Below are 56,329 nucleotides of genomic sequence, written 5' to 3'. Positions count from 1 at the left end.
CCTGTTTCGGCGTGTGCCAGAAGCTGCTCGTGGTCGATCGCCAGCGGTAGTGCGGTGGTGAACGCTGCGGTGGGTCCTCGGCGCGGTTGAGACCGGGGGAGCGGTGGCGGCCGCCGGGTGCGCTTCCTCGGCGGCTGCCCCGGCCGCTCTGGCTTCGACCGGCTGGGTGTCCTCGTGGTCAGTGGTGCGGTCTGCCCGGTGGTGGACCCGGGTCGGCTCCGGTGATCGCCTGCCCGATCCTCGCATCACCGACACGTTCAGTTATTGGCCTGACGTGTGTCGCAGCCGGCCGAGATTTCGGATTCGCCGTGTGAAACGGGTGTTGGTCAGGCTCTTGTTGGCCGCCATCTCGTCGGGGATGGATGACCGGGCTGGGCGTCACCCGCCTGACTTTGGCTACTGTCTGTGTCTAGGGGGTGTCGGCGGAACTCTTGACGATGTAAACCACTTCACAGTAGCGTCCCACATTAAGCAACCATGACCACAATATGAGCCGCTTAGTCTGGGGTAGCCATGAGAATGCGAGTTCGGGCCACGGCCGCAGCCCTGCTGATGACCGTCGCGGTGGCGGGGTGTTCCGAGAACCAGTCCTCCGGAGGGTCCGACGACGGCGACGCCGCGACCTCCGCCGCCGTCAACTTCGGTGTCGGCGTCGACCCGGCGTACTCGCCGATCTACCTCGCCGACCAGGACAACCTCTTCGACCAGGCCGGCCTCAACGTGACCGTCACCCAGTACCAGGAGGGCACCGGCGGGCTCGACGCGATCCTGGCCAAGCAGGGCCAGGTCACTGCCAGCACCGAGTCGAGCCTGCTCAACCGGGCGACCCGGGGCGACATCAAGGGGCTCGCGGTCTTCTCGCAGTCACCCAGCTTCATCAAACTCGTCGCCCGATCCGGCATCACCGACGTCGCCGGCATCAAGAAGTACGGCGTCGTGCCGGGGACCGTCAACGAGTACGCCACCAACAAGGTTCTCGACACCGAGGGCATCAGCCGTGACGCGGTGGAGTTCGTCAACGCCTCGCCCGCCGAGATGCCGGCACTACTACAGCGCGGCGACGTCGACGGCTACATCATGTGGGAGCCGTGGCCGTCGCGGGGCGTCGCCAACGGCGGCACGGTGCTGCTGACCAGCGGCGACATCGGATACGTCTACAACCTGATCGTCGGCGTCGACGGTGCCTGGTACGAGGCCAACCAGGAAACGGCCAAGAAGGTCGTCGAGACCATCGCCCAGGCGTGCGAGCAGATCACCGCCGACCCGGCCAAGGCCGGCACGGTCACCGAGACCGCGATCAAGGTGCCGGCGGCCGAGGCGCAGGCCCTCCTCGACGGCGTGCAGTGCCAGGTCCGGGACTTCACCGACGCGGACATCGAGCGGTACCACGAGATCGCCCAGTTCCAGCAGGACAGCAAGATCGTGGACCAGAAGGCCGACCCGGCGGCGGTCATGGTCAGGGGAGTGGTGTGACCCGCTCCGGCTCCCCGGTGTCCGTACGCGACGTCGACATCCGGTTCGACGACTTCGTGGCGGTCCGTCAGGCGAACCTGGACATCGACGGCGGGGAGTTCGTCTGCCTGCTGGGTCCCAGCGGCTGCGGCAAGTCGACGCTGCTCAACGCGATCGCCGGGTTCGTCAAGCCGGTCGACGGGGAGGTGACCTGCGCGGGCGTGCGGGTCACCGGCCCCGACGTGTCGCGCGGCGTGGTGTTCCAGAGCGCCGAGGCTCTCTTCCCGTGGCTGACGGTACGACAGAACGTCGACTTCGGTCCGCGGATGCGGGGTGTCGGCAGGGCGCAGCGGGCCACCGCGGTCGACCGCTACCTCACCATGGTCGGGCTCAGCCACAGCGCCGACCGGTTCCCCGGCCAACTCTCCGGTGGTATGCGTCAGCGCGCTCAGCTGGCCCGGGTGCTGGCCAACGAACCGTCGGTCGTGCTGATGGACGAGCCGTTCGGCGCTCTGGACGCGCAGACCCGGCTGGTGATGCAGGTCGAACTCGACCGGATCTGGCGGGAGACCGGCGCCACCATCGTGTTCGTCACGCACGACATCAGCGAGGCGATTCTGCTCGGCGACCGGATCGTCACGATGACCGCCGGTCCTTCGGCTGCGATCAAGAACGTCTACCCGTGCGATCTGCCCCGGCCCCGCGACCTGACCGACCCGGCGAGCGCCGCGCTCTTCCGCCGCCTGCGCGAGGACATCGGCGCGGAGGTGGCGCGGACCCTGCGGGCTCAGGGTCTCGACGACGGGCACGACGGGCGGGATGCCACGGAAGGCGCCAGCGACGACGGCCGGCCCGCCGGTGGTGAGAGGAGTGCGCGACGATGAGCGTGGACGTCCGCTCCAGGGCGGAGAGGGCCGGCCGGGACGAGCCCGGTCCGACCCGGCGACGCCGGAGCCGCCCCCGGCTGGCCCGGGTCGGGTTGTCGGTCCTGTCGGTGGTGCTCGGCATCGTCATCTGGGACCTGGTCAGCCGCAACTACACCGCCTTCTTCCTGCCTTCGCCGTTGCTCACCTGGCGGGGCGCGGTCGACCTGGTCCAGGACGGCACGCTGTGGAGCTCGGTCAGCGCCTCGTCGACCCGGATCCTGACCGGCTGGGCGTTGGGCGTCGTGATCGGCGGGCCGGTCGGACTGCTGATGGGCTGTGTGCCGTGGCTGCGGCTGATGCTGGACCCGTACATCCAGTTCTTCCGCTTCGTGCCGCCGATCGCCTTCGTCACGCTGGCGATCATCTGGCTCGGGCCGGGCGAGGCGTCGAAGGTCGCGTTGATCTTCTACACGACCGTCTTCATCGTCGCGCTCAACACGCTGGCCGGAGTCCTGTCGGTCGACGAGCTGCGGCTGCGGGCAGCCCGGGCGCTCGGGGCCAAGCCGGCCCGCACCCTGGTTTCGGTGGTGCTGCCGTCGACGGTGCCGCACGTCGTGACCGGCGCTCGGCTGGCCATGGGCAACTCCTTCCTGACCATCGTCTCCGCCGAGATCGTGGCGGCGCAGAGCGGCCTCGGATCACTCATCTGGACCGCCCGCAACTACGCCAAGACGGAGTGGGTCTTCGTCGGCATCATCGCCCTGGGCCTGCTCGGCTACCTCTTCGACTGGATCCTGCGGGTCGTCAGCAGCAAGACCCTGCGCCGCTACGGCGTCACCTTCTAGCCAGGCCGCCCGACGGCGGGCCGGCGACGCTCCGCCCGATCCGGCGCGCCCACCACTACCCGAAAGGCTCGCCATGCTGTGCATCGGCGTCGACATCGGTGGCACCTTCACCGACGTCATCGTGTACGAGCCGGCCACCGCCCGGCTCGCCGAGGCCAAGACCCTGTCCACGCCCGACGACCCGGCCGCGGCCATCTTCGAGGGCCTGGCCAAGCTCGGCGTACGCCTCGACGAGGTCGACCGTTTCGTCCACGGCACCACCCGGGTCACCAACGCGCTGCTGGAAGGCTCCGGCGAGCCGGTCAGCGTGGTCACCACGGAGGGCTTCCGCGACGTCCTGGAGATGGGGCTGGGGCACCGGCCGCAGCTATACAGCGTGAAGGAGGCGGGGCGCCCGCCGCTGGCCCCGCGTCGGCTGCGGCACGTGCTGCCCGAGCGGATCGGCGCCGACGGCAGTGTCGCACGGCCGCTGGACACCGCCGACCTCGACGTCGTGCTGGACCGGGTGGCTGCCGCCGGGCCGAAGGCCGTCGCCGTCTGTCTGCTGCACTCCTACCGCAACCCGGCGCACGAGCGGGCGGCGGCCTCCCGGCTCGCCGAGCGCTACCCCGGTCTGGTCTGCACAATTTCCTCGGAAGTGGTGCCGGAGCAGGGCGAGTACGAGCGGTTCACGACCACCGTGCTCAACGCGAGCGTCCGGTCGACGGTCGCCGACTACCTGCGCGGGCTCGGTACCACGCTCGCGGCGGGCGGCTACACCCACCCGTTGTCGATCATGACCAGTAGCGGCGGGGTCGTCTCCACCGAGGAGGCCGGCCGGCTGCCGATCAACCTGGCGCTGTCCGGTCCGGCCGGCGGAGTCGCCGCGAGTGTCCACGTCGCCGAGTTGGCCGGCTACCCGAACGTGATCACCTGCGACATCGGGGGCACCAGCACCGACGTCTGCCTGATCAAGAACGGCACCCCGTTGATGACCAACGACGGGAAGATCGCCGGGTACCCGAACCGCACCTTCCAGGTCGAGATCAACACAATCGGTGCCGGCGGTGGCTCGATCGCCTGGCGGGACGTGGGCGGCGAGCTGCGGATCGGGCCACGCAGCGCCGGCTCGACGCCCGGCCCCGCCGCGTACGGCCGGGGCGGCACCGAGCCGACGACCACCGACGCGCACCTGGTCGTCGGCCACCTCGACCCGCAGGAGAGCCTCGGTGGCGAGGTACGCCTCGACCTCACCGCCGCCCGGACGGCCATGCACCGGCTCGCCACCGAGTTCGGCCTCGACGACCTGGAGCTGGCACACGGCATTCTCAAGATCGCCACCACCAAGATGACCAGCGCGATCAAGGAGATCTCGGTCGCCTGCGGTCACGACCCCCGGGACTTCGTGCTGATGCCGTTCGGTGGGGCCGGCCCGATGCACGCCACCGTGCTCGCCGACGAGCTGGGCATCCGCCGGGTGCTGGTGCCGCCGGTGCCGGGCAACTTCTCCGCGCTCGGCTTCGTCACCGCCCAGGCCCGGCACGACTACGTGCGTACGGTGCTGGTGCCGGCCGACGAGACGGGCTTGGGCGCCGTCCGCGCCGTCGTGGCCGAACTGCGCGAGGTGGCGCGCGGACAGCTCAAGGCGGAGGACGGTGTCGAACCTGACAAGGTCACGTTCGGCCTGTCGGTCGGCATGCGGTTCCGGGGCCAGTCCTTCGACCTCGCCGTACCCGTCGAGGATGTGCCGACGACGGTCGAGGAGCTGGTCGCGGCGTTCCACACCACCTACGCCGACCGGTACGCGTACGCCCGGTCCGGGCACCCTGCCGAGATCGTCAACTGCCGGCTGACGGCGTTCGGCCCCCGACCCGCCGTACGGTTCGTGCCCCCGACCGGCACTCCGCCGCAGCCGGAGCGGACCCGGATCTACGGCTCGGAGGGCTGGGACGACGCTACCGTCTGCCGCCGTACCGAGCTGGTTCCCGGTGCCGCCGTGCCTGGACCGGCCGTGGTCCGGGAGAACGGCAGTACGACCGTGGTCGGTGCCGGCTGGACCGCGGCCGTCGACGACCACGGAAACCTGCTGCTCGTCAAGGAGTGATTTGGTGAGCCCCTGCGCCCTCGACACCATCGTCCTGGACCGCGCCGCCCGGGAACCTGACCGCCCGCTGTACGCCTTCGACGAACTGGACCGACCGGTGTCGGCGGGAGAGTTCGCCGACCTCGCTGGCCGGGGGGCCGCCGTGCTGGCCGCGCTCGGGGTCGGTCGCGGCGACCGGATCGCGGTGTGGGCCGAGAACAGTCTCGGCTGGCTGGTCCTGCTGGGCGCTGCGGCCTGGCGGGGTGCCGCCCTGGTGACCCTGCATCCCGGCCTGACCACCCCGGAGCTGACCGAGGCACTGGCCCGTAGCCGCCCGCGCCGGCTCTTCGTCGCGAACCAGGTGCGCGACCGCGACGGTCCGGCCACCGCCGCGCGGGTCGTCGCCGGCCTGCCGCCGGCCGCCCGCCCCGACGGCTGGCACGCGTTCGGCGACGACCTGGCCGGGCTGCGCGGCTGGACGGACTCCGTGCCGGCCCCGGCCGGACACCCGGACGCCACCTTGAACATCCAGTTCACCTCGGGATCGACCGGCCCGGCCAAAATGGTCTCGCTCAGTGCCCGCAACCTGATCGCCAACGCGCGGTGGACGGCCGACGCCGCTGGCCTCGGTGCCGACGAACGGATCGCCTCGCCGCTGCCCCTGGCACACGCGGCCGGCCTCGGCAGCGGCGCCCTACTGGCCCTGGTCACCGGGGCGTTGTGGGTGTCGGTCCGCCGGTTCCGGTCCGAGCCGGTGCTGGCCCAGATCGCCCGGCACCGGTGCACCGTGCTACAGGCCGTACCGACGATGGCGACGCTGCTCGCCGACACGGTCGAGGCGGAACCGGACCGCTTCGACCTGTCGTCGCTGCGGGTCGGATTCCTCGGCGGTGCGCCCTGCGCACCGGCGCTGCTCGCCCGAACCCGGCGGGTGCTCGGGCTGGACCACATCGCTGTGGTCTACGGCCAGACCGAGGCCGGGCCGACGATCAGCGTCGACCCCGGAGACGGCAGCTGCGGCAGGCCCGGCGACACGGTCGGCCGGATCGTCCCGGACCTGGGTGCCGCCGTCGTGGCCCCCGGCACCCGGACCGAACTGCCCGCCGGCCAGCCCGGTGAGCTGCTGGTGCGTGGCGAGTCGGTGACCGTCGGCTACATCGACGACCCGGACGCCACCCGGGCCACGGTCACCACCGACGGCTGGCTGCGTACCGGAGACCTGGGCGCGCTCGACGCCGACCGGATCTTCACCCTCACCGGCCGGGTCAAGGAACTGATCATCCGGGGCGGCGAGAACGTCAGCCCGGCCGAGGTGGAGGCGGCGTTGCTCGACGACCCGGCCGTCGCCCAGGTGTGCGTACTCGGTGTGCCCTCGCCGCGCTGGGGCGAGGAGGTCGGCGCCCTCGTCGTCGCCGCCGCTGGCGCCGACGTCGGCCCCGACCGGCTCACCGGGGTGGCCGCCGCCCGGCTGGCCCGACACAAGGTGCCGACACTGATCCGGACGGTGCCGGGCCTGCCGTTGCTGCCGTCCGGCAAGGTCGACCGGCGTGCCGCGCTCGGCCTGCTCACCGGTGAGGAGGAGCGCTGATGCAACTCGGCTCGTGCTTTCTGGACTCGTTGACCGTCACCAGCTTCTTCGGCAACGCCGAGATGCGCGGGATCTTCAACGACCGCCAGCTCATGCAGTCCTGGCTCGACGTCGAGGCGGCCCTGGCCCGCGGCCAGGCAGGCCTCGGCGTCATCCCGTCGGCGGCGGCCCAGGCGATCACCGACGTCGCCTGTCTCGACCGGCTCGACACGGCGGTGCTCGCCGCCGGCGCCGCCGACACCGTGCACCCGCTGGTCCCGCTGGTCCGGGCGCTGACCGACGCCTGCCCCGGCGACGCCGGCCGTTACGTCCATCTCGGTGCGACCACCCAGGACGTGATGGACACCGGTTTCGTGCTGCGGGCCCGGGCCGGCCTGGACGTCGTCGCGGGCCAGGTCGACGAGCTGGTACGCATTCTGCGCCGGCTGGCCCTGCGACACCGGGCCACCCCGATGCCGGCCCGGACCCACGGCCAGCAGGCGCTGCCGACCACGTTCGGTCTGCGCTGCGCGGTGTGGCAGAGCGAGCTGCAACGGCACCGGGCCCGACTCGCCCAGATGCGCGAACGGCTGCTGGTGACCAGCATGGGTGGGGCCGCCGGCACGATGGCCGGCTACGGCCCGCAGGCGTTCGCCCTGGAACGCGCGGTGGCCGACGAACTCGGCCTCGGAGTCGCGGACACCCCGTGGCATGCCACGTCGGACCGGTTCGCCGAGTGCCTGATGGTCCTCGGGCTGGTCGCCGCCAGCGCCGAGAAGCTGGCCCGGGAGGTCTACTTCCTTGGGCGTACCGAGGTCGGCGAGGCCCACGAGCCGCAACGTGCCACCCAGGTCGGCAGCAGCACCATGCCGCACAAACGCAATCCGATCCGGTGCGAGGCGGTGATCGCCGCCGCCGGCACTCTGCGCGCCCAGGTGCCGCTGGCACTGCAGACCATGGTCGCCCAGGACGACCGCGACATGGGTGTCGGCATGACGCTGTGGAAGCTGCTGCCGGAATGTTTCATCCTCATCGGTGGTGCCCTGGAACGGTTGGTCGAGGTCTTCGGCGACCTTGGCGTCAACCCGGACCGGATGCGCGCCAACCTGGACATCACCGGTGGGCTCGTGCTGTCCGAGGCGGTCATGCTCCGCCTCGCCGACCGGCTCGGCCGCGAGCAGGCCCACCACCTGGTGATGCGGATCGTGCGCGACAGCCTGGAGCAGAACCGCTCGTTCGTCGAGGTGCTGCGCGCCGACCCGCAGGTGGCCGCCGCCCTGCCCGGCAGTGAACTGGCCGGGTTGCTCGACCCGCTGTCGTACGTCGGCCATGCCGCCGCGCTCGTCGACCGAGCCCTCCTGACCTCGGAGTCAACATGACCATTGACCAGTCCGTGCTGCTGCACCGCTCCGGCCGGTTGGCCCGGGTGACCCTGCACCGGCCACTGCGGCGCAACAGCTTCAACCTCGACATGCTCGCCCGCTTCGAGGACGTGTTGCACGAACTCGGCCGGGACCGCACGGTCGAGGTGGTGGTGCTCACCGGCGAGGGCACGGCGTTCTGTGCCGGCACCGACCTGCACGAGCTGACCGACCTCGATGCCGAGGCCACCATGTACGTCCAGCGGCGTACCGGCGAACTCGTCGAGCGCTGGTACCGGCTGGAGCAGACGACGGTCGCTGCCTTCAACGGGCCGGCGATCGGCTCGGGTGCCGTACTCGGGCTCGCCAGCGACCTGCGGGTGGCCGCCGACAGCGCGTTCTTCACCTTCCCCGAGGTGACCTTCGGTATCCCGCTGACCTGGAGCGGCATGGCGATCCTCGCCGATCTGGTCGGTGCCGACCTGGCCAAGCGTTGGTTGCTGCTCGGCGAGCGGGTCGAACCCGCCGACATGCTGGCCCTGCGTCTGGTCACCGGCGTGGTCGACGCCGAGGAACTGCCGGTCGCCGTCGCCGGCATCACCGACCGGTTGCTCGCCACGTCGGCGGTCGGCCGTTCGATGACCAAGCGCGCTGCCCGGCTGGCCGGTCCGCGGTTCGAGGCGGTGGCCAACGACTCCTACCTCGGGGCGCTGAGTGTGGCGCTACGCCCGCCCGGCGGATACCTCGACGGGGGCGCGCGATGAAGGTCTTCGAGGCGATCGCCGACGCCGTTGTCGCGCACGGCGTCGACACCGTCTTCGGTCTGCTCGGCGACGCCAACATGTTCCTGGTCGCCGACCTGGTGAACCGGCACGGTGTGCGGTTCGTCGCGGCCCGTAACGAGAACGCCGCGGTGATGATGGCCGACGGGTACGCCCGGACCACCGGCCGGTGTGCGGTCGCCACCGTCACCCACGGGCCGGGGCTGGCGGTGGCCGGGGCGGCGTTGACCATCGCCCGGCAGGCCCGTACCCCGCTGGTCCTGATCGCCGGCGACACCCCGCCCGGCGACCCGCTGCACGTGCAGCACTTCGATCAGCAGCCGTTCGTGCTGGCGACCGCGGGCACGTTCGTGCCGACGACCGCCGCCGGGACCGCCGTACGGGATGTCGGGCTGGCGTTCCGGGCGGCCCGCGAGATGCCCGGCCCGGTCGTGCTGAACGTGCCGATCGACCTTGCCGAAGAGCCGGTGCCGGCCGGCACGGTCGTCCCGGTGCCGGCGGTGCCCCGCCTGCCGCGACCGCTCGTGCCGGATCCCGTCGACGTCGAAGCGCTCGCGCTACGGCTACGTGCGGCGCACCGCCCGGTGCTGCTCGCCGGCCGGGGCGCCGAGCCGGCCGCCGCCGAGATCCGGGAACTCGCCGACCGCAGCGGGGCCCTGCTCGCCACCACGTTGATGGCCGCCGGCCTGTTCGCCGGGCATCCGTTCAACCTCGGGGTGGCTGGTGGGCTGGCTAGGCCGCTGACCCGGCGGACGTTGGCCGGGGCGGACCTGGTGGTCACCTTCGGGGCTGGGCTCAACCGGTGGACCGTCGATCATGGTGCCCTCTTCCCGGATGCGGCGGTGGTCAGCGTGGACGTCGACCCGGCGGCGATCGGGGCCCGCTGGCCGGTGGCCGCCGGGGTGGTCGGCGACGCGGGCGAGACGGCCCGGGCGGTATCGGCGGTGCTGGCACCGGTGAGCCGGCCACACTGGCGTCGTCCGGGCCTGTCGGCAGAGCTGGCGGCCGCCGACCCGTTCGCCGGCCTGCCCATCGAATCCTCGGCTGCCCGGATCGACCCGCGGGAGTTCATCCGAATCTGCGCCGGCCGCCTGCCGCGCGAGCGGACCACCGTGGTCGGCGTCGGTCACTTCGGTGGCTGGCCCAATCTGCTGCTCGACTCGGTCGCCACCGACCGGTCGTTCCTCGCGCCGTGGGAGTTCGGCAGCATCGGCGTCGGGCTGCCGTTCGCGGTGGGTGCCGCCGTGGGGCGTCCCGACCGGCCGGTGGTCGCCTTCGAGGGCGACGGCAGCCTGCTCACCGGGCTCGGTGAGCTGGACACTCTGGCCCGGGTCGACGCGCCGGTGCTGCTGGTGCTGCTCGACGACGCCGCGTACGGCGCGGAGGTGCGCAAACTCGCCCCCCGCGGAGTCGATCCGGAGTTGGCCCGCTTTCCCGAACGGGACCTCGCCGCGGCAGCCCGCGCGCTCGGGGTGCCGGCGTGGACCGTCACCGACGAAGTGGGCGCGCAGGCGGCCTTCGACGAGCTGCTGCCGCTGGTCGGGCCGGCCGTGCTGCACGTGCGGGTACGACCCGACGTGGTGCAGGAGAAGTTTTGACCGGGTCAGTCGCCCCAGACGTCGCCGAAGCCGTGCCCGAGTTGCCGGGACAGATCGTCGGCGGTCCGGCAGGCCGCCGTGGCAAGCTGCGCCACCCGGTCCTCGTCGAGCCGGAAGATGGGGCCGGAGACGCTGATGGCGCCGGTGACCCGACCGTGGCGGTCGCGGACCGGTGCGGCCACGACCCGCAGTCCCTGCTCGCTCTCCTGGTCGTTGAGCGCCCAGCCCTGCTGCCGGACGGTCGCCATCCGGGACACGAACGTGTCCAGGTCGGTGATCGTGTTGCCGGTCAGGGCGGTGAACGGTGCGGTGGCCAGCGTGGTCCGCAGTGCCGCGTCGTCCTGGTCGATCAGCAGGGCCTTGCCGGCGGCGCTGCACCACAGCGGGATGCGCCGGCCGAGCCGGGAGACGAGTTGCAGGTTGCGGGTGCCCTGGACGACGTGGATCGAGATCGCGTCGAGGTCCTCCAGGATCGACAGGTTGACGCTCTCGCCCTCCTCCTCGGCCAGCCGGTGTACCAGGGGGCGGGCGAGGGCGTGCAGGTCGAGGCCGGCGAGGTAGCGCGCGCCGAGTTCGAAGACCGTGACCCCGAGGCGGTAGTTCCCGTTCTCCTCGTTGCGCTGCAGGAAGCCGGCATCGGCCAGGGCCCGGAACAGCCGGCTGGCGGTCGACTTGTGTAGGCCGAGTTCGCGGCTGACGTCGCTGACCTTGCGCTCGGTGTCGTTGCCGCGGAAGGCGAGCAGCACGCTGAGCGCGCGGTCCAGTGCCTGCGTGCCGGACTCGCGGGGGGGCGGCCCGTCGTCCGGGCTGGTGTCAGTGGCGTACGACATCTTGCTTCCCACCTTCTCGGTTGCTAGGTTTCACAATATAACCCTAGGACCACAATATGGTCCAGCGCACTACGGTCCACCCGCAAGAGTGGGCGCACCCACGAGCGGCCCACCCCAGATGGTCCGTTCTCCCGCCACCGGGATCGAGCCGGAACCAGTGAGGCATCCGCATGACTGTGAACCCGATCGACCTGGAAGTCGTCACCGAAGGTCTCATCTCGATCGTCCGGGAGATGCGGCAGACGATCTTCCGTACGGCGCACTCGCCCGTGATCGCCGACGCGCAGGACTTCTCGTGCGCGCTGTTCGACCCGCAGGGACAGATGGTCGCCCAGGGCCGGGACATGCCCGGCCACGTCATCGCCATGCCGGCCTCGGTCGCCGAGATCTTCGCCGACTTCGCCGAGGAGATGAGCCCCGGTGACCTCTACATCGTCAACGACCCCTACCGCGGCGGCAGCCACCTCAACGACGTGACCCTGATCAGCCCGGTCTTCGTCGACGGAGAGCTCTTCCTCTTCCCCTGCGTACGGATGCACTGGGCGGACATCGGCGGTATGACCCCGGGCAGCGTCTCCGGCCAGGCCACCGAGATCCTCCAGGAGGGGCTGCGGATCCCGCCGATCAAGCTGATCGAGCAGGGCCGGCCCAACCGGGCCGCCTTCGACATCGTCTTCGCCAACGTGCGGATGGCCGAGGAGCGCCGCGGCGACCTCGAATCGAGCATCGCCGCCTGCCACACGGCCGAGCGGCGGCTGCGTGAACTCGTCGCCCGGCACGGCACCGACCTGGTCGGCGAGTCCGTCGCCGCCAACATGGACCGCACCGAACAGCGACTGCGCAACATGATCCGGGCCCTGCCCGACGGCACCTACCGGTACGAGGACTATCTCGACCTCTACACCGACGACCACTACGACGCCGCCATCGTCCGCTGTCTGCTCACCGTCGACGGCGACGAGATCGAGGCCGACTTCCGCAGCTCGTCGCCCCAGGTCGCCGCCGTGGTCAACTCCTCGCGGGCGATGACCGTCGCCGGCGTCTTCATCGCGGTCAAGTCGGCACTGGACCCCGGTGGCCTGGTCAACCACGGTGCGTTCCGGCCACTTCGGGTGCTCACCGAACCCGGCACCGTCGTGCACGTCAGCTATCCGGCCCCGGCCAACGCGCACAGTGAGGTCCGTAAGCGGGTCATCTCGGCCGTGATGGCCGCGCTCAGCCAGGTGGCACCCGACCTCATCGCCGCCGACCAGTTCGGCACCACCTTCCAGAACCTCATCGGCGGCGTCGACGAGCACACCGGACGGCCATACCTCTACTACGACTACCCGGCGGGTGGCAACGGCGGATTCCTCGAATCCGACGGACCCAGCGCGATGAACCCCGTCGACCTCGGGGACATCTCCACCATCCAGTCCGTCGAACGGCTGGAGACCGAGATCCCGATCCTCGTCGAGGCGTGCGAGCTGCGGACCGGTTCCTGCGGCGACGGGGTACGCCGGGGCGGGCTCGGCAGCCGCCGGGAAACCCGCCTGCTGGCCAGTGGCGGCGCATACTCGGTACAGACCGACCGGACCACCGTCCCGCCGTACGGGCTGCGGCACGGCGGCCCCGGCGCACCCACCGTGACCCACATCCGTCGGGCGGACGGTGCCCGGGTCGACTTCGCCACCCCCGGCAAGGTCGCCGGCTTCCCGATGCGTGCCGGTGACGTACTCGTCATGGAATCGGCCGGCGGCGGCGGTTGGGGCGACCCGTTGCAGCGGCCGCCCGACGAGGTCGCCGGGGACGTCGCCCAGGAGTACCTGACCACCGCCGAGGCCCGGCGGCGCTACGGCGTGGAACTCGACCCGACCGGCCACGTCGACGCCGCCACGACCGCCGCCAACCGGCGGCGGCTGCGCGAGGGGCGTCGCTGGTTGCGGACCACCGTCACCACCAACCCGCCCTACACCGGCCAGCGTGGGCAGCGCCGTCTGGTGTACGTCGCGCCCGGCAGCGGCCTCGCCGAGGACACCCTCGTCGAGGTGCACGGTGGACACCCGGCCCCGTTGCGGGCCTGGATCCGGCACGACGCGGCACTCGCCGCGGACGAACTCGCCCTCGACGACGAGGGGCTGCAGATTCTCGGCACCGCCCCGCACGAGCGTTCCTACGTGCGGGTGCTCTCCAGGGAGGGGTGTTCATGAGCAAGGTCTTCCGGGTGCCGCTGCCGTCGGCTCGCGGTGGTGCCACCACCGCCCCACGAGCCCCGCAGCCGGCCGCCACACCACCTCGGCGGGGCATTGTCGCCGGGTGCCTCAGCCCGCACCCGCCACACCTGATCTACGCCGAGAATCCGCCCCAGAACGAACCACGCTCCACCGGCGGCTGGGAGACGCTGCGCTGGGCCTACGAGCGTCTGCGCGCCCGCATCCGCGAGGTGCACAAGCCCGACGTGCTCATCGTCCACGCCCCGCACTGGATCACGATGGTCGGCCACCACGTCAACTGCGTACCGAACCCGCGTGGCACCTCCGTGGAGCCGATCTTCCCGCACCTGTTCCGCTACCACTACGACTTCCACACCGACGTCGAACTCGGCGAGGTGATCGCCGACGAGGCCAACGGACTCGGCCTGGTCACCCGCAAGCTGCGCGACCCCCGGGTACGGGTCGACTACGCCACCATCGGCGCCCTGCACCTGGTGAACCCGGCCTGGGACATTCCGGTGGTCTCGCTGTCGGCCAACAACAACCCGTACTTCTACTCCGACGCGTCGCTGGAGGAGATGGAGGTCCTCGGCGAGGCCACCCGGCGGGCCGTGGAAGCCACCGGCCGGCGCGCCGTGTTGCTCGCCTCCAACTCGTTGTCGCACCTGCACTGGCACGAGGAACCAGAGTTGCCGGAGGACATGGAACGGGAGCACCCGTACAACAACCACCAGTACCGGTGGGACATGAAACTGCTCGAAGCGATCCGCCGTGGACCCACCGCACCGCTACGCGAGTTGATCCCCGAACACATCGAGGCGACCGCCTCGGAGACCAAGGCCGGCAGCCTCACCTGGATGCTCGCCGCGTTGGGTTGGCCCAAGGTCGGCGGTGACGTGTTCGGCTACGGCACGATCATCGGCACCGGTAACGCGGTGGTGGAGTGGCTGCCCGAGGGGAGCCAGCATGGCTGACCGGACCGGAATCCTCGCCGGGGCACTGCTGCCCGGCATGCCACACCTGCTCGCCGACCAACCGGCGCCGAGTTGGTCGGCGCTGGCCGACGCGGGCCGTGACGTCGGCGCCCGGCTGCGCCGCCTCGAACCCGACGTGGTGCTGCTGCTGTCGACGCAATGGTTCACCGTCCTCGGCCACCAGTTCCAGTGCGACCCCAACCCGCGCGGCCACCACGTCGACGAGAACTGGTACGCCTACGACTACGGTCTGCTCGACTACGACCTGCGGTTCGACGTCGACTTCACCGAACGCTGGGCCGACCGGGTGCAGAGTGGCGGGATGCAGGCCCGGCGGACCCGCTACGACGGTTTCCCGATCGACACCGGCACCATCACCACCTCCGCACTGCTCGACCCGGACCGGAAACTGCGCTGGGCGCAGGTCTCCTGCAACCTCTACGCCGACGCCGACACCCTCGCCACGGTCGGTCGGGCCGGCGCCGCCGCAGCCCGCGACGCCGGCCTGCGCGCCGCCGTCGTCGTGGTGACCGGAATGTCCTCCGGGCTCATCCAGCAGTGGATCGAACCCGACCAGGACCGCATCGGTGAACCCGGCCACGAGCAGTGGAACGTGCGGATCCTCGACCTGCTCACCGCCGGCAAGATCGACGAGGCCCTCACCGCCCGCGAGGAGTTCGCCCGGCAGGCGCAGGCCGACAGTCAGTTCCGTGCCCTCGCCTTCGCCGCTGGCACCGGCGCCACCACCGGCCCGGCGCACCTGCACGCCTACGGCCCCGTCTGGGGCACCGGCGGCGCCGTCCTGTCCTGGAACCTGCCAGACCACCACTAGAGGAGACAGCATGCGGAACACGGCCGTGGGCTTCGTCGAAGCCGAAGGCTTCACTCCCATCTTCGACGCCGTCGACGCGATGGTGAAGGCCACCGAGGTCGAGGTGACGAAGGTCGTCCGGCTCGGCGGCGGCATCATCGCCGTCGCCGTACGCGGAGACCTCGCCACCGTCGAGGAAGCCGTCGACATCGGCGAGGAGACCGCCCGAGCCAAGAGCCGCTCGGTGCGCTCGATCGTCTTCGCGAGCCCCTGCGACGCCGTCAGCGCGCTGGCGGCCGATCCCCAACTCGTCGGCAACTGACAGCCGGTAAGGAGAACCAGACATGTCCGACATTGCGATCGGAATCGTCGAGACCCGCGGCGTCGTCGCCCTCTCGGCGGGCATCGAAGCCATGATCAAAACCGCCGACGTGCGCTGCGTCGGCGTCGAACGGGTCACCAGCGGCTACCTCGCCGTCGCCGTACGCGGCACCCTGGCCGCCGTACGGCAGGCCGTCGCCGCCGGCGAGGCCGCCATCCGCGCCCACGGCGACCTGCGCAGTTCACAGGTCTACCCGAAGCCGCACCCGATGACCGCGGCGCTGCTCGACAACCCGGAAACCGCCCGGATCCGCGAGGTCATGGCCAGCCTGCGCGGAGAAGCCGGATGATGCTCGGCGAGGTCGTCGGCAAGGTGTGGGCAGACCGCATTCTGCCTTCGCTCCAGGGTCGACGGCTCGTCCTGGTCCGGGTCCGGCCAGACGGCCCCGACCTGGTCGCCGTCGACCCGCTCAACGTCGGCGTCGGCACCACCGTGCTGGTCGTCACCGATGAGGCAGCCGCCTCGGTGACCGGCGAGTCCACCGTCGATGCCGCAGTGGTCGCCCTGGTCGCCGACCCCGGAACCGCCGAAGTCGTCCACCCCGCGCCCACCACGCCCTGACCGGGAGGTATGCCTGATGACCGACGGGCTCTGGTCCGCCAGTCTGCTCGCCGGCCGACCGGCCGGCGAGCCGACCGTGCTGCCGAACTTCGTCAACGGCGAATTCGACACGTCCGGCACCCGCTTCGCCAAGGTCTCCCCGGTCACTGGCGAAACCATCCGGTACGTCGCCGAGGCGGACCGATCCACCGTGGACGCAGCGGTGACCGCCGCGCGGTCGGCACTGCGTGGGCCCTGGGGCCGGATGGCAGAGCGGGAGCGTGCCGCCGTGCTGTACCGGGTCGCCGACGAACTGGAACGCCGGTTCGACGACCTGGTAGCCGCAGAGGTCGGCGACACCGGCAAGTCCATCTCGCAGGCACGCACGCTCGACATCCCGCGTGGCGCGGCGAACCTGCGGGCGTTCGCCGAGATCGTGTCGACCGCGCCGACGGAGTCCTTCACCACCCGGACCCCCGCCGGCGGACGTGCGCTGAACTACGCGGTGCGCAAGCCGGTCGGCGTCGTCGCGGTGATCGTGCCGTGGAACCTGCCGCTGCTGCTGCTCACCTGGAAGGTCGCCCCGGCGCTCGCCTGCGGGAACGCGGTGGTGGTGAAGCCGTCGGAGGAGACACCGTCGTCGGCGACGTTGCTGGCGGAGGTGATGGCGGCGGCTGGCGTGCCCGACGGTGTCTTCAACGTGGTGCACGGCTTCGGGCCAGGGTCGGCGGGGGAGTTCCTGACCCGGCATCCGGGAGTGGACGCGATCACGTTCACCGGCGAGTCGGCGACCGGTGGGGCGATCATGCGGGCGGCGGCCGACGGGGTGAAAGCGGTCTCCTTCGAGCTGGGCGGCAAGAACGCCGGCATGGTCTTCGCCGACGCGGACCTCGACGCCGCGATCGAGGGTTCGGTGCGTTCCTCGTTCACCAACGGCGGTCAGGTGTGCCTGTGCACCGAACGGCTGCTCGTGCAGCGGCCGGTGTACGACGAGTTCGTGACCCGGCTGGCGAGGCGGGCGGACGAGTTGGCCTTCGGCTGGCCCGCCGACGAGGCGACGGTGAACATGCCGCTGATCTCCCACCAGCACCGGGACAAGGTGCTGGGTTACTACGACCTGGCCCGCGTCGAGGGCGGCACGGTTCTCGCCGGTGGCGGCGTACCGGCGTTCGGGGACGCCCGCGACGGCGGCGCGTACGCCCAACCGACCGTTTTGACCGGCTTGGGAGCCGATGCCCGCGTCAATCGGGAGGAGGTCTTCGGGCCGGTCTGTCATGTGGCGCCCTTCGACGACGAGGACGAGGCGTTCGCTCTGGCCAACGACAGCGACTACGGGTTGGCCGGCACCGTGTGGACGCGGGACGTGGGTCGGGCACACCGGGCCGGTGTGCGTCTGGACGCGGGGATCGTGTGGGTGAACACCTGGTTCCTGCGGGATCTGCGGACGCCGTTCGGTGGGGTGAAGGCGTCCGGTGTCGGCCGTGAGGGCGGGGTCCACTCCCTGAACTTCTACTCGGAGCTGACAAATGTCTGTGTGGAGGTGTCATGAGTGAGATCGCCCGGGCCGCCCACCGGCTGCGGACCGCGTACGAGACCGGCACGCCCATCGCGCCGCTGCGCGGCGGCCTCCTGCCGGTCGGGGACATCGACGCGGCCTACCGGGTACAGCAGGCGCAGGTGGCCGGGTGGGAGACGGCGGGCCGCCGCCGGGTCGGGGCGAAGATCGGTCTGACGTCGACTGCGGTGCAGCATGCGTTCGGCGTCTTCCAGCCGGACTTCGGGGTGTTGTTCGCCGACATGGCGATCCCGGACGGTGCCGAGATCGACTGCGGTCGGCTGTTGCAGCCCCGGGTGGAGGCCGAGGTCGCGTTCGTGCTGGGTGCGGATCTGCCGTTCGAGCAGGTGATGCCCGTCGATGTGGTCCGCGCGACCGATCACATCCTGCCGGCGATCGAGATCGTGGACTCCAGGATCGCGGGCTGGGACATCTCGATCGTGGACACGATCGCCGACAACGCCTCCTCGGGACTGTTCGTGCTCGGCAACCAGCCCCGCAGGCTGTCGGATGTCGACCTCCGGCTGGCCGGGATGGTGCTCGAACACGCGGGTGAGCCGGTGTCGGTCGGAGCTGGCGCCGGCTGTCTCGGCAATCCCGTGCACGCGGTGGCCTGGCTGGCGCAGATGTTGGCCGTCGCGGGTAGTCCGCTGGCCGCCGGTGACGTGGTGTTGTCCGGGGCGCTCGGGCCGATGGTTCCGGTGACCGCCGGTGCGGCGTACGAGGCGCGGATCTCCGGCCTGGGTTCGGTCCGGGCCTGTTTCAGGGTGGGGGAGACGGCATGACCACAGGTGTGGCGGTGATCGGATCGGGGAACATCGGTACCGACCTGATGATCAAAGTGTTGCGGTTGTCGGACTCGCTGCGGATGGCGGCGATGGTCGGTGTCGACCCGGACTCCGACGGCCTCGCCAGGGCACGCCGACTCGGCGTGGCCACGACCGCCGACGGGATCGACGGGCTGCTGACGATGCCGGAGTTCGCCGACGTGGGGGTCGTCTTCGACGCGACGTCGGCAGGTGCGCACCGCCGGCACGCCGTACTGCTACGTGAGCATGGCCGGCTGGTGGTGGACCTGACCCCGGCCGCTGTCGGCCCGTATGTGGTGCCGCCGGTGAATCTGGACGAGCACCTGGACGAGCCGAACGTGAACATGGTGACCTGTGGCGGCCAGGCGACCGTGCCCGTCGTCGCGGCGGTCGGCCAGGTGACGCCCGTGCGCTATGCGGAGATCGTGGCGTCGATCGCGTCGAAGTCGGCCGGTCCGGGGACGCGGGCGAACATCGACGAGTTCACCGAGACGACGGCGCGGGCGATCGAGGTCGTCGGCGGTGCCGACCGCGGTAAGGCGATCATCGTGTTGAATCCGGCGGAGCCGCCCATGATCATGCGGGACACCGTCTACTGCCTGTGCCCGGACCGGGACGTCGACCGGGGCGCGGTCGCGGCGTCGGTCGAGGCGACGGTCGCCACCGTCGCCGCTTACGTGCCCGGCTACCGACTGAAGCAGCAAGTGCAGTTCGACGACGTCGACGCCCACGTGCCCGCGTTGGGTGCCCGGTTCACCGGGGTGCAGGTGTCGGCGTTCCTGGAGGTGTCCGGGGCCGGGCACTACCTGCCGGCGTACGCCGGGAACCTCGACATCATGACCTCGGCCGCGCTGCGCACGGCGGAGCGGATGGTCGCGCTACGCCTCGGGCGGGGGGTGCCGGCATGACCCGGCTGTACATCCAGGACGTGACGTTGCGCGACGGCATGCACGCCGTACGGCACCAGTTCACCGTCGATGAGGTCCGGTCGATCGCCGCTGCCCTCGACAGGGCCGGGGTCGCGGCGATCGAGGTCGCACACGGCGACGGGCTCGCCGGCTCAAGCGTGAACTACGGGCACGGTGCCGCGTCCGACGCGGACTGGATCGCGGCGGCGGCGGAGGTGGCGACCAACGCGAAACTGACCACACTCCTGCTACCCGGCATCGGCACGATCACCGACCTGAAGGCCGCCCGCGATCTGGGCGTGAGCAGCGTGCGGATCGCGACGCACTGCACCGAGGCGGACATCTCCGCCCAGCACATCGGGTGGGCGCGGAACAACGGCATGGACGTGTCCGGGTTCCTGATGATGTCGCACATGAACGACCCGAAGGCACTGGCGGAGCAGGCGAAGCTGATGGAGTCGTACGGCGCGCACTGCGTCTATGTCACCGACTCCGGTGGCCGGCTGCTGCCCCGGGACGTCGCCGAGCGCGTGGACGCGTACCGACAGGTGCTCGACCCGGTTACGCAGATCGGCATCCACGCGCACCACAATCTGTCCCTCGGCGTGGCGAACAGTGTCGTCGCGGTCGAGCACAGCGCCGTCCGGGTCGACGCGTCCCTGGCCGGGCAGGGCGCCGGTGCCGGGAACGCACCCCTGGAAGTGTTCGTCGCCGTCGCCGAACTGCACGGCTGGGACCACGGCTGTGACGTGTTCGCGCTGATGGACGCCGCCGACGACCTGGTGCGTCCGTTGCAGGATCGGCCGGTGCGCGTCGACCGGGAAACCCTGAGCCTCGGCTACGCCGGGGTCTACTCCAGCTTCCTCCGGCATGCCGAGCGGGCGTCGGACCGCTACGGGGTCGACGTCCGCGCGATCCTCCTCGAACTGGGCCGCCGCCGCATGGTCGGCGGGCAGGAGGACATGATCGTCGACGTGGCCCTCGACCTGATCGCCGCCACCGAGGAGACCTCGGGGACCGGAGGAAGCCGATGAACACCGTCGACCAGCTCGCCGTACGTCTCGACGTCGCGGCGACCAGCTGTACCGCGATCGCGCAGCTGGGTGCCGACACCGGGCTGGACGTGCCCACCGCCTACCGGGTGCAGCAGGCCGTGGTCGCCCACCGGGTGTCCCGCGGTGAGCGTCTCGTCGGGTTGAAACTCGGGCTGACCAGCCGGGCCAAAATGGCGCAGATGGGCGTCGACGACGTCATCTGGGGCCAGCTCACCGATGCGATGCGTATCCCCGACGGTGGCACGGTCAGCCTCGCCGACCACATCCACCCGAAAGCCGAACCGGAGGTCGCCTTCCTCGTCGAGGGCGGTGACATCACGGCGGTCGCACCGGCGATCGAGGTCATCGACTCCCGGTACGTCGACTTCCGCTTCACGCTGCCCGAGGTTGTCGCCGACAACACCTCGGCGAGCGGCTTCGTGCTCGGTGCCTGGCAGCCGATGCCGTACGGGATCGACAACCTCGGCGTGTTGCTGGAGGTCGACGGGCAGGCGGTCCAGATCGGATCGACCGCCGCCATCCTCGGCGATCCCCGGCGGGCACTGCTCGACGCGGTCCGGCTCGCCGGCGCCAACAGCGTTCACCTGGTCGACGGATCGGTACTGCTCGCCGGTGCGGCGACGGCCGCCGTCGCGCTGCGGGTCGGGTCGCACGTCCGGGTCACCGTCGAGAAGCTTGGTAGGGCGTCGCTGCGAGTCGGTTCGTGAGCGGGCGCAGCGAGGCAAGCGTGGGGCGCGGGAGCGGCCACGACGGGGTGGTGCCCGGCATGGCCGTGCCGCGCGGCCGGTTCCCGCACGTCAAGGTCGCCGGTGACCTGATCTTCGTCTCGGGTACGTCCAGTCGCCGGCCGGACAACACCGTTGTCGGCGCCTCAGCGGACCTCTTGGGCGTCACCGCTCTCGACATCCGCGTGCAGACCCGCGCCGTCATCGACAACATCCGCGACATCCTGCACTCCGTCGGCGCGGACCTCGCCGACCTTGTCCAGATCACCACCTACCTGGTCAACATGAACGACTTCGGCGGCTACAACGAGGTCTACGCCGAGTACTTCGACGAGACCGGTCCCACCCGCACCACTGTCGCCGTACACCAGTTGCCGCACCCGCATTTGCTCATCGAGATCCAGGCCGTGGGTCGGTGCCGGTGATGGCGCCGTGGCGGCGAGGGCGCGACCGCGTCGACGCGACGGGACATCGGCAACCCTGCTGTCGGAGGCGATCCGTACGCCAAGTAGAAGATCCCGACGTCGGAGTGCCGGACGGTAGTCTGACGCCGTGATCATTATTGGGAACGTCCTGGTAGGGCTGGTCGCGTTGATCCACGTTTACATCTTGGTCCTGGAGATGTTCCTGTGGACCGGCCGGACCGGCCGGCGTGCGTTCAACACGACGTCGGAGTTCGCGGAGCAGACCAGGGTCCTCGCGATGAACCAGGGCCTCTACAACGGCTTCCTGGCTGCCGGTCTGGTGTGGGGTCTGGTCACCGGCGGGGGCACCGGGTTCGCCGCGAAGGTGTTCTTTCTCGTCTGTGTCGCGGTCGCTGGCATCTTCGGTGCCGCGACGGCGAGCCGACGCATCCTCTTCGTGCAGACGGTGCCGGCGGTGACGGCCCTGGTGTTCGTCATCGCCGCGCACTGAGTTTGAACGTATGCGTGGAGACCGGCAGGGGCAGTAGCGTCCTGGCCATGGTCTCGGATGCTTTCGTACCACCCGGCTTCGATCCGCCGACGTCGCTGGCCACCGGCCGGTTCCGCCTCGAACCGCTGGGCCCGCAGCACAACCTGGCGGATCACACTGCCTGGACGTCGAGCATCGAGCACATCCGCGCCACACCGGGTTACCCGAACGGTGAGTGGCCACCACCTGGCGGCATGTCGTTCGAGGCGAACCTCTCCGACCTGCGCCGCCATGCTGCCGACTTCGCCAGCGGCAGAGGGTTCACCTTCACTGTCCTCGACAGGATCGACGACGTCGTCGGTTGCGTCTACCTGTACCCTTCAGCCTCCGAGGAGTACGACGTGACGGTCCGGTCCTGGGTGCGGGCCGACAGAGCCGACCTCGACGCGCCGCTCGCCACCGCCGTCGCGAACTGGATCGCCTCCGACTGGCCGTGGCAGCGCCCGGACCGTCGTGGCCGTTGAAGGACTGGTCCTGATCGGCACCTTCGCCGGCTGATGGCGCATCCGACAACCCGCCGCACACCGGGGTGATCTACGGTGGCAGTCGAGGAGCGCAGATGATGGTACGGCCGGGTGTGCAACGGGCTCTGATCGCTGCCGTTCAGGTGCTCGGCCTGGCGGTGTGGTTCTCGGCGTCCGCGGTGGTGCCGGCGCTGCGCGAGGCGTGGCAGATCGGCGCGGTCGCCTCCGTGTGGCTGACCGCGTCTGTTCAGCTGGGGTTCGTGGCCGGTGCGATCGCGTCCACCGTGCTGAACCTGGCCGACCGGATGAAGGCGCACCTGTTGATGGCCGGCTGCGCGACGTTGGCCGCCGCCTGCACCGGCGTCTTCGCCCTCGCCGCGGGCGGCCTGGCCGGTGCCGTCCCGCTGCGGTTTCTTACCGGTGTGTTCCTGGCCGGGGTGTATCCGGTCGGGATGAAGCTGACCGGGTCCTGGTCGCCGCCGGTCCGTCGGGGACTGGCGTTCGGGGTCATGATCGGCGCGTTGACCCTCGGTTCGGCGCTACCGCACCTGATCGGCGGGCTGGGCGACCTTCCGTGGCGCGGCGTGATGGGCGCCGCCGCCGGATGTGCGCTCCTCGGCGCGGTGGTGGCGGTGAGCTTTGTGCGGGAGGGGCCGCAGTTCGCCTTGGGCAGGGCACCGCGTCCGCATCCGCGGTATGCCCTGGAGATGTTCCGCCAGCGAGGTCCCCGGTTGGTCAACCTGGGCTACTTCGGGCACATGTGGGAGCTGTACGCGCTGTGGACCTGGTTGCCGAGCTTCCTGATCGCGGGCACGGCGGCCCGGACGGGTCGCGATGACGCGAACGTCAGCCTGCTCGCGTTCCTGGCCATCGGCGTGGCTGGGGTCGCCGGATGCCTGGCCGGCGGATGGGCCGCGGACCGGTTCGGGCGACCGCGGGCGGCGGTCACCGCCCTGGTGGTAAGCGGCGCCTGCTGCCTGGTCTCGCCGTTGTTCTTCACCGCTCCGTCCGGTGCCGTCGTGGTGTTGGGTGTGGTGTGGGGCGCAGCGGTGATCGCTGACTCCGGCGTCTTCTCGACCGCGTTGAGTGAGGTCGCCGACCGGCGGTACGTCGGGACCGCGCTCACCGCGCAGACGGCCATCGGTTTCGCCTTGACTGTGGTGACCATCCAACTCGTGCCCGTGCTGGCCGATGCGGTGGGCTGGCGTTGGGCGTTCTGGCTACTCGTACCGGGCCCGCTGGTTGGCGCGCTGGCGATGCGCGCGTTCGGTCGGCAGCCGGCCCGCGCCTGATCGCGGTTCTGCCTGCTGGTGTGGTGGGTTGGCGCGGCCGGGAGGATCCGCGGCCGGTCGCGGCGGCGGTGGCTGTCCGGCGCTTCTGAGGGGGCCGAGCTAGCCAACGCAAATGACAACCGTTACCTTCTGATGGTCCGGGATTCCTCGAACGTCGGGAGTGCGCGGTGGGGCATGTGCTGTTGGTCGAGAGCTGGGTTGGTGCGATGAGCACGCTGCTGCCCCGGGCGATCCGTGAAGCCGGGCACCGCTTCACGTTCCTGACCAGGAACCTGCACCACTACCTGCGCCCCGGCAGCGGCGATGGGGTGCACCCGTTGCTCACCGCGGACAACGTGATCACCGCTGAGACCAACAACCTGGACACGCTGCTGCCCCAGGTCCGGCGGCTGCACGAGGTGCTGCGGTTCGACGGGGTGATCACCTCGTGCGATTACTACCTCGGTACGGCGGCCCGGCTGGCCGCCTACCTCGGCCTGCCGGGCGCACGGCCGGAAGCCGTCGAGTTCGCGTACCGCAAGGACTTGGCGCGGCAGCGGATGCAGGTGGCCGGCCTGTCCGGTCCGGCGTTCGCGGTCACCGAAGACCGACCGGGCACCGAGGCCGCCGCGCGTGCCCTCGGCTTCCCGTTGGTCATCAAGCCGGTCGATCTGTGCGCCGGGATGTTCGTCCGGTTGGTGGCCGACATGACCCAACTGCGCGAGGCGTACGATGCCCTCGACGAGTTCCCGGTCAATGCCCGTGGCCAGCAGCGTTCGCCGCTGGTACTGCTGGAAGAGGTCTTGGCCGGGCCGGAGGTCAGCGTCGAGACCGTCACGGTCGACGGGGCGACGGCGGTGCTCGGCGTGACGGACAAGAGCCTGGCCGGCGAGCCGTGGTTCGTGGAGACGGGGCACATGTTTCCCGCCGCCCTCGATGCGGCGACGGTGACCGCTGTGTGCGACATGGCGGTCGCCGCCCTGAGGGCGGTCGGGTTCGACCGGGGGGTGGCGCACACCGAGCTGCGGCTGACGGCGGCCGGGCCGCGGGTGGTGGAGATCAATCCTCGCCCGGCGGGCAATCAGATCACCGAGTTGGTGCGGCGGGTGACCGGGGTGGATCTGCCCATGGCGTACGCCCAGCTCGCCCTGGGCGAGCAGCCGGACATCGCGGTGGCCGACACGGGCGTGCGCAGCGCGGCCATCTCGTTCCTGCTTCCACCCCGCGCCGGGACCGTTGCCAGGATCGACGGTTCGGCCGCGCTGGCCGCGGCTCCCGACGTCGTCGACTGGGCCGTGAAGCCGGCCGATCACCGCACCGGCCACGCGGTCAGCAACAACAACTATCTCGGTCATGTCATGACGGTGGACACCACAGGCCTCGGTGCCCGGGCCCGGGCCGAGGGACTGGTTGCCGGGCTGGGCGTCCGGTACGCCGACGACCTGGCCGGGGCGTTGGCGTGACGACGACGCCGGTCAGGACCGGTGAGCCGTTCACGTCGGTAACGGAACTGATCGAGGCCGTCGGCGCTGCCCGCCTCGGCCCCGACCCGGCCGCTGAGCAGGTCAGCGTCGCGTTCACCACCCGGCAGGGCGCCCGGCACGCGGGGCGTGGCCGTGGCTACCGCAACCACGTGCTCAGCCTCCGGGTGGGCGCCACCGTCGGTTCATGCGCCACGGAGCCGGACGAGCTGACTGACGACGTCGCGTACGACTGTGTGGGCCGCGACGTCGCGGACCTTCTCACCCACCCGGTCCAGGCGGTCCGTGTCGCGGCCCTCGACGCCTACCTCGCCGCCGCCCGCCCGCACGCGCACACCGCCCACGACACGGTCACCATCCCCGCCGGCACCTCGCTGGCCAAATCGACCGCCAGGGCCGCCGCGGTGGTGGAGCTGCTGCCGGTGGCCCCGGGGCAGAGCGTCCTGGTCGTCGGCGTTGTGAACTCCCTGCTCGAGCAGCTGCGCCGCCGCGGCGTCAGCTACCTGCCCTGCGATCTGGCGGGCGGCAGCACGGAGTGGGACGAGCCGTGCCTACCGGACGCCGCCGCCCTGCTGGAACGCTGCGAGGCTCTGCTGGTGTCCGGCATGACGCTGGGCAACGGCACATTCGAGGCGCTGCTGGAGCACGCCCGCGCCACCGGCAAGCCGATGGTGGCCTTCGCGCAGACCGGCAGCGCCGTCCTGCCCTGCTTCCTCGGCGCCGGGCTGAGCGCCGTCTCCGCCGAGCCGTACCCATTTTTCTGGCTTGACGGTGGACCGACGGCGGTCTACCGCTACCGCGACAACCCCGGCTCGCCGTGCTGACCGTCCCCGCGCCGGCCACCCGCGCCCCGCGCCTGCTGGGTCTGCTGGGGCGCTCACCGGTGGCGTTCGTCGACACTCCGCTGCCACACCCGCACGGCGGTTTCCACGCCAAGCTGGAGTACCTGAGCCCGGGCGGCATGAAAGCACGCGCCGCCGTGGCCATGCTGCAGGCGGCCCGGCTGCGCGGCGACCTCCGGCCGGGAGCCACCGTGGTGGAGTCCACCAGCGGCACACTCGGGATCGGGCTGGCCTTCGCCGGACAGGCCCTGGGCCACCCGGTCATCCTCGTGGTGGACCGCGAGATCGAACGACCGACGCGGGCGCTGCTGACCGCCTACGGGGCGACGGTCGAGGCGGTGGAGCAGCCGCATCCGGTCGGCGGGTGGCAGCAGGCCCGCCTGGACCGGCTGCACGAGGTTCTGGCGCGGATCCCGGGCGCATACTGGCCGGACCAGTACCACAACCCGGACAACGCCACCGGCTACCGCACCCTCGCCGAGGAGCTGACCGGGCAGGTCGAGGCCGTGGATGTGCTCGTGTGCAGTGTCGGCACCGGCGGGCACAGCGCCGGCCTGGCCCGGGCGCTCCGGCGGCACTGGCCCGGGATGCGGCTCGTCGGTGTCGACACCGTCGGCTCGACGATCTTCGGCCAGCCTGCACGGCCCCGGCTCATGCGCGGGCTGGGCAGCAGCATCTTCCCCCGCAACGTCGACTACGCCGCCTTCGACGAGGTGCACTGGGTCGGCCCGGTGGAGGCGGTGGACACCTGCCGCCGGCTGGCGCGCTCGGCGTTCGTCACCGGCGGCTGGAGCACCGGCGCCGTCGCCCGGGTCGCCGCGTGGATCAGCCGCATGCAGCCCGGCGTACGGGTGGTCACGATCTTCCCCGACGGTCCGCACCGCTATCTCGAATCGATCTTCGACGACGCCTTCTGTGCCGCCCACGGGCTGTTCGCCCCGGCTCCGGGCCACCCGATCGAGATCCCGTACCCGGACGCCGTCGAGGTGACCCGGTGGAGTCGCTGCCGGACCGTCCGCGACCCGCTGCGCAGCCTGGTGGTGCCGGCATGAGGATCAGTTGGCGCACCTACCCGCTGCGGCTGCGCGAGCCGCTGCGCATCTCCCGCTCGACGATGCCGGGTCGCGACGCGGTCCAGGTCGACCTGTCCCACGATGGCGTCACCGGCCACGGCGAGGTCGTGACGAGCGTCTACTACGGCCTCGACCTGGCCGCGATTCTCGATGTGTTGGCCGGACTCGGGCAGCGGGTGCGCGGCTACGGCGAACCCGAGGCGCTGCTCGCGGACCTGCCCGCGCTCGCCGCCGACCTGCCCGCCGGTGTGCTGGCGGCCCTGGACGCCGCCGTCCACGATCTGCTGGGTCGTCGCGCCGGGATGCCGGTGCATCGGTGGCTCGGGCGGCCCACCTGGTCGCCGGTGCCCACGGCCCACACCATCGGCCTCGTCACGCCCGACCGCGCTGCTGTCACCGCGCAGGTGCTGGCCCGCCGCGGCTTCCAGCTCGTCAAGGTCAAGTGCGGGGACGACGCGGACCAGGCCCGAATCGCCGCGGTCCGCGCCGCCATGCCACAGGCGCGGCTCGTAGTCGACCCCAACGGCGCCTGGACACCCGAGCAGACCGTTCGGCTGCTAGACGCGCTGGTTCCGCACGACATCGACGCCGTCGAACAGCCCATCGCGCCAGGCACACCGCAGCTGCTCGCCTGGATCAGCGCGCGCACGGACGTACGGGTCATCGCCGACGAGGACGCCGCCACGGTGGCGCACGTCGACGCCCTCGCGGGCACGGTCGCCGGCATCAACATCAAGATCGCGAAGTGCGGCGGTATGCACGCCGCACAGCGGATCGCCGCCACGGCCAGCGCCCACGGCATGGAGATCATGCTGGGTTGCCTTGTGGCCAGTTCGCTGGGCATCGCGCCGGCCGTGCACCTCGCCGGTGACGCCCGATGGGTCGACCTGGACGGGCACCTGCTGCTCACCGGCGATCCATGGACCGGCATCGGCGGCCACGACGGCATCCTGCGGCTGACCGGCGCACCCGGTCTTGGTGTGCGGGCGGTCCGATGAGCACCTGGGTCACCCTGCGCAGCTTCCCGCTGCCGATCCGGCTGCTGGTGGTCAACCAGTTCGGCGTCAACGTCGGCTTCTACCTGCTGTTGCCCTATCTCGCCGGCTACCTGGCCGACGACGTCGGCCTGTCCGCCGCCGTGATCGGCATTGTGCTCGGCGTGCGGAATCTCAGCCAGCAGGGCCTGTTCCTCCTGGGCGGCTCCGCCGCCGACCGGCTCGGCGCCCGCAGCGTCATCATCGCCGGCTGCGCCCTGCGTGCCGTCGGCTTCGGGCTCTTCGCCATCGGCACGTCACTGCCGTTGCTGCTGGCCGCGTCGATCCTGTCCGGGCTGGCCGGGGCGCTGTTCAATCCGGCCGTGCGCAGCTACGTGGCGCAGGCCGCCGCCGACCGGCGGGCCGAGGCGTTCGCGCTGTTCAACGTGTTCGCCAGCGCCGGCGCTCTGCTCGGGCCGCTGCTCGGCGCCGTTCTGCTCCTGGTCGACTTCCGGGCCGCCGCGCTGTCCGCCGCTGCGGTGTTCGCCGCGCTCACCGTGGCGCAGGCGATCTGGCTGCCCGCCCAGCCGGTCGCCGCCAGTGAGGGAACCGTCTGGCAGGACTGGCGGACCGCCATCGCCGACCGCCGGTTCCTGGCCTTCAGTGCGGCGCTGGCCGGCATGTTCGCGTTGCAGACACAGCTGTACCTGGTCCTGCCGGTGCAGGCCGAACACGTCACCGGGCAGCCGGCCGCGGTCGCCGCGTTGTTCGTCGTGTCCACCGTCGTGACGCTCGCCCTGCAACTGCCCCTGACCGGCTGGGTGCAGGGCCGCTGGAGTCGGGGCGCGAGCATCACCGCAGGTATGGCCGTGATGGGTGCCGGCTTCCTGCTGCCGCTGCTACGGGTGGAATCGGCCTCGCCGGTACTGCGACTGGTACCCGTGCTGGCCGCTGCCGTCCTGCTCACCCTCGGGGTGATGATCGCCCAACCGTTCGTGCTGGAGCTGATCCCCTCCTTCGCCGGCCACGGGCTGACCGGCACCTACTTCGGCCTGTTCTACCTGGTTTCCGGGGTCCTTGCCGCCGGCTGCACCGCCGCCGTCGGCGCCACGGTGGACACCTCCGCCGGGGCCGGCGTACCCGCCGCGGCGTGGCTGCTGACCGCCGGCGTGGGCGGGGCGTCGGCGGCCGCGGTGTGGTTCCTGCGCCGTGGCGGCCTACTGACGCCCGCCCCTGCCTCGACCCCGGCGGGCGTGTCATGAGCGGAGAGAACCTCCTCACCGACAACCCGGAGCTGTACGAACAGCAGTTCCCCGACCCGGGCGGTGTCGCTGCCCGGTTCGTCGACGACCTCGTGCACCGGTTCGCCGACCGCTCCGACGCCGCGCCCCGGCTGCTCGACGTGGGGTGCGGCACCGGCCGTGACGCCGGGCACCTCGCCAGCCTCGGATACACCGCCACCGGACTGGACACATCGGTGCCGATGCTCACCTATGCGCAGCGCCGCCACCCCGGAGTCCGGTTCGTTCGCGCCGACATGCGCACCTTCGACCTGGCCGAGCCTTTCGACGTGATCACCTGCCTGGACAGCGCGTTGCTGTACTGCCACAGCAACGCCGACCTGATCGCGTTCCTGCAGCGCTGCCACCGGCACCTGCGCCCCGGTGGGCTGCTGCTGGCGGAGATGCGCAACGGCGCGTTCTTTCTCGGCAACACCGAACTACTCGACGGCGTCACCACCCGCACCGTGATCTGGGGCGGGGTCACGTACACCGCTGCCACGAGGCTGTGGATCGACCACTGCGAGCAGTTGCTGCGCCGCGAACGCGTCTGGACCTGGCCGGCCCGCCCGGAGCCGCTGGTGCAGACCTCGGCATGGCGGCTGCTGTTCCCCGCCGAGCTGCGGCACCTGCTCGACGCCGCCGGGTTCGACGTGGTGGCCCTGTTCGACGCCCCCGGCCCGCGAACCGAACCGCCCTGGCATCCAGCAGCCGTGCTGTCGGGCGCACTGTCCGGCGACCGCCTGCACCTGGTCGCCCGCCGCCGCACCCACGCGGCGTGACTGCCACCTCTCCATCCCGAAAGGACATCCACTATGGTTCACCCACCCTTCACCGCGCCGAGAATGTCTCGCCGCGGCCTGCTCGGCGGCGCCGCCGCCGTCTCCGCCGCCCTGCTGACCGGCTGCGGTTCGGGCAACGAACCGGCCGCCACCGCGGCTGGCGAACCTCGTCGCGGCGGGCGGCTGCGGGCCGCCTTCGCCGGCGGCGGCGCCAACGAGACGTTGGACCCGCACCTGGCGAACCTGTTCAACGAGGCGTCGCGTGCCAAGGCGATGTTCGACAAGCTCGCCGACTACGGCCCGGACGTCTCCATCCAACCCCGCCTCGCCGAAGGCTGGGAGCCCAGCAGCGACCTGACCCGCTGGCGGATCACTCTGCGCCCGGCCACCTTCCACGACGGTAGGCCGGTCCGCGCCGCCGACGTGCTCTACAGCTATGCGAGGATGACCGACCCGAAGAAGGCGTTCCGCGCCAAGGCCAGCCTCGAACTGCTGGACCTGCCCAACAGTCGCGCCGTCGACGACCGCACTCTTGAGCTGGCCCTCAAGAGGCCCTTCGCGGAGTTTCCCAACGCCCTGGCCGCGTTCGGCGCGTACATCGTCCCCGAGGGCGCCGACAGCTTCGAGCGTCCCGTCGGGTCCGGGCCGTTCACCTTCGACTCGTGGCAGCCCGGCCGGACGCTGCTGCTCAAGCGGTACGACGGCTACTGGGACGGTGCCGCGCACCTCGACGAGCTGGAGTACCTGATCAGCAACGAGGAGTCGGCTCGGGTGAATGCCCTGCTCGCCGGTCAGGTGGACTACGCGCACGACATCACCCCCATCACCGCGCGTACCCACGCCGACAGCGGTCGGATGACCGTCACCCGGATGCCGAACAGCACCATGCAGTCGTTCGTCATGAAGGTCGACCGGCCGCCGTTCGACAACCGAGACCTGCGCGAGGCGATGTTCCTGCTCACCGACCGCCAACAACTGGTCGACACCGTCCTCGCCGGGTCCGGGCAGATCGGCAACGACCTGTTCGGCAAGGGCTACCAGTACTACGCCGACGACATCCCCCAGCGCGGTCTCGACCTCGACCGCGCCCGGTTCCTCGTCGACAAGGCCGGCGCCAAGGGCCTGCGCATCCCGCTCGACACCGCGCCGGTGGCCAGCGGTTTCGTCGAGGCCGCCAGTGTCTTCACCGAACAGGCCAAGCAGGCCGGGCTCGTCATCGAGACCGCGATGGGCAACAAGGACACCTACTGGAAGGACATCCTGAATTCCGGTGTGCTGGCGTCGTACCGCTCCGGTGCCATGCCCATCGAAACGCACATCTCTCAGCGGCTGCTGACCAACTCCACCACCAACGCCACCCGGTGGACCCGACCCGAGTTCGACGCCCTCTACGCCAAGGCCATCTCCAGCGCCGACGAGGCGACCCGCCGGCAGGCGTACGGCGACATGCAGCGCACCCTGCACGCCGAGGGCGGATTCCTGATCTGGGGCTTCGCCGACTTCCTCGTCGCCGCCGCGCCCCGGGTGGGTGGAGTGTCCGCCAACGCACCCGCCAACACCCTCGACTGGGCCCGCTTCGACAAGGTCTGGCTGGGGTGAGCCTGCCCAGCTATGCCGTCGGGCGGCTGCTGCTCGGCCTTGGGCAGGTCGCCGGGATCACCACCATCGTGTTCGTGCTCACCGAGGCGTTGCCCGGTGACGCGGCGGTGGTGATCGCAGGCGACCAGCCCGACCCGGCCCGCATCGCCGTGATCCGGGCGCAGTTGGACCTCGACCGACCGGCCTGGCAGCGCTATCTCGACTGGTTGACCGACCTGCTTCGCGGCGACCTCGGGGTCTCGCTGATCTCGCAGCGGCCGGTCGCCGACCGGCTCGTCGACAGCGCGGGTGCCACCCTGCTGCTGGCCGTGGTGACCCTCCTCGTGCTGGTCCCGCTCGCCATCGCGCTCGGCATGTTGGCCGCCCGCCGGGAAGGGGGACGAGTGGATCGGGTGGTGTCCGCCGTGTCGGTCGCGTTGTACGCGGTCCCGGAATTCGCCCTGGCGATCCTGCTCGTCGCCGTCTTCGGTGTCCAACTCGGTTGGTTACCACCCACCGCGTTCGGCGCCGACCTGCTCGCCCAGCCGTCGGTGCTCGTGCTGCCCCTGCTGGTGTTGCTCGCCCGGCCGATCTGCACCATCAGCCGGCTCACCCGCGCCGGCCTGCTCGACGCCCTGCGTGGCGAACACGTGCGCCACGCCCGCCGGCTCGGCATCACCGGCGGCCGGCTCTGGCTGCGCCACGTCCTGCCCGGTGCTCTGGCGCCGGTCGTGCAGCAACTCGCCCGTACCACCGACTGGCTGCTCGGCGGGGTCATCGTCGTCGAGGCGGTGTTCGTCATCCCCGGACTCGGCACCGCCCTGGTCGACGCGGTGTCCACCCGCGACATCCCCACCGTGCAGTCGCTGTGTGTTCTCATCGCCGTCACCACGGTGGTGGTGAACCTGGCCGCCGATCTGGTGGCGTTCCGTCTCGCACCCCGTGTCGGTGCGGTGCGATGAGGCGGCTGCGCACACTGACCGGGGCGGCGTTGCTCACGGTGCCCCTCGCGCTGGCCGTGCTCGGCCCGGTGCTGGCCGACGAGCCGGATGGCCGCACGTTCCCGTTCGCCGCCGACGGTGTGCTGGGCACCGACTTCGTCGGCCGCGACGTCGGGCAGCAGGTCCTCCTCGGTGGCCGTTCCGTTGTCGTGGTCGCCGTCTGCGCGACGGTGCTGGCGTACCTCATCGGCGTGCCGGTCGGCCTGCTGGCCGCGTCCGCCCGCCGCCGGTGGGTCGACGAGCTGCTCATGCGCCCCCTCGACCTGACCCTGGCCGTGCCGTCGCTGCTGCTGCTGATCCTGCTGGCAGCCACCGCGCCGCCCGGGCCTCTGACGCTCGTGGGGATCGTCGCGCTGATCGGGCTGCCGGAGATCGCCCGGATCACCCGGGCCGCAGCGCTGCCGCTGGCCCACGGGCCGGCGATGGAGGCGATGCGCCTGTACCGCGAGACCTGGTGGCGGCGCGGCCCCGGGTACGTCGGCGCCGGCATCCGCCGGATCCTGCTCGCCGACGCCGGAGTACGGTTCATCGGCGCCATATACCTGGTCGCCACCGCCAGCTTTCTGGGCATCGGCGTCGCACCCGATGCGGCGGACTGGGCGGTCATGGTGGACCGCAACCGCACCGGGCTGTTCCTACAGCCCTGGGCCGTCGCCGTGCCGGCAGCGCTCATCATCTCCCTGGCCGTCGGTCTCAACCTGGTCACCGACCGTCTGCTGATCAGCCGTGGCGCCAGCACCCCGTCGTCGCCCGCGCCCGCCCCGACCGGACACCGTCCGCCGGCGAGCGGGCCGCTGCTCCAGGTGCAGGGCCTTCGGGCCACGACTGTCGGCCGGACGTTGGTTGACGGCGTCTCCTTCGACCTGCCCGCCGGCGAGATCCTCGCCGTCATCGGCGTGTCCGGCAGCGGCAAGACCACCACCGGCCGGGCGGTGCTCGGCGAGGTCACACCCGGCGTGACTCTCAGCGGCGCCATCACCCTGGCCGGCCAGCCGGTCACGGCCGCCACCCCGCCGAAGCCCGGAACTGTCGGATACGTGCCCCAGCAGCCCGCCGCTGCCCTCAATCCCGTGCGCCGCATCGGTGCCGTGCTCCACGAGATCGCCCGCCACCACGCACCCGGTGACAGCCGCAGTGCCCGCCGCCGCATGGTGACGGCCGTGCTCGAACGTGTCAGTCTGCCCGGCGACCGCCGGTTCCTGCGCCGCTTTGCTCACCAGCTCTCCGGCGGCCAGCAACAACGCCTCGTCATCGCGCACGCCCTGCTGGCCAATGCCGTTCTGCTCGTCGCCGACGAACCCACCACCGGGCAGGACGCGCTCACCCGTAGTGACGTCGCCCGGGAACTGTGCAAGCTCGCCGGCGACGGCATCGCCGTCATCCTGCTCAGCCACGACCTGCACCTCGTGCGAGCCGTCGCCGACCAGGTCCTCGTGCTGCACCACGGCACCGCCATCGAACAGGGCCCGGCCGTCGAGGTCCTCGCCACACCACGCCACCGGCACACGCGGGAGTTGATCGCCGCGCCACCGGCCCGGACGCAGGCCGCGGTGCGCGAGGACACGCCGCTGCTGCAGGTCACCGGCCTGAGTGCCGCCCACCGCGACGGCAGTCGGCAACGCGACGTGATCCGGGACGTCGACCTGGCCGTCCCGGCCGGACGGTGCCTGGCCGTGGTCGGACGGTCCGGCAGCGGCAAGACCACCCTCGCCCGCTGCGTCGCCGGCCTGCACGCCGCCCACACCGGCCGCGTGACGCTCGCCGCGCACCACCTCGCCGCGCACCTCGAACGGCGACAGCCGCACGAACTCGCCGCCATCCAGTACGTGTTCCAGGATGCCCGGGCCAGCTTCAACCCGTACCGGCCGGTGCTCGACCAGGCGGCGAGTCCCGCGCAACGCCTGCGGAACGCGACCCCGGAGCAGGCGCGCCGTGCCGCCCTGGACCTGCTCGAACGGGTTGGCCTCGCCGAACACACCGTGGTCCAACGTCCCGAGCGGCTCTCCGGCGGCGAACTGCACCGCGCGGCGCTCGCCCGCGCTCTCGCCAGCGAGCCCCGCGTCCTCATCTGCGACGAGACGACCGCCGGGCTCGACAGCGTCACCCAGCACCGCATCCTCACGCTCCTCGACGAGCTGCGGCGCAGTCTCCAGCTGACTCTCGTCGTGATCAGCCACGACCGCGACGTGGTGGCTCACCTAGCCGACGACATCGTCGTTGTCGACAACGGAGCCGTCGTCGATCGCGGCCCTGCCGACGCCCTGCTCACCCACGCACACCATCCGCTGACCCGCGCGCTTCTCAACCCGGATGCGACGACCGCCGTCGCACCGTCGCAACCATGACCGGAGGAACGATGCAGTACCGACACAACGTCGGCCCGTACGACGTCCAGATTGCCGACCATCGGCACGTCGACGGAGCGCGCAGCGTCATGCTCGACACCTTCTACCGTGACTTCGGCCACGGCTACCGGCCCGACTGGCACCAGGATGTCATCGACCTCGCCGGCACCTACCTCACGCCGGATCACCATGCCCTGTTCGTCGCGACCAAGGGCGACGAAGTCGTCGGCACCACCGCGGTGCGCGCCGCCGGACCCAAGAGCCCACCCCATCCGCGCTACCTCGCCCAGCGCTACCCCGATGACGTCACCGCGCAGCTGTTCCGGGTCTATGTGCGGGCTGAGCACCGACGCTGCGGCCTCGCCCGGGCACTCGTCGGCCTCGCCGTCGAGTTCGTCGCCCAGCAACCCCGCTATCAGGCGCTCTACCTGCACACCGACACCCGCATCGACGGTGCCGAACCGTTCTGGCGGAGTATGGCCACGCCGATCCACGACTCGCGCGACGGCCATGACGACACCAGGCAGACCGTCCACTTCGAGATTCCGCTACCGGTCCGCCCCCAGTAGCCCACATCCCGCCGGCCAAAAGGTGTCCGGGGGCGCGCTACGAGGACCCCGACGGTGGGTCCGTGGCGGCGCGGGCGGCCGAGCGGCGGTGGAGGTGTGACGTGTCTGGCCGACACGACGGTAGGCGCCGTGCTGCTGGTCATCGACGGCGCGGTGGCGCTGGTCCCGTTCTGTTGGGGCTGCGTCCGCGCCGTCCGGCGGCCGGTCCACCCAATTCAGTGCCCGGTTACTAGCAGCCGTGTCGTCGAGCCCGGTGTGGCCGGCAGTCGCAGCAGTGCCTCGAGTGCCGCCGTGCCGGGGCCGATCGGGATCGGCGGCATGCCCATCCGGCGCGCCGCGGCGACCGCGCCGGGCGTGCCGTGGGCCATCCCCGCACCGCTCCACAGGGACCATTCGGCCACCACGACCGCGGCCCGGGGTAGGTTGGCGGCGCTGCGCCCGGCGGCCCGGCGCAGCAACTCGTTGGCCAGCGCGTAGGCACCGAGGCTGCGGTGCGGGCGCTCGGCGGTGATCGATCCGTACACCACGATGTGCCGCAGCGCCCGTTGCTGCACGGCGGCGAGCACGTTGCGCAGCCCATCCGATTTGACCCTCTGTAGGGCGCGTAGCGTGGATGGCGTCATCGCAGCCACTGGCCCGCCGCGTAACAGTCCCGCGCAGTGCACGAGCACCGCCGGCACCGGGGCGGTGACCCCGCTGAGCGCGCGGCGTAGCCCGGTGCCGTCCGTCACGTCGGCGCGGACCAGCGTGACCCCGCCGGCCGCGAGGCGGGCGAGATGTCGCCGCGCCGCCGGGCCGAGTTCGCGGGGGTCGGCCGTGTCCACCAGGATCGGGTGCAGGCCGCGCCGGCAGGCCAGCACGGCGGCGGCGCGTAATCCCAGCCCGCCCAGCCCGCCGGTGACGACCACCGATCCCGGATGCGGCTGGCCGCCGTCGGACGGCAGCGCACACGCCCGCCACGCGGTGGTAGTAAATCGGCCGCGGTCGTCGACGCGCAACTCGGCGTCGACCGCTTCTCCCGCGGCCGCGGCCATCGCGGCCCGTACGGCGGTGGGGGAGCCGCGGCCGGTCAGCTCCACCACGACGACCGACAACCGGGGATCCTCGACGGCCGCGGCCCGCACGAGGCTACCGCCGCCGGCGCCCAGGTGCAGCAGCGCCAGCCGCCCGCCGCGGCTGCCGGCACGGGCCACGGCGTCGAGCAGGCGGGCGTTGTCGGCCTGCCGGAACCGGCGGCCGAGCAGCACTGCGGTAGCGCGGGGCGCGGTGGGATTCGAGGCCGCGTCGAGGGCGCCGGCCGCCGGGTGCCGTGGCGGACCGATCACGGTCCACCGGAACGAGCGGTCGGCGGGTGGCGCGGTCGCCGGCACCTCGTACGGCGCCAGGACGTCCAGCGGCGCGTTCATCGCAGCACGGTGAGCAGCGTGGGAATGGCCTCGCCCTGGAAGTCGACGTCCACGTCGAACTCGTTGATCATGCCTTCGAGCACCAGGAGCGACATCAGCGGGAAGACGAACTCCGGTGCCGCCACGATGCCGGAGCGGCGTTGCAGGTCGAACAGCCGGGTGGCGAACGGTCCCAGCCGGAACTGCCCGGCGGTGCGCCGGTGGGTGCTCTCCACCAGCTCACGTACGTCAGACCGGAAAGCCGCCAGGTCGCAGTCGGCGGGCACCTGCTCGGCACTGCGCAGCACCACGTCGGCGGCCTTCTCGCCACGCCCGAGCGACATGTTGAGAAAGAACTCGGCGAACAGCCGGCGCACCTGCGGGGTCAGCTGCACCACGAACCCGGCGTCGAGCAGCACCACGTCGGTGTCGCTGAGGTAGAGGTTGCCGGGGTGCATGTCGCAGTGCACCAGCCCGTCGATGAAGAGCATGCGGTACACGCCCTGCAGGACCTGCCGGACGATCTCCCTGCGCTGCTCGCGGGTCAGGTCGCCGGGCCGGAACCGGCGCAGGCCGGGGATCCACTCCATCACCAGTACGCCGTCGCGGCTCAGTTCCGGCAGCGGCGCGGGGATCCGGATCGACGACACGCCGGCCAGGTTGCGCCGCAGCGCGGCCAGCGCGGTCGCCTCCTGGGTGAGGTCGAGTTGTTGCAGCACCGCGGCTGACACGTGGCGCACCAACCGGCGCATCGGCACTCGGTGCAGCCCGGGCAGCCGTTGCGCCAGGCGGGCCCCGGCCCCGAGCAGTTCGAAGTCGGTGCGCATCTGCGGACCGATGCCGGGCCGTCGCACCTTGACCGCGACGGGGGTGCCGTCGGGCAGCCAGGCCTGGTAGACCGATGCGATGCTGCCGCTGCCGGCGGGCTCGTCGGCGATGCGGGCGAACGGGCCGCCGCCCGGGTATGCGAGCGCCAGTGCCGTCCGCGCCGCGTGCGCCGACATCGGGGCCACCCGGTCGTGTAGATGTCGCAGTTGCTCGCACCGCCGCTCGGAGAGCACGTCCGTGCGGGTACTCAGCAGCTGACCACCCTTGACGAAGGTCGGACCAAGCCGGGTGAGCAGCACGGTCAGGCTCGGCTCGTGGTGCGGTCGACGGGTCAGCCGGCGTCGGGTGGTGGCGAGCAGGTGGCTGCCGGTGATGGCCGCCCAGGCGCCCACACGCAGGGCGATGACCAGGCGCGACGAGCGCGGGACGCTGTCCGACGGTGGGGTGGTCGAAGCCATGGTCAGCGCCTCCTTGTCGCTATCGCAATATACAGCGCAGAGCGGGGATGGAAAGGTGTGAGAAGTCTGATGCTTTAGATTAATGTAGCGTCGGTTCCGTTGGTCCTAATGGATCTGATGGAGGGAAGACGACATGGCGATCGACCTGTGTAACAAGTCCCCCGTGTCCGCCAACGGCGAGGTCCGTTCGTGGGACCCGGCGGTATCCCCGGAGCCGGCGCTGCTCGAGGACCTCGGCGCGGAGCAGCGGGACGCCCTCAACTTCGCGTACCGCACCACGTTGAGCAACGTGGACCCGAGGCTCGTGGCGGGGGACCCGGCCGCCTGGGCGAGTGACTTCGGGTACGCACTGAACCGGGTGGCGATCCGGCTCGACAACCGGACGAACGACGAGCTGCGACACCAGGCGCTGCACCACTCCGACCCGGCGATGCGCGAGCAGGCCCTGTACGAGTACGCCGACCGCGACCAAGCGGACGCGATCGAGCTGCTCGTGCAGGCGGTCCGGCACGACAGCAACCGGGAGGTCCGCTGGGACGCGCTCTGGGCTATCGAGAAGCTGGGCGGCCCGGAGGCCATCGCGGCGCTGACCGGGTTCCTTGACGACGCCGACCCGGAGATCGCCGAGTGGGCCAAACTGTTCATCAGCGAACTGCAGACCGGTGACCCCTCGTTCGACGGCCGCAACGCGCTCTACACGCCCGGTCGCACCTTCGACGAGACGATCTACCTGCTGATCCACTGTGACCTCTACGTGCGGCTCGACGAGAGCAACACCCACTGGGGCAAGATCTCGCTGGCGCCGCAGGGGCTCGCCCGCATCTACGGCCAGGCGCACGCCTGCCCCAACGTGTCGACCCGCGAGCGCCAGTTGGTGATCGCGAAGACCATCTCCGGCCTGCACGAGGACGGCTCGCCGCACTGCGACAACTACCTGTTCCGGGGCTTCACCGACCGGACCCGCAGGGACCGCGGGAACTTCTTCTTCGAGTCGCTGGTGCCGCGGACGTTCTTCAAGTCCGGCCGCGCCGACGACCCGAGCCAGGGCACTCGGCAGGCGAACATCGGCTTCGCCCGGTACGGGACCTGGCACCTGGAGCCGAGGTTCCAGGTGCGAGAGGAGGCGGCGATCCGCTACGTGCGCGGCCGCTTCCAGGGCTGGGGTCACGTCAATCTGGCCCGCATCGCCGGCCGGTCGTTGGAGGAGATCCTCACCCCCGGCAACGGCGTGCTGTCGACCCTGCACGACCCTGAGGTCGGCCCGATGACGAACGCGTTCATCCTCGGCACATTCAAGGGCAAGCTGAACGACTGGGACGGCGACGGTGTCATCGACCTCAACTCGCGTGACGTCTACTCGACCGCGGACGGCGAAATCGACTCCGACCAGGACGGCGTGGCCGACCGGCCCGGTCTGACCTGCTGCGACCACACGACCCTGATGCCCTGACGAGCGGCGCCGCCCGCTCGTCGGCGGTGACGCTGCCCTATTTCTCGATTCGATCTGGGCGGCCCTGGCCGCGCCGAAACCGCAGGAGGAGAAACCATGACGACTCCCAGCACCAAGCCCTCCGTCATCTACGGTCGGCCTGTGACGACCGACGGCGTTCCGAACCGCTACGCCGGCACGCCGGTGCAGCCGTGGACTCCGCCGGTCCCGGGCATCGACAACCTGGGGATCACGTCCGTCGACACGTTCGCCGTGCCCGGCGTCGGGGAATACACCGTGCCGTTCGACGGCTACGTCCGGGTGGTTCGCTCGGAGCCCACGTCGGACGAGTGGGCGACGGCTGAGGTCTACACCAACCTCATCGAGATGAAGATGACCGGTTCCTGCGAGGAACTTGGCGAGATCACCGTGACGCTCAACCCGGACTGCCTGTCCACCGGCCAGATCCGCACACCGTTCGACCCGTACGCGGGTGAGGGGCCCTCGGCGAAGGCGTGCCGGATGGCGGTCGGCGCCATCTTCGACATGCCGAAGCTGGGCCTCAAGCTGATGAACAAGGAACCGATCATCCTGACCATCGACGACGTGCGGCAGATCCCCCCGGCGGGCTCCCCGGGCAAGGGCCAGATCTACCGGATGCTGCCGCTGCACGACACGCGGTACCCGGACAAGGACCCGGTCGCGTACGTGACCAGCCTGAAGTTCACCATGGGCGGCTACCTCGCCAAGGACGCGATGTAGCAGCGGGCCTCAGGTCTGCCGGGCCGGGACGGCAGGCCGTCCCGGCCCGGCACCGTCTCGGATACCGGGGCGGCGCAGGCTTGGAACCGACGGAGGAGTCGTCGTGGACAATGCTCAGCCGGCGGTGGGTGCCGCCGAACCGGTACGGGTCGACGTCGTGGTGCCGGCCACCGTGGCCGAGGTGTGGGCCGCGCTCACCGACGCGGTGCGGCTGGCCGCCTGGTTCGGCACGCCGCGCGGGTACTGGGTACCCGGGTCGTCCTGGCGCGTCGAGTTCGGCGACGGTGATTTCTTCCAGGTCACGCCGCGGCGTGTGGTCCCGGACCGGCGGGTCGAGTTCGACTGGTCGTTCCTCGGCGCTGGCCCGGTGCAGCGGGTGGTCTGGGAGGTGACGCCGGCCGTCGACCGAACACAAGTCACGGTGCGGGACGCCGACCCCGCGCGGTCGCCGGCCGAACTGCACCAGATGCGTGCCGGCTGGACGGACTTCCTGGATCGGCTCTCCGAATACCTGCGGACCGGCCGGCCGACCCGCTACGACTGGCGGGAGGAGATCGACGGGAGCGTCGACGTCGCGAGCGGGTGGCTGCCACTGCAACTCGACGTGGTGTTCCGGTGGCTGCCGATCGCCAGCGACGGCTTCCGGCCGAGCTGGTTCTTCGTCATCGACGACGACGGGCCGCGTCGGTTCGAGATCGTGAACTGGCGTCCGGGCGGGACGAGGATCGACTTCGGTGTCCGGATTCCGGGCTCCGGGCGAACCACGGTGGCCGAGGTGAACGTGGAGGCTATGGTCGATCGGCAGCGCCTGCGCTTCAGCCACCGCGGCTGGCGCGGCCTCGGATTGTCCGACGTGCGGGCCCGGTCGCTACGCAGCCGGTTCGCCGCCACCTGGACCGAGGCGCTCGATCAGGCCCGTCAGTTCGGCCGCGCCGTCGCCGCCGAACCCTGATCACTCGCCGCAACCTGACCGGCATGCGATACTCAAGCAGTGGGCAGCTGCCGGATGATCGGATGCGGGTGACCATGGCGCGCGAGAGGCGAAGTTACGACCAGCAGTGTGCCTTGGCGTACGCGCTCGACGTCGTGGGTGAGCGGTGGACCCTGCTTATCATTCGTGAACTTCTGCACGGACCGCGTCGTTACAGAGATTTACTAGAGGCGTTGCCCGGCATCGGCACCAACCTGCTGGCGGCCCGTCTGGTGTCCCTCGTCGACGCCGGCGTCCTCGCGCCCACCGAGCCGCGCCGCCGCACCGGCGGATACACGCTGACCGAGCTCGGCCGGTCCCTGCACGAGCCCATCCTCGGGTTGTCCCGTTTCGGGCTGGCCTACACGTCGACACACGAGGTCCGGCCCGGTGTGACGGTCCGCGCGTCGTGGGCCGTGCTGGCGGTCGAGGCCATGGTCGACAGCGAACGAGTGCCGGACGTCGGTGAGACCTACCAGTTCCAGGTGGACACGGAGACGTTCCACGTGGAGGTCGGTGCCGGGCAGGTCCAGGTGCGGCCCGGGCCGGCGGTCGACCCGACACTGACGGTACGGACCGACGCGAGTAGCTTCTTCCGGCTCGGCATGCGCCAGCTGGACCCGATCGAGGCCCTGGTCAGTGGTGCCGTGGCGGTGGAGGGCGTGCCGGCGGCCGTCACCCGGTGCCTGCGCCTGATCGGGCTGATGAGTGACACCGCCGCGCCCGGGCGGCTCGCCGTGCTCGGGCCGGCCCCCGCCTGAACACCGGCGACGGCGCCGGTCGGCTCGCGCAGAGGAGATCCGGATGAGTGAGACGTTCCACGGCACCCTGGTGTGCGAGCAGGTCGGCGCCTGGACGTACGTGACCGTGCCCGACGACGTCGCGGCCCGGCTCGGTGACCGCGCCCGGGTGCCGGTTAACGGGAAGGTCGAGGACACCCCGTACACGGGTTCGATGATGACCGGGCCGAACGGCACCCGTTACATCGTGGTCAACAAGGCCGTCCGGGAGGCGGCCGGCGTGAGCGCTGGGGACGCTGTGCGGGTCAGGCTCGAGCCCGACTCCGCGAAGCGGACTGTGGACGTCCCGGACGACCTTGCCGCCGCACTCACCGAGAGCCCGGCCGCCGGGGCGTTCTTCCAGAGCCTGTCGTATTCGCGCACAAAGGAGTACGTCACCTGGATCACGGGTGCCAAACGTGCGGAGACCCGCGCCCGCCGGGTCGCCCAGACGGTGAAGCTTCTCGAGGCCGGTCGGGTACTCAAGGGCTGACGGCACCCCGACCCCGGCGGACCGCTGCGCAAGTTGCGAGAAGCGGCCCCACCCGTGCGGCCCCTAGCATCGGCGGTACGAACCGAGGCCGCGGAGGGCGGCCGTGCACGGCACATCGGGCTCATGCTGACACGCGCCCGAGCGTCGACACCTGCGCGACGGGCGAAGCGGCGATGGACGCTGCCTGACCCCTAGGCCGCTCGGCTGCCGGCAGCCACGAGACGCACATCAGGAGGCACAGTGTCTGTCGAATCGATCGAACGCAACGGGTCGCAGCCGACGCCGGAGGCCCCGTGGCCGGATTTCGCCGAGCTGGAGCCGAAGCGCGCCGCCGATGCCTTTCCGCCGTTGAACGCCGTGCAGGCCCGCTCCGTCGTGCAGGACCGCTGGGAGCGGTTGGTCGCGGTGACCGAGGTGCCGACGCCGATCGACCGGGTCTGGCAGGCATTGACCTCCCCCGACGAGGTTCGCAGCTGGCTGGCGCGGTGCCGTGGCTCGCTCACCGAGCTCGGCAGCGACGTGCTGCTCGACTTCGAGGATGGCGAGTTCTTCCATTGCCGACCGGTTGTCGCCGAGGCACCACACGACGGTCGGGCGGTGCTGAAGTACTTCTGGCGTTGGGTCGGGGTCGGACCGGCCACCCGGGTGATCTGGGAGCTGGCCGCGACGTCGTCCGGGGGCACGAGGATCACCGCCACCGAGGAGGCGTTGAACTCGCCGTCGGACTGGCGCAGCTGGAACGGCAACGGCTGGCCGGGCATCCTCGACCAGCTGGCCGGCTTTCTGCGTACGGGCACGAGCTGGCGGTGGCCGTGGCGTCGGATGGGCCCGTACGTGCAGATCGAGCTGGAGGCCACGCCGTACGACGCGTGGGAGTTGCTGAGCAAGACCGAGTCGTTGCGCTACTGGCTGCAGCGCCGGTTCGGCTCGTTCGCCACCGGCGACAAGCTCACCCTGATCATGGGTGACGCCAGTGGCGTGGTGGAGTTGACGGTGCACCGTCATGTGGAGCCGAACCAGCAGTTCCCGTCCTACCTGCCGTGGCTGGAGTTCGGGCTGAAGCGGGCGTCCTGGCCGGTGGAGCTCAACGGCAAGCTATACATCGAGCCGGCTGGCGTGGACCGCAGTCTCTTCCAGATCTTCGTCGACAACTGGGAGAACCTGCCCACCGAGCTGCAGCGGGAGGAGCGGGAAATCATTTGCGGCTTCTTCCGCGACTCCATGGTCCGCGCGAAGAACATGACCTCACCCCGGCCCACGCCCTCCCACCCGCACGGCTGGTCCTGACCCGTGGCGCCCGACAGGAGACGATTGCCATGACGCTTTCCGAGCCTGCGGTCGAGGAGACCCCTGACGCCCTGATCCAGCTGATGTCCCCGGCCGCCACCGAGGACCCGTACCCGATTTATGCGCGGCTGCGGGAGACGGCGCCAGTCTTCCCGAGTCGGTTCGGCGCCTACCTTGTCACCCGGTACGCCGACGTGGAGTTCGTGCTCAAGCACTCGGACCTCTTCCCGGGCGCCCGCCCGGAGGCGATGGCCGAGATGTTCCCTCAGGCGGTCGAGCACGAGGCGTACGACGTGCTGGTCAGCTCGCTGGTCGGCAGCAACCCGCCGAAACACACCCGGCTGCGCCAGCTCATCGGGCGGGGCTTCACCAGCCGGCGGGTCGCCGCGCTGCAGATGTCGATGGAGCTGTGGTCGGACCGGCTGTTGGCCGGGGTGTCCGACCGGCTGAACGACGGTGAGACGGTGGACCTGCACTCGACGGTGTCGGTGCCGATGCCGATGCACATGATCTCGGACCTCATCGGCATCCCCGAACCCGACCGTGAGCGGCTCGCCGAGCAGGTGCCGGAGATGATGAACGTGGTCGACCCCGCCGCCAGCCCGGACGCGGTCCGCCGCGCCGACGACGCGTTCCGCGAACTCGGCGAGTACTTCGATGTGCTGATCGAGCAGCGACGCCGGGATCCCCGTGACGACCTGGTCTCTGCGTTGGTGTCGGCGCGCGACGACGGCGATGGCCGGCTCGATGACGCGGAGCTGCGTAACCTGCTCTTCACGCTCTGGTCGGCGGGGTTCGAGACCACCGCGACCGCGATCGACAACGCCGTGCTGCTGTTGCTCGCCGACCAGGCCCGCGGCTCCTGGCTGGATACCGAGGACGGCACCCGCAGGTTCGTCGAGGAGACGCTAAGGTACGAGCCGTCCGTGCAGGTCGCACCCGGCCTGCGGTTCGCCGCCGAGCCGGTGGTGCTGGGCGACGCGCTGATTCCGCAGGGCGCGCAGGTGCGGCTGTTGATCGGCGCGGCAAACCGGGACCCGGCAGCTTACCCCGATCCCGACGTATTCGATCCGAGCCGCGGCGGCCCGATGCCGTTGAGCTTCGGCGCGGGGATCCACTACTGCCTGGGCGCCGGACTGGCCAAGCTGGAGATCGGTGTGCTGCTGACCCGGCTGCGCATGACGATGCCCGGCCTGACCTTGGCCGGACCGCCGCTGCGGCGTCGTACGGTGCCGCTGCGCGACTTCGTCTCGGTGCCGGTCAAGCTCGCTCGATAGTGGTCTTCGATCGTTCCGGACGCGCGTTTCCACGCTGGATTAATGTGTAGCGAATGGTAAGGTCGTCGACATGGTGTATGCGATCAAGGCGCACAACCTCACCAAGAAGCTTGGTAAAAAAGAAGTATTGCGCGCCCTCTCCCTTGAAGCGCCGGCGGGGACCGTGGTGGGGCTCCTCGGTCCCAACGGCGCCGGTAAGACCACGACCGTTCGGATACTGTCGACGCTGCTGCCGGTCGACTCCGGTCGTGTGGAGATCTGCGGCATCGATGCCTCCGCGCAGCCCGGCCGGATCCGAGGTCTGATCGGGTTGACCGGCCAGTTTGCCGCCGTCGACATGGTGCTGACCGGTCGGGAGAACGTGGAACTCGTCGCTCGTCTCTACCGTATCGGCCGCGCCGAGGCGCGTCGGCGTACCGCCGAGGTGCTCGCCCGGTTCGGTCTGGATGAGGTCGCCGGCCAGCCGGTCAAGACCTACTCCGGTGGCATGCGGCGGCGTCTCGACCTGGCGACCAGCATCCTCATGCGCCCGAGGGTGCTGTTCCTGGACGAGCCGACGACCGGTCTCGACCTGGAGTCGCGGCTCGGCCTCTGGGCCGAGATCGAGACACTCGTCCGCGATGGCACCACGGTGCTGCTGACCACGCAGTACCTGGACGAGGCCGATCGCCTCGCGTCGTCGATCACGGTGCTGGACCACGGGCGGACCGTGGCGCAGGGATCCCCCACCGAGCTGAAGTCCCGGGTCGGTGGCGACCGGGTGGAGTTTGTGCTCGCCGATCCGGCTCAGATCGACACGGCGGTGAGCTTGCTGCGCACCGTGGGCGAACAGGAGCCGGTCGTCGACCGGTCACTGGCACAGGTCACGGTGCGCCTGGGGGGCGACGTCTCCGCGGTGGCGGAGATGCTGCGTCAGCTGCGGGACACCGATGTCCAGGTGGTGACCCACGTGGTGCGGCAGCCCACGTTGGATGACGTCTTCCTGGCGCTGACCGGGAGTCGGGCGGCGGCCGCCGCCGAGGAGGCGCCCGCGGCGCGTAACGGACGGCGCACCGCCGGGAAGGGAGCGGACAGGTGACCATCGACGAATCGCTGGCGCGACAGGACGTGAGCGGCCCGCAGGCCGGCGGCGAACCGGTCTCCCGGCGCGGCCCGGGCTGGTTCGTCAGCGATGTGGCGCTGCTGGCCGGGCGCAACCTCAAGCACATCCGACGCCGGCCAGACCAACTGATGGCCGCGATCCTGCAGCCGATGATGTTCTTCATCCTGTTCACGTACGTCTTCGGCGGCGCCATCTCGGTGCCCGGCGGTGACTATAAGCAGTTCGTGCTGCCAGGCGTGTTCGGCCAGATCGTGGTCTTCGGCGGCATCGCCGGCATGTGCGTCGGCATCGCGGAGGACCTGCGTAACGGCATGATGGACCGGTTCCGCTCGCTGCCGATGAGCAGCAGCGCGGTGCTCATCGGCCGGACCCTGGCCGAGATGGTGCGCAATCTCGTCGCGTTGATCGTCACCGGTGCGGTGGGGTATGCGTTCGGGTTCCGCCTGCATGGCACGCTGCTGCAGACCCTGGCTGGCATCGGCGTGTTGCTGCTGTTCGGCTTCGCGCTCTGCTGGGTGCTGGCCATCGTCGGCATCACCGCCTCCAGTGCGGAGGGTGCGCAGACGACGGCGATGCCTTGGATGTTCCTCTTCGGGTTCGTCAGCTCCGCGTTCGTGCCGTCGGAGTCGATGCCGGGCTGGTTGCGTCCGTTCAGCGACAACAGTCCGGTGACGTTGACCATCAACGCCGCCCGGGACTACTTCAACGGTGTGTCACCCGGGGGCGACGCCGTCGCGTCCGTGGTGTGGTCGATCGGGCTGCTGGTGGTGTTCGTACCGATCGCCACGATGCTCTTCCGCAGGGTGTCGGCGCGCACCTGACCTGGCCGCACCGGGACCACGTCGGACGCACGCTGCAAGAAGGAGGTGACGGGCATGGAGGTGATCGGCGTCGGCTTCGGACGTACCGGCACGGCCTCGCTCAAGCAGGCCCTGGACATCCTGGGCTGCGGTCCGACCTACCATACCAGGGAGATCTTGAAGGACCCGGGACGCTTGGCCGACTGGCGGCTCGCGGTAGCCGGCGAGCCGGTCGACTGGGACGGGATCTTCGCGGGATACCGGTCCACCGTGGACTGGCCCGGCACCGCATTCTGGCGCGAGCTTGCCGACCGCTATCCCGAAGCCAAGATAATTCTCACCGTAAGGGATCCGGTGCAGTGGCACCGTTCGTGCATGCGCACCATTTTCATGGCCTATCGGAAAGGTCGGATGAGTCGCGCTATGGTCGCCGTGATGCAGATTCCGCTGCGCCTTGTCGACCGTCGCCTGGAGGCCTTCAACCCCGTTTTTGACGGAGTCTTCCGGCGGCATTTCGGCGATGGGCCGATTCACGACGAGAAGTATGCCGTCGAGGTCTTCGAGAAACACGTCCGGGACGTGACGGAAGCCGTGCCGGCGGAGAGACTCCTGGTTTATCACCCAACGGAAGGATGGCCGACCTTGTGTAAATTTCTCGGGGTGGGTGTTCCCATTGTCGCCTTCCCCCACGACAACGACCAACAGGTGTTCCAGCAGCAGAGCCGGCGGTACGTGACCCGGGCCATCGGCCGGGTGGTCACCGCGCCGGTGCGGCGCCTCGGTGGCAGGGTCTCCCGACGTCGTGCCGGGGACAAGGCGGCCGGTCAGCTTCCCTGACCGGCCAACCCACAGGCGGGCGCCGGCGCTGCGACGACGGCCTCCCGAGTCGGTCCGCCCTGCCGTCGTCACGTCTTGGAGGCATCCCGGTGGACAAGGAACTCGAGGACTACGCCGACCGTGTCTGGCGCGGTGAAGATCAGCTGTTCGCCTACTTCAAGGGCGAGCTGCGCAAGGACGGGTTGCGTCGCATCGGCGACGGCGTTTGGATGTGGCCGGCCACCGGCAACGTGTACGTGTTCGAGACCGGCGCAGGCCTGGTGCTGTTCGACACCGGCGACCGCAACACGGCGCTGGGCCTGCACGCGGCGGTCCGGGCACGGACCACGGCGCCGGTGGCTGCCGCCGTCTACTCGCACGGACACATCGACCACGTCCTCGGTCTGACGCCGTTCGACACCGAGGCGGCTGATCGGGCCGACCCGGCCGTCATGGTCGTCGCGCACTCGGCAGTCTCGGACCGCTTCGCCCGGTACCGGCTCACCGGCGGCTACAATGCCGTGGTCAACCAGCGACAGTTTCGGGCGCCCGGCATCACCTGGCCGACGGTGTACCGCGAACCCGACCGGACCTATCGCGACGAGCTGACGCTGCGGTTCGGTGACCTGACGATGGAGCTGCGGCACGGCCGCGGTGAGACGGACGACGCCACCATCGGCTGGATACCGGAACGACGCATCCTGTGCTGTGGCGACTTCTACGCCTGGAACGCGCCTAACGCCGGCAACCCGCAGAAGGTGCAGAGGTACGTCAGCGAGTGGGCTGCCGCGCTGCGCGGGATGGCCAACCTCGGTGCCGAGGTGCTGCTCCCGGGTCACGGCGTGCCGATCGTCGGTGCCGACCGGATCCGCGAGACGCTGCTCGCCTCCGCCACGGTGCTGACCGTGCTGCACGACGGGGTCGTGGCGCGGATGAACGCGGGGCAGAGCCTGGACGAGATTTTGCATGCCGGGCTCGTCACCCCGGAGGTCGCCGAACTGCTCGAACGCCCGTGGCTGCGCCCCAGCTATGACGACCCGGAGTTCATCATCCGTAACGTGTGGCGCAGGTACGGCGGCTGGTACGACGGTGACCCGTCCACGGTGAAGCCGGCGCCGCGGGCGTCCGTGGCGGCCGAGCTGGCCGGGCTCGCTGGCGGCGCGCGACGGCTGGCGGGCCGGGCGCTTGAGCTGGCCGGGGCCGGCGATCTTGCCCTCGCCGGGCACCTGGTGGAATGGGCGGCGCAGAGTTCCCCGGACGACCCTGATGTGCAGCGGGCCCGGGCGCAGGTGTTTGGCCGCCTGGAAGCCGAGGCGCCGTCGCTGATGGCCCGCGGAATCTACGCGTGGGCAGCGGCGGAGTCCCAGGCCAGGGCCGATGGCTCAGATCCCTGGTCGACGATGCGCGGCGGGCGTTGGGCACCGTGACCATCGCGCCTTGACGCGCCAGCGGGGCGGCGGAGAGGGATCCCCACCGCCCCGGCAAGCTCGTCAGGCGATGCCGAGTACGGTCCGAGGGCGGCTGCTGTCGCGGGCGATGTTGGTGCGGCCGAGATCAGCGATGGTGGCAGAGCGGGCATGACTCACTTCTGACGATCAACGAGATGCAAACATCGATGATCAACGAATCGGTCGCACCCGCCCTGCTGCCACCATCAAGGCGCGTCTCCACCACCCCATCAAGCCGGACACACTCACGACTTGGCCGGGGCCCTGATCAGTCGGCCGGCTCCTCGACGATCATGACGCCGTTGCCGTCCGGATCCTCCATCGAGAAGAACGCGCCCCACGGCGCCTCGAACGGCGGCGACAGCTCCAGACCCTTCTCGGTCAGCTCACTGTGCAGCTCCTTGGCATCGGTGCAGGCGACGGAGATGTGCTGGGCCCCCGGGCGGAGCCCGCCGACGCCCCACGTCGCGAGGACGATGGTGGCGCCGCCGTCCGGCGCAGCGAGCTGAAGCCAGCGCAGCCCCGGCTCCGGCGGCATCTCGTCCGGCGTCATCTCATGATCACTCGTGACGGTGAAGCCGAGCTTCACGTAGAAATCCTTGGCCCTGTCCTGATCCGTGACCGGAATCGTGATCAGCGTAATGTGGCTGATTCCCATAGAACCTCCCAACTGCGACACAACGGAAATGTGTGATCAGCATATCGGAGTCGGATCGAATCCACACCGCGCCTCGCGTGGTGGCCGAAGGACAACCATGTCCTCAGTGCACGTCGGCCATTTCCCGGCGCAAGGTGTCGGCCGCGTTTCCGGTGCGGATGTCGCACACTCGGACCAGCGTGTCGTACGCGACCAGGGCGCCGCGCACGGTCTCGTTGTACAGATCCTGAGCGGCCACGCCGAGGTCACGCATCGGCTGCATGAACATCATGAAGAACGCATTGAAGTCGTACCCGTTGAGGATCTCCTCACCGAGCGCCTCCATCCGCTGCAGCAGCTGCACCCGGACCCGGAGCTTGCGCAGGTGCGCGATGCGGGCCTGGGCCATGCCGGCGAACCCGCCCTCACCGAGCTGGACGAGCCTGTTCTCGTAGCACTCGTCACGGCCCCTGGCCAAGGCGGTCGCGGCGTAGCCCTGAAGCTCCACGTACTCCATGACGGCCCGGTCGATGTGCGTGACCGTCCCGTCGAGGGCCCGGAACGTCTGCGAATAGGTCTTGAGGACGTTCGCCATCTGCTCACTGACCGCCGCACGGTCGAACGTGCCGTCTGGCCCGACCGCGCCGGCAGAGGCCTCGACGACGTGCCGGACCGTGTCGTCCAGGTTGGCCAGCGCCTCCATGCAGTCGCGGACCGAGCGGAGCGTCTCGCCGGTCGCGACGGCGTCCGACACCAGCCCCTTGACGATGTCCGCGGTGTCGGCTGCGGCGTAGTTGGTGGGGGGACATTCGTTGTGCAGACCCAGCACGCCCATTGCGTTCTCCCATCACGTGGTGATCGAGCCTTGGTCCCGACCCTAGGTGCGGTGCCCGGGCTGAGGCTTCTCCTGTGTTGCGAGGCCATCCGCCGGACGCCGCGAACAGCAAGCCGGGAGAAGTCCGGGGCACCGCCGCTGCCGAAGAATCTCCGGCAGGACTAGGGGGTGCCGCCGGGAGACCCGCCCAAGCGGACACTCCTCGAAAGGTGGTGCCATGGCCGGCGACCCGGCAGCCGACACAACCATGTCCACCAGCGAGTTGGCGCAGGTCTTCGACCGGGCAGCGCCCCGGTACGACCGCACCGGTGTGGCGTTCTTCGGGCCGATCGGCGAGCGCCTCGTGCGCGGGCTGAACCTGAGCGAGGGCCAGTCCGTCCTGGATGTCGGCTGCGGGCAGGGCGCGTGCACTGTGCCGGCGGCGCACGCGGTCGGACCGACCGGCCCGGTCGTCGGCATCGACGTGGCGTCGGCCATGGTCGACGGCGCCCGGGCCGAACTCGCCGACGAGATGCTGGACAACGCCTCGGTCACCGTGGGCGACGCGAGCGACCCGCCCTATCCGGCGGAGAGCTTCGACGCGGTGGTCGCCGGTCTGATGATCTTCCTGCTGCCCGACCCGCGAGGGGCGATCCGCCGGTACCGGACGCTGCTGCGCCCCGACGGCGTGCTGGGCATGAGCACGTTCGGCGTGGACGACCCGGCGTTCTTCCACGTCACCGACGCGGTCGTGCCGTTCGTCGTGGGCGGCATGCCGCCGGTGCCCGGGCGGACCGGGAATCCGCTACGCAGCAAGGAGGGCATCCGCGAGCTGCTGATCGACAGCGGCTTCGCCGACGTGCGCATCGACGACGAGACACTGGAGCTTGAGTTCCGGGACACCGCGCAGTGGTGGGACTGGCTGTGGCAGACCGCCGGACGGATGGTGCTCGAAAGAGTGCCGGAGCAGCGGCTGTGCGACGCCCAATCGGCCGCCGCCTCCCGGATGGAGGAGATCCGCGCCGATCGCGGCCGGCTCCTCGTGCGGTGGAACATCTGGTACACGTACGCCGTCGTGCGCTGACACCGCGTCCTATCGCCGACCGAAGGAGCCGTCATGGCCAGGTCCAGCCCACCCGCCCTGCCCGGCCTTCCGGTGCTGGGCAACGCCCTTTCGTTCATGCGCGACCCGGTGGCGCTGATCCGTGCCGGCCGGGCCGAGCTGGGGCCGGTGTTCGCGCTGAAGATGGGACCCAAGCGCTCCGTCGTCGTGGTCGGCCCCGAACAGAGCCGGCAGACCATCGCGCTGCCGGAGAGCACGCTGCAGGTCACACCCGTCTACCAGTGGGTCGAGCCGATGTTCGGTCGGGTCATGCAGGCCGCTGACCACGAGGACTACCTGCGCCAGCGGGCCGCGCTGGTACCGGCGTTCCATGGCCACAACCACGGTGACTACCTCGCCGCAATCGTCGGCGAAACGCGGTCCTGGCTCGACTCGCTGGGCCGCCAGGGCACCTTCGACGCGGCGGCCGACCTGGAGCGGCTGTCGATGGACATCGCGGTGCGGCTGTTCCTCGGCGCCGGCTTCCGGGACCGGCACGGCGTGCGGTTCCGGGAGTACTTCCTGGACATCGCGGCGGGCATGGAGTTCTTCCTACCCGCGAATCTGCCGCTGCCACGGCTGCGCCGGCGCGACCGCGCCAAGAAGGCGATATTCGAGCTGATGCGTCCGTACCTGCGCGCGGTCCGGACAGATCCGGATACCGGCCGGCACGGGTTTCTCGCGCACCTCGCCGGGTCCGACGAGTCGTTCGACGACGACACGGTCATCGGTCTCATCCTGATCCTGGTCTACGCGGCCTACGAGACGACCGCGGCGCAGCTGGCCTGGGCGCTGATCCTACTGTTGCAGAACCCGAAGGCGACGGCGGAGATCGAGATCGAGCTGGCCGACCTGCTCGTGGACAGCCGTGCGTGGGCCGTCGTTGACCTCCATCGGCAGCGGCTGTTGTTCGAGGCGCTGCTGGAGGCGCAGCGGCTGCGTCCGGTGACCACGATGCTCACCCGGCATACCGCCGCCGCGTACGAGGTGTGTGGGTACGAGGTGCCGGCCGGGTGGCAAACGCTGTTCTGCCCGCCGGCGACCCACCGTGACGAGGACGTGTTCCCCAACCCGGACGAGTTCGACCCGAGCCGCTTCAGCCCGGCTCGCGACTCTGCGGGCACCGCGGCGAGCAGCCTGCTGAATCTGGGTGGCGGGCTGCACGCCTGCCTCGGCGCCCGGTTCGCCGACCTGGAGATGAAGGCGGTGCTGGCGATGCTGCTGCGCGGGTACGACCTGGAGCTGACGAACGCCGACCCCCCGCCGGCGCCGGGCCTGGGCGTGGCCCGGCCGCTGAGCCCGTGTGGGATCCGCTACCGGGCGAGGCAGTGAGTGGCGGGTAAACCTTGTCCGGCGGACGGCCGGCCCGGTCCGGGTCCCGGCCCGAGGACTCGGGTGAGAGACGGGCGGCCTGGTTGTGCGGAAGTGATGCTGCGGGCGTTCATGGGCCAGGCCGCGCGCCCCGCGTGAGCGCGATGCTCCGGGTCAAGCGGCGGTCCGGCAGCGGGCGGCGGCCGTGCCCTCGGGCCGGTGATCGGGCCCCGCGAACCGTGCCCGCCGCGCTATCGGGCCCGGGCCCGGGCCTGTGTCCTGGCCTCCCGGCCGGCGTTCGTGATCAGCAGCGGGAAGGCGGTGAGCAGCGGCGGGTCGGTGACGGCCGGTCGGCGCAATGTGATCCATTCGCCTGACGAGGCGGAGTCGCACACCTCGCCGGCGTGGACCGTGCCGGAGCCGACGCAGAGACCGGCCGCGGGTTCCTCGGTGAGGACCGCTCCGATCGTGGCGTCCGACCGGACACTGACGGCCAGGACCGCGACGAGCGGAGGAGCACCGCTGGCGGGCTGGCTCGGCGCGGGCAGCGTGAAGTATCCCGGCGACGTGGTGACCGTGCAGGCCGACGGGGTCTGCTGCGCGATGCCGATGGGGAACAGCGCGACGACCGTCGCGCCCGTCGCGCCGTCGGGCCGCCGGTCCACCCGTCCGCGCAGGGCCCGCCCGGTCACGTCCGGCAGGCCGGTCAGTACCTCACCGACCGGAAGGTTGGCGAGTGCCCGGGCAGAGGTGCGGAACCGGCCCGGCGACATCCCGACGAGCCGGGTGAACTGGGTGGTGAACGTGCCGAAGCTGGAATACCCGACGGCGACGCTGATGTCGGTGGCGCTGGCGGAGGAGTGCAGCAGCAGGCGCTTGGCCTCGGCCATCCGCAGCGCGGTCAGGAAACGGCCGGGCGTGACGGCGGTGAGCAGCCGGAACACCCGGTGGAAGTGGAACGGGCTCATCAGCGAGGCGTGGGCGATGTCGTGCAACCGGTGCGGCTCGTTGATCCGCAGCCGCATCGCGGTCACCGCGCGTGTGATCGCAGCGATGTGGACTGAGTCGGTCGTGGGTGCTGCGTTATCGACGATAGGTGCGGGGAACGCACACATGGGCAACCCCCGGTTTCGCGATGTGTGGATTCCGGCGGCGGCGGGAGGCGACTGGTGCGATGCGGAAGGAGTGTCGCGGGGTGCGCCGGACGTATCGATGTTATTAATTCATTTAGCAGCTGGCAAGTGTCGCCTCTCGCTTCGTGGCGATCCTTTTTCGTGGACCATGCATCAACGGATTACCGGAAGGTAGATGTATGTCGGGTGTTAAGCGGGAATCTCAGGTTCTCAAGTCGCTGTACCAATGTGGCCGCAGGACCGGGACGGTGTAACAGTTCCAAGCCCAACGCGCGGACGAGGCGCAACAACAGGGCGTTCGCAAGGTCGAGGTATGTCCGTTCTAGGTGAGTCCGAGTATTTGTAGTGATTGGTATGGGTCTCGGCTGTTTCGGCGCTGAGTTGGTGCGATCGAGGTGGCGCCGCTGAGGCGGAGGAGGCTGATTGCGGTGTTGCGGAGGTGGCCAGGGCGCGGGGTGCGTTGCCGGTGGGTAGCCGGCTGGTGTCCTCGCGGTAGGTGGTGTCGCGAATGTGGTGAAGGACCTCGATGGCCCAGTGTCCGCGTAGCCAGTCGGCCAGGTCGGCGGGACTGGCCGCAGCTGCGGTGAGGCTGGTGATCGCGTAGACCGTGACGGTGGACCACCGTCCGGTGACCGGGTTGTGTCGGCGGCGTCGGATGCGTAGGGCGTGGGCCGCGTGTGGGAAGTCCAGCGCGAGCGGCCCCAGACAGGTGACCGCCTGCGATGCCCGGATGTCGTAGCGGCCGTGCCCGCGCTCGCGGGTGGCGTCCAGGGTGGGGATCTTCCCCCAGGGTAAGGCCTTGACCTGCCGGTACAGCCGTGGCTGATGGCGTTTGACGACGAAGACGTAACCGGCGTGCTGGTCCTCGACCGGCCAGCGGGCATGCTCGCGTTGGGTGTGCAGCGCGTCCGCCGTGATGACCGTCCTGGCCAGGTCCAGGCCGTCGAGCAACGGCTGGAACCGGCTGATCTCATTCGTCTTCCCATCAACGGTCGATCTGCGCCAGGACGATCTGCTCGGCGTGGTCCAACGCGGCCAGCAGGTGCACCTGAGACCCGGCCGGGCCGCTGCCACGCAGCGTCTTGTCGTCAACGGCGATCACCCGCCGGCCCCGCCCGGTCAGACCGGCTCGGCCGAGCAGCCAGCGACACACCGCGGCATCCAACGCGTCGGCGTCGATGCCGGCCAGCACCCGGCCCAGGGTGCCGTCATCAGGCACCCGCCGGCCCTCTCCTACGTACCCGCCGAAACCGGCGTGACTAGCGTCGACCAGAAAGCCAACCGGATAAGGAAAGGATCATCAGGCGGCCGTCGGCCAGACTTCGACACCAGCGCATACACCCACGCAACCAGGTCGAACGTGGCTTCGGTCGACGCACACACTGGCGAGGCCTGGCGACCAGGTACGACATGCTCATCGAGAGCTACGAAGCCACACTGGACCTCATCGAGATGCTCGACTGGCTCCGTGCCGTACCCGACCGCACTCCATGATCGCAGGACACCACCTAGGGCGTGTCTCCTGGATCTTGGGGTGCGGTTCGGCTATCCATGTTTGTCGTGAGTGGGC

Annotated in this window: 54 protein-coding genes; 46 read left to right on the top strand and 8 right to left on the bottom strand. The window is 70.6% G+C overall.

The features are described 5' to 3' along the window. The first annotated feature begins 513 nt into the window (after positions 1 to 513). From ACFHWY_RS21020 to ACFHWY_RS20985, 8 genes are all read left to right on the top strand, one after another. Positions 514 to 1,473, top strand: a complete 960-nt coding sequence (locus ACFHWY_RS21020) for an ABC transporter substrate-binding protein (RefSeq protein WP_416581937.1) — start codon at positions 514 to 516, stop codon at positions 1,471 to 1,473. Beyond that, positions 1,470 to 2,336: an ABC transporter ATP-binding protein gene (locus ACFHWY_RS21015; protein WP_416581936.1), complete on the top strand. Its 867-nt coding sequence runs from the start codon at positions 1,470 to 1,472 to the stop codon at positions 2,334 to 2,336. Before ACFHWY_RS21020 ends, ACFHWY_RS21015 begins: the two co-directional genes overlap by 4 nt. Continuing rightward, complete coding sequence (locus ACFHWY_RS21010) at positions 2,333 to 3,163, top strand: ABC transporter permease (RefSeq protein ID WP_416581935.1); 831 nt, start codon at positions 2,333 to 2,335, stop codon at positions 3,161 to 3,163. The genes ACFHWY_RS21015 and ACFHWY_RS21010 overlap by 4 nt, the downstream gene beginning before the upstream one ends. Positions 3,164 to 3,236: 73 nt before the next feature. Then, positions 3,237 to 5,246: a hydantoinase/oxoprolinase family protein gene (locus tag ACFHWY_RS21005; protein WP_416581934.1), complete on the top strand. Its 2,010-nt coding sequence runs from the start codon at positions 3,237 to 3,239 to the stop codon at positions 5,244 to 5,246. Between the two features lie 4 nt (positions 5,247 to 5,250). Further along, positions 5,251 to 6,813: a class I adenylate-forming enzyme family protein gene (locus ACFHWY_RS21000; protein ID WP_416581933.1), complete on the top strand. Its 1,563-nt coding sequence runs from the start codon at positions 5,251 to 5,253 to the stop codon at positions 6,811 to 6,813. After that, complete coding sequence (gene purB, locus ACFHWY_RS20995; protein ID WP_416581932.1) at positions 6,813 to 8,171, top strand: adenylosuccinate lyase; 1,359 nt, start codon at positions 6,813 to 6,815, stop codon at positions 8,169 to 8,171. Before ACFHWY_RS21000 ends, purB begins: the two co-directional genes overlap by 1 nt. Continuing rightward, the gene (locus ACFHWY_RS20990) at positions 8,168 to 8,917 is read left to right on the top strand and encodes an enoyl-CoA hydratase/isomerase family protein (RefSeq protein WP_416581931.1); all 750 of its coding nucleotides are present in this window, start codon (positions 8,168 to 8,170) and stop codon (positions 8,915 to 8,917) included. Before purB ends, ACFHWY_RS20990 begins: the two co-directional genes overlap by 4 nt. Continuing rightward, positions 8,914 to 10,533: a thiamine pyrophosphate-binding protein gene (locus ACFHWY_RS20985; protein WP_416581930.1), complete on the top strand. Its 1,620-nt coding sequence runs from the start codon at positions 8,914 to 8,916 to the stop codon at positions 10,531 to 10,533. Before ACFHWY_RS20990 ends, ACFHWY_RS20985 begins: the two co-directional genes overlap by 4 nt. A gap of 5 nt (positions 10,534 to 10,538) precedes the next feature. Here the strand turns inward: ACFHWY_RS20985 and ACFHWY_RS20980 are convergent, their stop codons facing one another. Further along, positions 10,539 to 11,363, bottom strand: coding sequence for an IclR family transcriptional regulator (locus tag ACFHWY_RS20980; RefSeq protein WP_416581929.1), 825 nt, complete (start codon positions 11,361 to 11,363; stop codon positions 10,539 to 10,541). A gap of 170 nt (positions 11,364 to 11,533) precedes the next feature. On the opposite strand from ACFHWY_RS20980, the gene ACFHWY_RS20975 reads away from it, so the two are divergent. The 25 genes from ACFHWY_RS20975 to ACFHWY_RS20855 all read left to right on the top strand — a co-directional run bounded on the left by ACFHWY_RS20975 (position 11,534) and on the right by ACFHWY_RS20855 (position 35,928). Further along, on the top strand, positions 11,534 to 13,552 hold the full coding sequence (locus ACFHWY_RS20975) for a hydantoinase B/oxoprolinase family protein (protein ID WP_416581928.1): 2,019 nt from the start codon (positions 11,534 to 11,536) through the stop codon (positions 13,550 to 13,552). Further along, a complete protein-coding gene (locus tag ACFHWY_RS20970; protein ID WP_416581927.1) occupies positions 13,549 to 14,529 on the top strand; it encodes a tRNA U-34 5-methylaminomethyl-2-thiouridine biosynthesis protein in 981 nt (326 codons plus the stop codon). The genes ACFHWY_RS20975 and ACFHWY_RS20970 overlap by 4 nt, the downstream gene beginning before the upstream one ends. Beyond that, positions 14,522 to 15,361: a 2-amino-5-chlorophenol 1,6-dioxygenase subunit alpha gene (locus ACFHWY_RS20965; RefSeq protein ID WP_416581926.1), complete on the top strand. Its 840-nt coding sequence runs from the start codon at positions 14,522 to 14,524 to the stop codon at positions 15,359 to 15,361. The genes ACFHWY_RS20970 and ACFHWY_RS20965 overlap by 8 nt, the downstream gene beginning before the upstream one ends. A 10-nt stretch (positions 15,362 to 15,371) precedes the next feature. Continuing rightward, on the top strand, positions 15,372 to 15,662 hold the full coding sequence (locus ACFHWY_RS20960; protein ID WP_117230022.1) for a BMC domain-containing protein: 291 nt from the start codon (positions 15,372 to 15,374) through the stop codon (positions 15,660 to 15,662). Positions 15,663 to 15,684: 22 nt separating this feature from the next. Continuing rightward, positions 15,685 to 16,011, top strand: a complete 327-nt coding sequence (locus ACFHWY_RS20955; RefSeq protein WP_416581925.1) for a BMC domain-containing protein — start codon at positions 15,685 to 15,687, stop codon at positions 16,009 to 16,011. Continuing rightward, positions 16,008 to 16,283, top strand: coding sequence for a EutN/CcmL family microcompartment protein (locus tag ACFHWY_RS20950; RefSeq protein ID WP_416581924.1), 276 nt, complete (start codon positions 16,008 to 16,010; stop codon positions 16,281 to 16,283). The genes ACFHWY_RS20955 and ACFHWY_RS20950 overlap by 4 nt, the downstream gene beginning before the upstream one ends. A gap of 16 nt (positions 16,284 to 16,299) precedes the next feature. Beyond that, on the top strand, positions 16,300 to 17,811 hold the full coding sequence (locus tag ACFHWY_RS20945; protein WP_416581923.1) for a 2-hydroxymuconic semialdehyde dehydrogenase: 1,512 nt from the start codon (positions 16,300 to 16,302) through the stop codon (positions 17,809 to 17,811). Further along, a complete protein-coding gene (locus ACFHWY_RS20940; protein WP_416581922.1) occupies positions 17,808 to 18,602 on the top strand; it encodes a 2-keto-4-pentenoate hydratase in 795 nt (264 codons plus the stop codon). Before ACFHWY_RS20945 ends, ACFHWY_RS20940 begins: the two co-directional genes overlap by 4 nt. Beyond that, on the top strand, positions 18,599 to 19,534 hold the full coding sequence (locus tag ACFHWY_RS20935; RefSeq protein WP_416581921.1) for an acetaldehyde dehydrogenase (acetylating): 936 nt from the start codon (positions 18,599 to 18,601) through the stop codon (positions 19,532 to 19,534). Before ACFHWY_RS20940 ends, ACFHWY_RS20935 begins: the two co-directional genes overlap by 4 nt. Then, positions 19,531 to 20,568 (top strand): 4-hydroxy-2-oxovalerate aldolase, encoded by a 1,038-nt coding sequence (gene dmpG, locus ACFHWY_RS20930; protein WP_416581920.1) that lies wholly within the window; start codon positions 19,531 to 19,533, stop codon positions 20,566 to 20,568. The genes ACFHWY_RS20935 and dmpG overlap by 4 nt, the downstream gene beginning before the upstream one ends. Then, positions 20,565 to 21,296 carry a 2-keto-4-pentenoate hydratase gene (locus ACFHWY_RS20925; RefSeq protein WP_416581919.1) on the top strand — a complete coding sequence of 244 codons (732 nt, stop codon included), beginning with the start codon at positions 20,565 to 20,567 and terminating at the stop codon, positions 21,294 to 21,296. The genes dmpG and ACFHWY_RS20925 overlap by 4 nt, the downstream gene beginning before the upstream one ends. A 59-nt stretch (positions 21,297 to 21,355) precedes the next feature. After that, a complete protein-coding gene (locus tag ACFHWY_RS20920; RefSeq protein WP_416581961.1) occupies positions 21,356 to 21,739 on the top strand; it encodes a RidA family protein in 384 nt (127 codons plus the stop codon). Positions 21,740 to 21,866: 127 nt separating this feature from the next. Then, on the top strand, positions 21,867 to 22,229 hold the full coding sequence (locus ACFHWY_RS20915) for a DUF1304 domain-containing protein (protein WP_416581918.1): 363 nt from the start codon (positions 21,867 to 21,869) through the stop codon (positions 22,227 to 22,229). 47 nt (positions 22,230 to 22,276) lie between these two features. After that, positions 22,277 to 22,732: an N-acetyltransferase gene (locus ACFHWY_RS20910; RefSeq protein WP_416581917.1), complete on the top strand. Its 456-nt coding sequence runs from the start codon at positions 22,277 to 22,279 to the stop codon at positions 22,730 to 22,732. A 95-nt stretch (positions 22,733 to 22,827) separates the two neighbouring features. Next, positions 22,828 to 24,024, top strand: coding sequence for an MFS transporter (locus ACFHWY_RS20905; RefSeq protein ID WP_416581916.1), 1,197 nt, complete (start codon positions 22,828 to 22,830; stop codon positions 24,022 to 24,024). A 167-nt stretch (positions 24,025 to 24,191) separates the two neighbouring features. Continuing rightward, entirely contained in the window at positions 24,192 to 25,466 is a 1,275-nt protein-coding gene (locus ACFHWY_RS20900) for an ATP-grasp domain-containing protein (protein WP_416581915.1), read from the top strand. Further along, complete coding sequence (locus ACFHWY_RS20895) at positions 25,463 to 26,308, top strand: Rossmann-like domain-containing protein (protein ID WP_416581914.1); 846 nt, start codon at positions 25,463 to 25,465, stop codon at positions 26,306 to 26,308. Before ACFHWY_RS20900 ends, ACFHWY_RS20895 begins: the two co-directional genes overlap by 4 nt. Then, complete coding sequence (locus ACFHWY_RS20890) at positions 26,302 to 27,378, top strand: PLP-dependent cysteine synthase family protein (protein WP_416581913.1); 1,077 nt, start codon at positions 26,302 to 26,304, stop codon at positions 27,376 to 27,378. The genes ACFHWY_RS20895 and ACFHWY_RS20890 overlap by 7 nt, the downstream gene beginning before the upstream one ends. Next, positions 27,375 to 28,397 carry a dipeptide epimerase gene (locus ACFHWY_RS20885; RefSeq protein WP_416581912.1) on the top strand — a complete coding sequence of 341 codons (1,023 nt, stop codon included), beginning with the start codon at positions 27,375 to 27,377 and terminating at the stop codon, positions 28,395 to 28,397. The genes ACFHWY_RS20890 and ACFHWY_RS20885 overlap by 4 nt, the downstream gene beginning before the upstream one ends. Further along, a complete protein-coding gene (locus ACFHWY_RS20880) occupies positions 28,394 to 29,635 on the top strand; it encodes an MFS transporter (RefSeq protein ID WP_416581911.1) in 1,242 nt (413 codons plus the stop codon). The genes ACFHWY_RS20885 and ACFHWY_RS20880 overlap by 4 nt, the downstream gene beginning before the upstream one ends. After that, a complete protein-coding gene (locus ACFHWY_RS20875) occupies positions 29,632 to 30,435 on the top strand; it encodes a class I SAM-dependent methyltransferase (RefSeq protein ID WP_416581910.1) in 804 nt (267 codons plus the stop codon). Before ACFHWY_RS20880 ends, ACFHWY_RS20875 begins: the two co-directional genes overlap by 4 nt. A 33-nt stretch (positions 30,436 to 30,468) precedes the next feature. Next, on the top strand, positions 30,469 to 32,034 hold the full coding sequence (locus ACFHWY_RS20870; protein ID WP_416581909.1) for an ABC transporter substrate-binding protein: 1,566 nt from the start codon (positions 30,469 to 30,471) through the stop codon (positions 32,032 to 32,034). After that, positions 32,031 to 32,975, top strand: a complete 945-nt coding sequence (locus tag ACFHWY_RS20865; RefSeq protein ID WP_416581908.1) for an ABC transporter permease — start codon at positions 32,031 to 32,033, stop codon at positions 32,973 to 32,975. Before ACFHWY_RS20870 ends, ACFHWY_RS20865 begins: the two co-directional genes overlap by 4 nt. Further along, complete coding sequence (locus ACFHWY_RS20860) at positions 32,972 to 35,359, top strand: ATP-binding cassette domain-containing protein (RefSeq protein ID WP_416581907.1); 2,388 nt, start codon at positions 32,972 to 32,974, stop codon at positions 35,357 to 35,359. The genes ACFHWY_RS20865 and ACFHWY_RS20860 overlap by 4 nt, the downstream gene beginning before the upstream one ends. Continuing rightward, positions 35,356 to 35,928 (top strand): GNAT family N-acetyltransferase, encoded by a 573-nt coding sequence (locus tag ACFHWY_RS20855; protein WP_416581906.1) that lies wholly within the window; start codon positions 35,356 to 35,358, stop codon positions 35,926 to 35,928. The genes ACFHWY_RS20860 and ACFHWY_RS20855 overlap by 4 nt, the downstream gene beginning before the upstream one ends. Before the next feature lie 215 nt (positions 35,929 to 36,143). Here the strand turns inward: ACFHWY_RS20855 and ACFHWY_RS20850 are convergent, their stop codons facing one another. Both ACFHWY_RS20850 and ACFHWY_RS20845 read right to left on the bottom strand, forming a co-directional pair. Continuing rightward, a complete protein-coding gene (locus ACFHWY_RS20850) occupies positions 36,144 to 37,334 on the bottom strand; it encodes an SDR family NAD(P)-dependent oxidoreductase (protein WP_416581905.1) in 1,191 nt (396 codons plus the stop codon). Continuing rightward, positions 37,331 to 38,599, bottom strand: a complete 1,269-nt coding sequence (locus ACFHWY_RS20845; protein ID WP_416581904.1) for an ABC1 kinase family protein — start codon at positions 38,597 to 38,599, stop codon at positions 37,331 to 37,333. Before ACFHWY_RS20845 ends, ACFHWY_RS20850 begins: the two co-directional genes overlap by 4 nt. Positions 38,600 to 38,732: 133 nt before the next feature. On the opposite strand from ACFHWY_RS20845, the gene ACFHWY_RS20840 reads away from it, so the two are divergent. The 11 genes from ACFHWY_RS20840 (at position 38,733) to ACFHWY_RS20790 (ending at position 49,741) form a co-directional block, all read left to right on the top strand. Then, positions 38,733 to 40,049 carry a HEAT repeat domain-containing protein gene (locus tag ACFHWY_RS20840; RefSeq protein ID WP_416581903.1) on the top strand — a complete coding sequence of 439 codons (1,317 nt, stop codon included), beginning with the start codon at positions 38,733 to 38,735 and terminating at the stop codon, positions 40,047 to 40,049. Between the two features lie 96 nt (positions 40,050 to 40,145). Next, complete coding sequence (locus ACFHWY_RS20835; protein WP_416581902.1) at positions 40,146 to 40,790, top strand: DUF6073 family protein; 645 nt, start codon at positions 40,146 to 40,148, stop codon at positions 40,788 to 40,790. Positions 40,791 to 40,893: 103 nt separating this feature from the next. Next, a complete protein-coding gene (locus tag ACFHWY_RS20830) occupies positions 40,894 to 41,742 on the top strand; it encodes an SRPBCC family protein (RefSeq protein WP_416581901.1) in 849 nt (282 codons plus the stop codon). Between the two features lie 68 nt (positions 41,743 to 41,810). Continuing rightward, positions 41,811 to 42,521 carry a winged helix-turn-helix transcriptional regulator gene (locus ACFHWY_RS20825; RefSeq protein WP_416581960.1) on the top strand — a complete coding sequence of 237 codons (711 nt, stop codon included), beginning with the start codon at positions 41,811 to 41,813 and terminating at the stop codon, positions 42,519 to 42,521. 43 nt (positions 42,522 to 42,564) lie between these two features. Continuing rightward, complete coding sequence (locus ACFHWY_RS20820; protein WP_416581900.1) at positions 42,565 to 43,032, top strand: YdeI/OmpD-associated family protein; 468 nt, start codon at positions 42,565 to 42,567, stop codon at positions 43,030 to 43,032. Positions 43,033 to 43,272: 240 nt separating this feature from the next. Next, positions 43,273 to 44,319 (top strand): SRPBCC family protein, encoded by a 1,047-nt coding sequence (locus tag ACFHWY_RS20815; RefSeq protein ID WP_416581899.1) that lies wholly within the window; start codon positions 43,273 to 43,275, stop codon positions 44,317 to 44,319. 29 nt (positions 44,320 to 44,348) lie between these two features. Then, positions 44,349 to 45,596: a cytochrome P450 gene (locus tag ACFHWY_RS20810; protein ID WP_416581898.1), complete on the top strand. Its 1,248-nt coding sequence runs from the start codon at positions 44,349 to 44,351 to the stop codon at positions 45,594 to 45,596. A gap of 70 nt (positions 45,597 to 45,666) precedes the next feature. Then, positions 45,667 to 46,674, top strand: coding sequence for an ATP-binding cassette domain-containing protein (locus tag ACFHWY_RS20805; protein ID WP_416581897.1), 1,008 nt, complete (start codon positions 45,667 to 45,669; stop codon positions 46,672 to 46,674). After that, positions 46,671 to 47,519, top strand: coding sequence for an ABC transporter permease (locus ACFHWY_RS20800; protein WP_416581896.1), 849 nt, complete (start codon positions 46,671 to 46,673; stop codon positions 47,517 to 47,519). The genes ACFHWY_RS20805 and ACFHWY_RS20800 overlap by 4 nt, the downstream gene beginning before the upstream one ends. 54 nt (positions 47,520 to 47,573) lie before the next feature. Beyond that, the gene (locus ACFHWY_RS20795) at positions 47,574 to 48,335 is read left to right on the top strand and encodes a sulfotransferase family protein (RefSeq protein ID WP_416581895.1); all 762 of its coding nucleotides are present in this window, start codon (positions 47,574 to 47,576) and stop codon (positions 48,333 to 48,335) included. A gap of 89 nt (positions 48,336 to 48,424) precedes the next feature. Then, entirely contained in the window at positions 48,425 to 49,741 is a 1,317-nt protein-coding gene (locus ACFHWY_RS20790) for an alkyl sulfatase dimerization domain-containing protein (RefSeq protein WP_416581894.1), read from the top strand. Positions 49,742 to 50,030: 289 nt separating this feature from the next. On the opposite strand, the gene ACFHWY_RS20785 is transcribed toward ACFHWY_RS20790, so the two are convergent. Next, a complete protein-coding gene (locus tag ACFHWY_RS20785) occupies positions 50,031 to 50,420 on the bottom strand; it encodes a VOC family protein (RefSeq protein ID WP_416581893.1) in 390 nt (129 codons plus the stop codon). 103 nt (positions 50,421 to 50,523) lie between these two features. Continuing rightward, positions 50,524 to 51,234 carry a hypothetical protein gene (locus tag ACFHWY_RS20780; protein WP_416581892.1) on the bottom strand — a complete coding sequence of 237 codons (711 nt, stop codon included), beginning with the start codon at positions 51,232 to 51,234 and terminating at the stop codon, positions 50,524 to 50,526. A gap of 217 nt (positions 51,235 to 51,451) precedes the next feature. Between ACFHWY_RS20780 and ACFHWY_RS20775 the strand changes: the two genes are divergently transcribed. Together ACFHWY_RS20775 and ACFHWY_RS20770 are read left to right on the top strand one after the other, a co-directional pair. Then, positions 51,452 to 52,297, top strand: coding sequence for a class I SAM-dependent methyltransferase (locus tag ACFHWY_RS20775; RefSeq protein ID WP_416581891.1), 846 nt, complete (start codon positions 51,452 to 51,454; stop codon positions 52,295 to 52,297). A gap of 33 nt (positions 52,298 to 52,330) precedes the next feature. Then, positions 52,331 to 53,647: a cytochrome P450 gene (locus ACFHWY_RS20770; RefSeq protein ID WP_416581890.1), complete on the top strand. Its 1,317-nt coding sequence runs from the start codon at positions 52,331 to 52,333 to the stop codon at positions 53,645 to 53,647. A gap of 230 nt (positions 53,648 to 53,877) precedes the next feature. On the opposite strand, the gene ACFHWY_RS20765 is transcribed toward ACFHWY_RS20770, so the two are convergent. From ACFHWY_RS20765 to ACFHWY_RS20755, 3 genes are all read right to left on the bottom strand, one after another. After that, on the bottom strand, positions 53,878 to 54,651 hold the full coding sequence (locus tag ACFHWY_RS20765; protein WP_416581959.1) for a helix-turn-helix transcriptional regulator: 774 nt from the start codon (positions 54,649 to 54,651) through the stop codon (positions 53,878 to 53,880). Positions 54,652 to 54,969: 318 nt separating this feature from the next. Next, positions 54,970 to 55,833, bottom strand: coding sequence for an ISAs1 family transposase (locus tag ACFHWY_RS20760; RefSeq protein WP_416581889.1), 864 nt, complete (start codon positions 55,831 to 55,833; stop codon positions 54,970 to 54,972). Continuing rightward, entirely contained in the window at positions 55,745 to 55,978 is a 234-nt protein-coding gene (locus tag ACFHWY_RS20755; protein ID WP_416581888.1) for a hypothetical protein, read from the bottom strand. The genes ACFHWY_RS20760 and ACFHWY_RS20755 overlap by 89 nt, the downstream gene beginning before the upstream one ends. Positions 55,979 to 56,329 lie beyond the last annotated feature (351 nt).

It is taken from the genome of Micromonospora sp. LOL_024 (genome assembly GCF_048060415.1).
Taxonomy (GTDB): domain Bacteria; phylum Actinomycetota; class Actinomycetes; order Mycobacteriales; family Micromonosporaceae; genus Micromonospora.
Note: the sequence above shows the minus strand (reverse complement) of the source record. Positions and strands in the feature narration are given on the sequence as shown.

Coding starts and splice junctions, on each gene's coding strand:
- ACFHWY_RS20935 (WP_416581921.1), top strand. CDS start 18,599: ATGACCACAGGTGTGGCGGTGATCGGATCGGGGAACATCGGTACCGAC.
- ACFHWY_RS20870 (WP_416581909.1), top strand. CDS start 30,469: ATGGTTCACCCACCCTTCACCGCGCCGAGAATGTCTCGCCGCGGCCTG.
- ACFHWY_RS20965 (WP_416581926.1), top strand. CDS start 14,522: ATGGCTGACCGGACCGGAATCCTCGCCGGGGCACTGCTGCCCGGCATG.
- ACFHWY_RS20845 (WP_416581904.1), bottom strand. CDS start 38,599: ATGGCTTCGACCACCCCACCGTCGGACAGCGTCCCGCGCTCGTCGCGC.
- ACFHWY_RS21005 (WP_416581934.1), top strand. CDS start 3,237: ATGCTGTGCATCGGCGTCGACATCGGTGGCACCTTCACCGACGTCATC.
- ACFHWY_RS20925 (WP_416581919.1), top strand. CDS start 20,565: ATGAACACCGTCGACCAGCTCGCCGTACGTCTCGACGTCGCGGCGACC.
- ACFHWY_RS20985 (WP_416581930.1), top strand. CDS start 8,914: ATGAAGGTCTTCGAGGCGATCGCCGACGCCGTTGTCGCGCACGGCGTC.
- ACFHWY_RS20940 (WP_416581922.1), top strand. CDS start 17,808: ATGAGTGAGATCGCCCGGGCCGCCCACCGGCTGCGGACCGCGTACGAG.
- ACFHWY_RS20810 (WP_416581898.1), top strand. CDS start 44,349: ATGACGCTTTCCGAGCCTGCGGTCGAGGAGACCCCTGACGCCCTGATC.
- ACFHWY_RS20775 (WP_416581891.1), top strand. CDS start 51,452: ATGGCCGGCGACCCGGCAGCCGACACAACCATGTCCACCAGCGAGTTG.
- ACFHWY_RS20850 (WP_416581905.1), bottom strand. CDS start 37,334: ATGAACGCGCCGCTGGACGTCCTGGCGCCGTACGAGGTGCCGGCGACC.
- purB (WP_416581932.1), top strand. CDS start 6,813: ATGCAACTCGGCTCGTGCTTTCTGGACTCGTTGACCGTCACCAGCTTC.
- ACFHWY_RS20910 (WP_416581917.1), top strand. CDS start 22,277: ATGGTCTCGGATGCTTTCGTACCACCCGGCTTCGATCCGCCGACGTCG.
- ACFHWY_RS20920 (WP_416581961.1), top strand. CDS start 21,356: ATGGCCGTGCCGCGCGGCCGGTTCCCGCACGTCAAGGTCGCCGGTGAC.
- ACFHWY_RS20780 (WP_416581892.1), bottom strand. CDS start 51,234: ATGGGCGTGCTGGGTCTGCACAACGAATGTCCCCCCACCAACTACGCC.
- dmpG (WP_416581920.1), top strand. CDS start 19,531: ATGACCCGGCTGTACATCCAGGACGTGACGTTGCGCGACGGCATGCAC.
- ACFHWY_RS20885 (WP_416581912.1), top strand. CDS start 27,375: ATGAGGATCAGTTGGCGCACCTACCCGCTGCGGCTGCGCGAGCCGCTG.
- ACFHWY_RS20785 (WP_416581893.1), bottom strand. CDS start 50,420: ATGGGAATCAGCCACATTACGCTGATCACGATTCCGGTCACGGATCAG.
- ACFHWY_RS20795 (WP_416581895.1), top strand. CDS start 47,574: ATGGAGGTGATCGGCGTCGGCTTCGGACGTACCGGCACGGCCTCGCTC.
- ACFHWY_RS20975 (WP_416581928.1), top strand. CDS start 11,534: ATGACTGTGAACCCGATCGACCTGGAAGTCGTCACCGAAGGTCTCATC.
- ACFHWY_RS20855 (WP_416581906.1), top strand. CDS start 35,356: ATGACCGGAGGAACGATGCAGTACCGACACAACGTCGGCCCGTACGAC.
- ACFHWY_RS20840 (WP_416581903.1), top strand. CDS start 38,733: ATGGCGATCGACCTGTGTAACAAGTCCCCCGTGTCCGCCAACGGCGAG.
- ACFHWY_RS20880 (WP_416581911.1), top strand. CDS start 28,394: ATGAGCACCTGGGTCACCCTGCGCAGCTTCCCGCTGCCGATCCGGCTG.
- ACFHWY_RS20990 (WP_416581931.1), top strand. CDS start 8,168: ATGACCATTGACCAGTCCGTGCTGCTGCACCGCTCCGGCCGGTTGGCC.
- ACFHWY_RS20770 (WP_416581890.1), top strand. CDS start 52,331: ATGGCCAGGTCCAGCCCACCCGCCCTGCCCGGCCTTCCGGTGCTGGGC.
- ACFHWY_RS20960 (WP_117230022.1), top strand. CDS start 15,372: ATGCGGAACACGGCCGTGGGCTTCGTCGAAGCCGAAGGCTTCACTCCC.
- ACFHWY_RS20950 (WP_416581924.1), top strand. CDS start 16,008: ATGATGCTCGGCGAGGTCGTCGGCAAGGTGTGGGCAGACCGCATTCTG.
- ACFHWY_RS21020 (WP_416581937.1), top strand. CDS start 514: ATGAGAATGCGAGTTCGGGCCACGGCCGCAGCCCTGCTGATGACCGTC.
- ACFHWY_RS20970 (WP_416581927.1), top strand. CDS start 13,549: ATGAGCAAGGTCTTCCGGGTGCCGCTGCCGTCGGCTCGCGGTGGTGCC.
- ACFHWY_RS20955 (WP_416581925.1), top strand. CDS start 15,685: ATGTCCGACATTGCGATCGGAATCGTCGAGACCCGCGGCGTCGTCGCC.
- ACFHWY_RS20905 (WP_416581916.1), top strand. CDS start 22,828: ATGATGGTACGGCCGGGTGTGCAACGGGCTCTGATCGCTGCCGTTCAG.
- ACFHWY_RS20980 (WP_416581929.1), bottom strand. CDS start 11,363: ATGTCGTACGCCACTGACACCAGCCCGGACGACGGGCCGCCCCCCCGC.
- ACFHWY_RS20765 (WP_416581959.1), bottom strand. CDS start 54,651: ATGCGGCTGCGGATCAACGAGCCGCACCGGTTGCACGACATCGCCCAC.
- ACFHWY_RS21010 (WP_416581935.1), top strand. CDS start 2,333: ATGAGCGTGGACGTCCGCTCCAGGGCGGAGAGGGCCGGCCGGGACGAG.
- ACFHWY_RS20820 (WP_416581900.1), top strand. CDS start 42,565: ATGAGTGAGACGTTCCACGGCACCCTGGTGTGCGAGCAGGTCGGCGCC.
- ACFHWY_RS20805 (WP_416581897.1), top strand. CDS start 45,667: ATGGTGTATGCGATCAAGGCGCACAACCTCACCAAGAAGCTTGGTAAA.
- ACFHWY_RS20875 (WP_416581910.1), top strand. CDS start 29,632: ATGAGCGGAGAGAACCTCCTCACCGACAACCCGGAGCTGTACGAACAG.
- ACFHWY_RS20835 (WP_416581902.1), top strand. CDS start 40,146: ATGACGACTCCCAGCACCAAGCCCTCCGTCATCTACGGTCGGCCTGTG.
- ACFHWY_RS20860 (WP_416581907.1), top strand. CDS start 32,972: ATGAGGCGGCTGCGCACACTGACCGGGGCGGCGTTGCTCACGGTGCCC.
- ACFHWY_RS20945 (WP_416581923.1), top strand. CDS start 16,300: ATGACCGACGGGCTCTGGTCCGCCAGTCTGCTCGCCGGCCGACCGGCC.